We start from the raw sequence: 42,053 nt of genomic DNA, 5'->3' as shown, positions 1-42,053 counted from the left end.
GGCAATAATATACTTGTGTACACCTAGCAAATACAATAGGGCTACCGAATACGGTAGCCCTATTTCGTGGTCGGCTAATCACAGAAAGCTATGCCTTAAACCTGCGGTCAGGTAATGCCCTTTCAGCGTCTTGCTGATAGGTAGCGAATTTTTCAGGCATATCAATGCCTAAATCCATGCAGTGCAAGAAGACAGCTTGACGCTCCAGGTATTTCTCTTTGCGCTGGATACGGGTAATGCCCCCAATATCGGATTTCCACACCCAAAACAGGTGGGACTGCTGAATCAATTCGCAGTTGCAGCAGTGCAGATAAAAGTGAAAGTCGGCTGTCTTCATTCAGCACTGACTTCGCGAATTACTTCACGGCTTAGGGAGAAATCAATTTCCTCATCAGTCACATACTCCGCATTGATCTGTTCGCGTAATAACTGTAAGGCTTCTTCATGTTTGAACTCAACCAAAAACTTCGCGCCTTCCACCAAATCCCGGTATACAGCATCTTCGCTATTGCCTTGCACAACGACTCCTCGCATTTCCTTGATGCAGCCGACGAAAACGCCGGGAGAATCGCCCTTGTAGATAAGGCCGGTAAGTTTCAGGACAGGCTCAGACATGGTACATGGCGTTTGGTGGGGTGTTAAAGATGCGAGTATAACCAACAAACGGCGAATATCCAGCTCTTGTTACTCTAAGGCTTAGGCTTGCTCCTACAAAAAACGGCCCCTCGCATGAGGGGCCGTTTCTATTTCTGCTCTTTGGGTGGCTCTGCTTTAGGCTTCGGCTTAAACTTGCGTTGCACAGGCGGCGGCGGTGTCTTGAGTAACACGCGCAAGCCAGCGTTAAAGTCTTCTAGCGACATACGGCCATCTTCGTCAACAGGTGGGGGCGGTGGTTTAGGCATGAGCAATCAGAACGGCGTAAGTAAGCCGTCCTGTAATATTACTCAATATCAGGTTAAAACGTTCACCTGTTTGCATCCGGCGCGTGTTCCAGCGCCGCGAAAACTCGTTGACATACGCTTGCAGGTGTTCTAAGCTCACGTGATGGTAGATGCCATCAATCATTCGCTTGAAGTGGCTCCAAAAGCCTTCTAAGCCGTTGGTGTGCGCCTGTCCGTCTACGTATTGCTTGGCGCTGTGGCGTACTATCCGGTGTACGTACACTTCGGCTACCTTGCGGTACACCTGGTATTCGTCGGTGTTAAGTGTAGAACCGGCTTCTATGGCTTCCTCAATGATAGGCAGCAACGTTTCCGCCGTTACGTCGGGTACGACTTGAGCTACTACGTGTCCGTCGCGTTGCAACATACCAAAGACCGGCGCTTTCTTGGCTATGCTACGGCCTTGCGTACCAGGTGTTTTCTTCGACTTGTGCTTGTTGCCCTCTTTGCCCCCTACATAGGTTTCGTCAAGTTCTACTTCGCCAGTCAACGGAGCGGCTGGGTGCTGAAAAGCGTAGCGCAAGCGGTGCAACAGGAACCAAGCAGACTTTTGCGTTACGCCGATATCACGAGCTAACTGATAAGAACTGATGCCCTTCTTGTGCGACGAGAAGATATAGAGAGCCATAAACCACTTCACCAGCGGAATTTTCGTGTCTTCAAATACGGTACCCACCTTCACATTGAAGTACTTCCCTGTGTTCTTGCACTTGTAGCGGTGTCCAGCGCACTTGTATACTTTGCCTGTCGCATCGAATGGTGACACCGGGCCATTAGGCCATAAGATAGCCTCAAGGTGAGTTATACAAGTCGCCTCGTCCGGAAACGTTGTCGTTAAATCGAGTAAGGTTTTGAAGTAAGGCAGCATATGTATAGCATTTATCTAGTGTAAATATACGCTTAAAATCTGAGTGTAACACTCAGATGTGAGAATATATTTTGTATATTTGCATAAGAAAGGCCGTTCTGCGTCAACAGAACGGCCAATTCAATAAACGACCTACGATTAACGTGTTTTCCGCGGTCGGTTGTTGGGAATACGGCATACGCCCTTGCGTATGTGACAAATCCGTTTACCTCTTTGAGGTCTTACGGGGTACTTTTCTCTTTTACGCATAGTAGGCGTTTAGGAGTAAAATTGAGGTTGGCTGCCTTACGGACGGCTTTCCCCACCGACCCCCCCCCTAGGCGGCAACCTAGCGGACGGTACGGTACTATTGAGCATTACTGCTCTATTCTGATTCGGCCCCCGCTACAACGGGGGCCGTTTTAGTGTATATACTCTTGCTACGCCTGCGTTCTTGGCATACTATCCAATGGCTGTTCGGGTAAGTGTTCGGGCTTTGGTATGTCTCCGTTGAACCACTCAGGCAATCCGTAATAACTAGTATTCAGTTTAACATTTCGCACTCTTTTCAAAGGCCCCCCCTCGGAAAGATCGCTTAATGCACCCGCTACACTGGACTTTGGCACAACGCCACGGGATTCGCGGATAGAGGCAAGAATTTTTCCTGTTGTCTTGATAAAGCCACCAGACTTCACTATTTCTACAAGTTCATCCCGAAACCCTACTCCGTTAGGCGATACGGCTGGAGTTGTATTCGCTGCATTAGCGTTCGCGACATGTTCGGCACCGCCGGTTTCCCCGGTGTCACTTTCAGCCGAGGGGTCGGTGTTGCCACCTTGCATTCTCTGGATAAGAGCTTGCAAGGCGAGAAAACGCTTTTTAGCCTGCCTATAACCGGCAATGGTTTGCGCAAGTTCGGCGCTCGCCTTATTAAGCTTGCCCTTCTCGGTATCTAGGCTACTAATGAAAGATTGAAGCGCAACCTCTTGCTCAAAAGTGGTCTCGTACGGTATCATGAGTGCGTTCTTTGCGTTCGCCAGCAAATATACGAACGTTCGCCAATCAAAAGTGCCTTCTTATAGAATCTTTTTTTCTTTCCAAGGAACGCACGAAAAAAGCGACCCCGTTTCCGAAGCCGCTTCCGTTTTGTCTGTCGCTCTAGTATCCTACCTTCGCAGTGTACACAGGTATGTTATTGCCTAAAATTAAACTGCTTGTCGCTTTCCTCTGTATTTCGCGACTGGCAACGGCGCAGGAACCAGCTGCTGTACCCAGCCCCGAGATTGAAACCATGCACAGCGCAAAACTCACGTTTTTAGGATTGTCTTATGCCTACGAACGGGCTCTGAGTCCGCGCACCAGCCTGACGGCCGAACTTATGCTGGCGAGTGATTTCCAGGGCCGCAGTGACGGCTGGGGCACAACCATAGACATCTATCTGGCTCCTGTTGTGAACGTAGAGCCGCGCTTCTACTACAACTTTCTAAAGCGGACTGCCAAGGGTAAAAATACTACCAATAACTCGGCTAACTACGTAGCTCTGAGCGCCGACTATACATTTGGTTCTAACATTAGCGACCGGCTGCGCTTCGAGCAGGCGCTTAGCGTGACGCCAAAATGGGGCTTACGCCGTGCTCTGGGTGGGCAGTTTTTCTTTGAATCAGCCGTCGGCTTGAGCTTCCGCAAACCAGTGTATTATTCGTGGCGATTAGTGCCGGCTCTGAATGTGAAATTCGGCTACGTGTTTGGTAAGCGAACGGCGCGTTAAGTAGCCAAAAACCCATTGCGAAGCACCTTTATAGCCATGCTTTACCGCGAAGCCCAGGTGGCTGATATTCCGCAACACATGGTTGTCCGGATGGCGGTCAGGGAAAACCAGCTTTCCAACCCTGATCGGGTAACGGAGCAAGACAACATCGATTACCTGACCAAGCGGGGTAACGGCTGGGTTTGCGAAGCAGACGACCAGATTGTGGGGTTCGCCATTGCCGACCTGCAAGACCATAGCATCTGGGCACTCTTTGTACACCCCGACTACGAGCAACAGGGCATCGGCCGGCAGCTACAGGCGCTGATGCTACGCTGGTATTTCAGCCACACCCAGCATCCCATTTGGCTCAGCACGAGTCCGGGAACGCGGGCCGAAAGATTCTATCGAAAATCGGGCTGGCGCGAAGCCGGCCGGACTGCCTCCGGGGAAGTTCGGTTCGAGCTGAAGATGGAAGAGTGGGCAAGGCGCTTCAAGCAAGTATAGATCTGGTTATGGCCGCCTGATAAGCTGAATCTATGGCTACCTTATGGGTATGGAGACGACGCGTTTATTCCAACGGTGCTTGCTGCTCTTACTGCTCCTGGTGGGGCATTGTGTCCTCGCGCAGCGCCCAGATTCTCCCGCCTTTAGCGTCGTGCCGCTGGGCGTGAAAGGCGGACTGGATGAGGGCAACCTTTCCGCCTATCTGGTTGCGGCGTCGGGCTCCACTTCCTACGTGTGTCTGGATGCGGGCAGCGTGTATAGTGGCGTGGAAAAGGCCGTAGCGCGTAAGGTATTTACGGGGTCGGCGGGCGAGGTAATCCGCAACAACATCAAGGCTTATCTCATTTCCCACGCCCACCTCGACCACGTAGCGGGCCTGCTGCTGAACGCTACCGACGACTCACCCAAAAGCATCTACGGCCTGAGTGACTGTCTTAAAACCATTCAAAACGATTATTTCAACTGGCGAACCTGGCCCAACTTCGGCAGCAGCGGCAACCCGCCAGCCCTGCGCAAATACCAGCTGCAGCCCCTAACGCCCGGCCAGGAAACGGCCCTCGAAAACACGGTCTTGAGCGTCCAGACGTTTGTGCTGAGCCACGGCAAGCCCTATCAGAGCGCCGCCTTCCTGATCCGCAGCCAGAATAGCTACCTGCTCTACCTCGGCGACACCGGCGCCGATGCCATCGAAAAAGCCCCCCAGCTGCGCAACTTATGGCAAGCCATTCAGCCACTGGTAAAAGCCGGCCAGCTCAAGGCCATTTTCATCGAAACTTCCTACGCCAATGTCCAGCCCCCAGCGCAGTTGTTCGGGCACCTTACCCCGGCCTTGCTCATGCAGGAAATGGCTGCCCTTAGTCAGCTAACCGGCGCGGCCGCGCTACGTGGGCTGCCCGTTGTCATTACCCATATCAAACCAACAGCCGGCAATGAGACTGCCATCAAAAAGCAGCTCACCGAAGCGAATTCGTTGCAGATGAAACTCATCTTTCCAGAGCAAGGGCAGTTGCTCCAATTCTAGCTTTTGGGATGGAGCATGGAACAGCTACTATTGTATTCAGGTTTTGTATTGGGCGGTCATGCAGGGCGGCGCGAAGCATCTCGCTCGGGTAGTGGAATTAGTCATCAAGCTACCGTTAACGAGATGCTTCGCTCCATTGCGCATGACCAGTGACCGCCTAGGAAAGCGATTATCATACCTAGCATAAGGCGGTATTTCCTTCTCTGCTCTCCTACTTCTCTCATTGCCTGTGAAAAAATGCTTACTTCTAATTGCTTGCTGCTTACCCTTCACCCTCCTTGCGCAAGCGCCAACGAACCCTATTACCAATCGCGACTACAAAGTTGCTTTGGGCGTGCTAGGCACCTACCAGGCCGTAGGCTTGCAAACCGAGCTTAGGTTTAGCGACCAGTTCGCCTTCAAAGCAGTAGGTGCCCTGTCATTCGACAAGGGACGACGGGCAGGAGAAAACAGCGGGGCCGGCATTGGCCTGCTGACGTACTATATTCCCACTAACCACCCCTTTATTGAGCCGCTAGTGGGCCTGGGGGGCATTTATTCCTGGTACCATTGGGAATTATACGGCACCAGCGGCACCATCCACGATGTAAACGTGGGCGGCGGTTTAGGCACTAATCTTCGGTTCAGCAACCATTTCCGAACCGGATTCAATGTGTTCCTGGGCAATGGTTTTCGCGCCGAATACCAGGGAGATAAAATGTCCACCGTGAGCCGACGCCTGCTGATTCTGCCGACATTGACGTTGGATTTTTTACTTTAATATCAGTGGTATCACAGGCTTCAATGCTGGTGCAAGTCTATGCCCACACTCGACGCCGACGAACTGCGAGTCACACTCTAACCTACCGCTACTGCCATCTGTAATTGGCAACCCTTGACGATTAAACATGAAGAAGATAGCTATTTTACTCTGGTCTGTTCTGCTGATTTCCTGCAGTAAAGTAACCGTAGTTTCTCCCTCTACTCCAACCGTTCCCTCGGCCACGGCCGATCCGGCCCAATACGGTACGCCCTTCACGGAAGTGCCCGATGCTCCGAATGCCACGGTGTATCAGGTCAATATGCGGGCGTTTAGTGCGCAAGGCAATTTCAAGGGAGTATTAGCTCGCCTGGACTCTATCAAAGCGCTAGGTATCAATGTGGTGTATTTGATACCAATTTATCCTATTGGTAAGCTGAAAGCCTTCGACTCGCCTTATGCAATACAGGACTATATGGCGGTAAATCCGGAACTCGGTACGCTGGCTGATTTGCGGGCGCTTGTGGACGGTGCTCATGCTCGCCGTATGGCCGTCGTACTCATTGGGTAGCCAACCACACCGCCTGGCACCACCCCTGGGTGACCGCGCACAAGGATTGGTACCAGCAGGATGCTGCCGGCAACATCAAAAACCCTCCCCTGGGCTGGAGTGACGTAGCCCAGCTCAACTTCGCGAGCGCGCCCATGCGGGCCGCCATGATTCAGGCCATGCGGTACTGAGTTTTTCAGGCCAACATTGACGGCTACCGCCTTGATTACGCCGATGGCCCCACCTATGAGTTTCTCACCGAGGCCGTGGGCAGCCTCCGTTCTATCAGCACCCACAAACTGCTGCTCATTGCCGAAGGCTCCGACAAAACTTACTACTTCCAGGCTGGTTTTCAGCTCCGCTATGGGTTTGATTTCCTGGCCACGATGAAAGACCGGATTTTTGCCAAACGCGAAAGTGTCAAGCTCCTCGACAATCTCAACGAGGCGAATTATGCAAATGCTCCGGCTGGTGCCCGCATGTTGCGCTACACCTCCAACCACGATATTAACAGCTCTGAAGGCACGCCGTTGGAGCTATTCAATGGTCAGCAAGGGTCAACGGCCGCATTTGTGGTGGCTGCTTACATGAAAGGCACGCCTATGATTTACAATGGGCAAGAGGTAGGATTTCCAGTCCGGCTGCCTTTTATGGGTACGCGCCGCACGATTGACTGGTCGCTCAACCCGGCTGTAACCAAGGAGTACAGAAGCATCCTCCGCTTTCGCAACAGCAGCGACGCTGTCCGCAATGGGGCGCTCACCTCCTACAGCAGCGACGATGTGTGCGCGTTCACGAAAACTCTCGACACTCAAAAAGTCTTAGTACTGGTCAATCTTCGCAATGCTACTACCAGCTATCAGGTGCCCGCTGCCTTGGTAAACTCAGCCTGGCTAAATGCCTTAAACCAGCAGCCACTGGCGCTGAATACGCAGCTTACCTTACAGCCTTATCAGTATTTGATTTTACGTAGGTAACTCCACCTGTTCGGTAGTAAACCTACTAATCGCAGTCGCTCGGCTATGCCGAGTGACACCTACGCCACGAGCGTCCCATGCCGTTTAATTACAATTCAATGATTTCATACGCGTTGCAGCACAGCTGCTGAAGCGTAAAGGTCACTCGGCATAGCCGAGCGACTGCAAAGGCGGAAATTGTAGACTGCTTTACCTGAATTTAATTTTTCTTTTTTAGAGTACCCGAAGGATAGAACTTGAGTATGGCCTCTAATAATGGGTTACGCAATTTAGGCCTGAAGCTCCGCAAAGCACAAAAGCCTGAGGTCAGTAGGCTAAATCATAAGCGCAATAAAACACAAAGATCTGTAATACATTTTATTTTATACGCTTTATCAATTCTAGGCCTTGGATTAACTGTACTTGAAATTAAAATTTATCAGCAAACACTTATTAGTGCAACTATCCCAATTTTAATATACATTTTTACTACTTTAACTGCGACACTATTTACAAGACAACTACTCAAAAAGCATTTTGACACAGGCAGCATATTTCTTCAATTGTGCTACAACCTTATGACATGGGGAGGAATAGCCGTATATATATTCATGAGCTTAAATTATTATCTCGCGTCCGATAACTCGCTACTTATAAGAACTGAAGTTCTAAAAAATGGAAACCTAGCTAAAGGTAGATATGGCTGCGGAGAGCCATATGTAGAAGTATATATTAATGGAGTAAATAAACAGATTATGTTCCCTTGCGGCTTTAATACAAAAGGATATACTTCGGCAAAACTTACTATCAAAAAAGGGTTGTTTGGCTTTAATATAATTACAAACCCAATATTGGAGAAATAACTTTGTGACTCCATTTACCTTGAACATAACAGCTCATAGATAGGGATTATTATGTATCCATAGAGCAACTATAAAAAGCCCCTCAGATACTGCATGTGGGGGCTTTTTTAAAGTGTAGCTCCAATAATTCCGGGCCTTCCCCTATCATACGCAGCAGCTTCCACAGCAACTGTGTCCTCTTGCAGTGAATTTTTTAACTTGCTTCGGCACTTGTGCTTCACCTCGTCTCTATCCTATGGCTCGTATCCTGATTCAGTTTGCGCATCCGGCCCTAGAGAAGTCGAGAGTGAACCGGCGGCTGATTGCGGCGGTGGAGTCGTTGGACTTTGTGACGGTAAACGATTTGTACGAGCAGTACCCCGACTTCGACATCGATGTACAGCGGGAACAGGAGTTGCTTTTGGCCCACGAGTATGTCGTGTTGCACCACCCGTTTTACTGGTACAGCTCGCCGGCAATGATTAAGCAGTGGGAAGACCTGGTGCTGGAACACGGCTGGGCCTACGGGCGCACCGGCAATGCCTTGGCTGGCAAGCACATGTTGAACGCCATTACCACCGGCGGCCGGCAGGAAGCCTACCAGGAAACGGGCTCCAACCGCTATACAATCCAGCAGCTGTTGGCGCCCTTCGAGCAGACGGCCCGGCTCTGCAAGATGCAGTACCTGCCGCCATTCGTGGTGCACGGTTCCCTGCGCATTACGGATGAGGAGATTGATGCCGCGGCCATCCGGTACCGCGATTTGCTTACGTTGCTCGCCACGGGCCAGGCCACTGAATACGCCAGCTTACAGGCTCCATTTCTTAGAAGCTGTTTGAGTTAGCTTTTCGGACTGGTAGAATGAGGTAGAGACGCAATATTTTGCGTCTCCTCGCGCGTGAATCGTGCAACGGCGAGACGTAAAATATTGCGTCTCTACCTCGTTTAGCCACTTGGCAGCTAACTCAAACAGCTTCTTAAGGATTTGGCCAACTAAACTCACTGCTGTATGAGTCAGTCTGTTTTGCTGCAAGCGTTGGTGTATCTGGCGGCCGCAGTGTTGTTTGTGCCGCTGGCCAAGCGCTTTGGTTTGGGCTCGGTGCTGGGGTATTTGCTGGCCGGGATGGTCATTGGGCCAGCCGTGCTGGGGCTGGTCGGCGAAGAGGGCCAGGACGTGATGCGCGTGGCAGAGTTTGGCGTCGTGATTATGCTGTTTCTGGTGGGTCTGGAGCTAGAGCCGGCTTTGCTGTGGAAGCTCCGCACACCTATTCTTGGGCTCGGCGGCCTGCAAGTGGTGGTGACGGCGCTGGCCTTGGCGGGACTGGCCATGGTGGCGGGCATCGAGTGGAAACCTGCTCTGGCCCTGGGACTTATTCTGGCTATGTCGTCGACGGCCATTGTGCTGCAGACGTATAAAGAACAAAATCAGTTGGGTACACCCGCCGGGCAAGGCACGTTCTCTGTGCTCCTGTTTCAGGATATTGCTGTTATCCCGATTCTGGCGATTTTGCCCCTACTGGCTATGCAGCCCGCCACGCCCGGCGAGGCATCGGCCGCCAATCATAATTTATTAGCGTCGGCACCGGGCTGGCTGCGCGCCCTGGCTTTGGTGGCGGCGGTAGCTAGCGTAGTAGTGCTGGGCAAGTACGGTATGCGGCCGATATTCCGATTGGTTGCTCGTAGCGGCTTGCGCGAAGTATTTATTGCCACGGCGTTGCTGCTGGTGGGTGGCGTGGCTTTGCTGATGGAGCTAGTAGGCCTGAGTCCGGCGTTGGGGGCTTTTGTGGCGGGCGTGGTGCTGGCTACCAGCGAGTACAAGCACGAGATTGAGAGCGACATCGACCCGTTCAAAGGCCTGTTGCTGGGCTTGTTTTTCATGTCGGTGGGGGCGGCAATTGACTTTGGGCTGATCCGGGAAAATCCGTTGCTGGTAGCGGGGGCGGTGGTGGCCATTATGCTGGTCAAAACAGCAGTGCTGTTGGTCCTGGGCCAACGCTTCACCGGCAACCGGGCGCAGAACGCGACCCTGGCGTTGGGGCTAAGCCAGATTGGGGAGTTTGCCTTCGTGCTGCTGTTCTTCACCACCCAAAATGGCATTTTGGATCAGCGCATTACCAGTATTGCTACGGCCGTGGTGGCTATTAGCATGGCCCTTACGCCGCTGGTTTTTTTGCTTAATGAACGGGTAATTCAGCCGCGCCTGGGGCCATCGGCTGCACCTGAGCGGGAAGCGGATGCTATCGAGGAGAAAAAACCCGTCATCATTGCGGGATTTGGGCGGTACGGCAACATCGTTGGGCGTTTTCTACGCGCCAACGACATCGGCACCACCGTTCTGGATTTTGATGCTGACCGCGTAGAAACGCTACGTCAGCTGGGTTTGCGCGTGTACTACGGCGATGCGTCCCGCTACGATTTGCTGCACGCGGCCGGCGCGAGTCAAGCCAAAGTCATCATCATTGCCCTCGATTCGTCGGAGCGGGCGCTGGAGCTGGTAGAGCTGGTGCGGCGTCACTTTCCCCACCTACGCATCCTGGTGCGGGCCCACGACCGACCCGACGCCTACGAATTTATTGAGGCCGGCCTGACCGACGTATATCGCGAAACGGTGGACAGTTCCCTGGGCGTGGATGCGCTGCGTCTGCTGGGCGTGCGCGCCTACCACGCCCAACGAGCCGCCCGCACCTTCCTGCGCCACGATGAGCTGGCCATGCGCGAGCTGGCGGCCGTGCGCAAAGACCGGAAAACCTACTTCAGCACCGCCCGACAACGTATTCAGGAGCTGGAACAACTGCTCCACTTCGACGCGGCCAACGAAAATTTACGGGAAGTGGATGAAGGCTGGGACAACGAGTCCTTACGCCAGGAAGCACCACCCGCGTCGTCGGCTTTCACCGCGCCTCAAGCGCCCGTGGTGTAGCGGAAAGCCGCTTTTCGTCAAATTTGACAGTGCTAAAAAGCCCCCCAGACATCGTATCTGGGGAGCTTTTTATTCACTAGTGGTCATTAAACCAATTGGCGAACTCTTCCTGAATACAGAAATCATTGAATAACGAGCTTGCGCCAGCCTACTCCTTCGTCCAAACAAACCCCTGCGGAATAACAGCGCGCCTCCTGCATCGTGCAGGAGCTTAGCAGTGCCGATAGCCCGCAGTTCGTTAAAAATACCCCCAGCAAGGGCATCATTTCACATCTTGATGCTTGGGCCGTACCTTGGGTGCTCTTACGCTCAATATTTTTCATGAGAATTCTCAAGTTTGGCGGCACATCCGTCGGGTCGGCGGCGCGGATGCGTTCTGTGGCCGACCTCATTCAAAGTTCGGAGCCGCGCATCGTGGTATTATCGGCTATGGCGGGCACTACTAATTCGCTGGTTGCAATTGCGAAGCTGCTTTTTGAGGGAGAAATTCAGGCGGCTACGTCCCAAACCGAAATCCTGCGCCAGCACTATATGATGGTCGCCCGTGAGCTGCTGCCCGAGCCAGCGATAGCCGAAGAAGCTATAAGTCAGCTAGGCACTTGCTTTAAAACCATCTTTGGCCTGATGCGTCAGCCGTTGTCGGCTTCCGGCGAGCGGGTGATTCTGGCGCAGGGCGAACTGCTGAGTACGCTGCTGTTTCACCGCTATCTGACGGCTATTCGCGGGCAGGAAGCCGTGCTGCTGCCGGCGCTGGAGTTTATGCGCCTCGATGCCAACGACGAGCCCGACGACGCCTACATCCGCGAGCATTTAACCCAACAATTAGCCCCCCACACCGCCCAGGCGCTTTTTATTACTCAGGGCTACATCTGCCGCAATGCCAAGGGCGATATCGACAACCTCAAGCGCGGCGGCTCCGACTACTCCGCGTCCCTGATCGGGGCGGCGGCCGGGGCCGATGAAATCCAGATCTGGACCGACATCGACGGCTTGCACAATAACGATCCGCGCGTGGTGGAAGGCACCTATCCTATCCGCGAGCTGTCGTTTGATGAGGCAGCCGAGCTGGCTTATTTCGGGGCTAAGATTCTGCACCCCAGTTCCGTGCTGCCGGCACGCCAGTACAACATTCCCGTGCGCCTGCTCAACACGATGCAGCCCGAAGCGCCCGGCACGCTTATTTCCAGCAAAACCGGCTCGGAGGCTATCAAAGCGGTGGCCGCTAAAGATGGCTTGGTGGCAATCAAAATCAAGTCGAGCCGAATGCTGCTGGCCCACGGCTTTCTGCGCAGCGTATTTGAGGTATTTGAGCGCTACCGCACGCCCATCGATATGATTACGACCTCGGAAGTAGCCGTGTCATTGACCATCGACGATGCTACGCATTTAACCGAAATTCTAGCCGAGCTGCGCGATTTTGGCAGCGTGGAAATTGATGAAAACCAGACAATCATTTGCCTGGTTGGTAATCTGATTCAGGAAAACCATGGCTCGGCGCGACTGGTGTTCAATGCCCTGGGGGATATTCCGCTGCGGATGATTTCTTACGGCGGCTCACCGAATAATATCAGCCTGCTGGTGAATACTGCTGATAAAATGCGGACGCTGAAGGCGCTGAATGCGGGTCTTTTTCAGCGACAGATTTTCCATTCGGATGCTTCCGACGATTAGCCTCAACCCCTAGCCCCTTCTCCCTGAGGAGAAGGGGCTAGGGGTTGAGGCTAATCGTCGCTTATTACTCTAAATAAATGTCTTTCTCTCTTTCCGGCGAGCTGCTCGCCCGCCCTACGCCTTTCTACCACTACGACCTGAGCCTGCTCCGGCGCACTCTCGAAGCGGTGCAGCAGGCGGCGCGGCCGCGGGGGTTTCATGTGCATTATGCGTTAAAAGCGAATGTCAACGAGCCCATCCTGCGCCTTATCAAAGAGCACGGCCTCGGGGCTGATTGCGTCAGCGCCAACGAAGTGCAGCGCGCCCTCGACACTGGATTTGCCCCCCAAGACATCGTTTTTGCCGGTGTGGGCAAAACGGACGCAGAAATCACGCGGGCGCTGGCGGCGGATATCTGGTGCTTCAATGCGGAGTCGGCCCAGGAGCTGGTGGTGCTGAATGAGCTGGCTGGGGGGCAAAATCGGCGGGCGCGGGTGGCCCTGCGCGTAAATCCAAACGTGGACGCGCACACCCACCACTACATCACGACAGGGCTGGAAGCTAACAAATTTGGCATTGGCTTGAATGATTTGCCGGCCGTGGTAGAGCAGCTGGCGACGCTGCCTAACCTGGAACTGGTCGGTCTGCACGCCCACATTGGCTCTCAAATCACGGATCTGGCGGTATTCGCGGAGCTTAGCCAGAAGCTGAACGAGCTACAAACCTGGCTCGAAGAACAGGGCTATACCCTGCCCCACCTCAACGTGGGTGGCGGCCTGGGCATCGACTACAACGACCCCGATACCAACCCCATTCCCGATTTCGAGGCCTACTTCCGCACCTTCGAGCAGCACCTGATCCGGCGGCCGGGCCAGCAGGTACACGTAGAGCTGGGCCGGGCCATCGTGGCCCAGTGCGGCACGCTGGTGAGCCGGGTGCTGTACGTGAAGCGCAGTCAGCAAACCCAGTTCGCTATTCTCGACGCGGGCCTGACGGAGCTGATCCGGCCGGCCCTATACGGCAGCCACCACCACATTCAAAATCTCAGCAGCCAGGGCGACATTCAGCCCTACGACGTGGTGGGGCCTATTTGTGAATCGTCGGACACGTTTGGGCGCGCCGTGCCGCTGCCCGAAACCCAACGCGGCGACTTGGTGGTGCTGCGCTCGGCGGGCGCGTATGGGGAAGTAATGAGCTCAGGGTATAATCTGCGGGAGAAAGCCGAGGCGGTATATTCCTGAGTGGGGGTGGTTCGGGCGGGGTGGTACTACGACTCCAAAGTCGTAGTACCACTATCGTTGCTGATGCCTGCACACGCGTAAGGTCGTTCAACGATAGTGGTACTGGTACTACGACTTTGGAGTCGTAGTACCACCCCGCTACCCGCCCCTATTAATACCATACCGTCCACTTGCCCAGATGCTCGTGCCGATTGAAATACGGCAGCAGCCACCGGCGCTCGGGGTTCAGCTCACCTTTTATCAGAAGCACGGGGCGCTGCTGGAGCACTCGCTGCAAGGCGGGCAGTTGGGTGGAGTCATTGAGATAAATCAGATTCTGCTGCCAGCGCTGGTCGGGCTCAAACTGGGTTTCGCGGTTGAGATTCTGGTTGCCGTCGTTCAATGAAACCGGGAGCCTGCCCAGCTCGAAGGCCAGGGACGGCAGCAACTCATTATAAACCAGCAGCGGCCGCTGGGTGAGGCCGCGCTGCCGAAGCAGCCCGGCCACGGGGCGCGTGCCATTGGCCGCCAGCTCATTCTGGTGCAGAATGGGTTTGACTGCCAGCAGCAGCGTGACAGTAAACATGACCGTGGCCGCCAGCAGGCGGGGCGCTATCCGCACCTGCTCCCAGAGCGTGAGCACAATAACCAGCACGATCACGCCGGCCGCCGGCACGGCCGCTGTGAGGGGACGCAGCGTGAAAGGAAGGTTTAGCGCCCCCGCCAAAACGGGTGCCAGGCACAGTACGCCCAGCAGCAAGCCAAAAAACGCCACGATACCCACGTACCAGCGAAACAGCGCGGCCTCGGTGCAGCGGCCCAGGTAATACACCGTGAGCAGAGCCACACCCGGAAAGATGGGCAACACATACAGCAGCAGCTTGGAGCCGGATAGGGAGAAAAACCCCATTGGTACCAGTACCCAGAAAATGAGCACGTTGCGCCAGAGCTGCGGCACCGCGGCCCACCGTACGCGCACCGCCTGCACCACCAGCGCCACCGACCACGGCAAACTGGTAGCCGGAGCCAGCACCAGATAAAACCACCACGGCTTAGCCCGCTTAAAGGTATCGGCGTTAGCGAAGCGCTCCACGGTGTGCTCAAACAAGAAATAGCGCACAAAGGCCGGGTTCTCCGCTATCAGGTACAGATACCAGCTTAATCCAACTATCAAAAACAGCCCCAGCCCCAGCGCATGGTGCACCGTGAAAGGTCGACGGGCTTGCTTCTGATCGATGTTTTGCTTGAAGTAATGACTGGCCACGGCCATCAGCGGCAGCACGAAGCCCACCGGGCCTTTGGTCAGAAAAGCCAGGCCCAACCCGAGCCAGAACAGGTAAAGCCACCGGATTTGCCCCCCGGCGTAGTAGCGCAGAATTCCGTAGGCCGCCGCCAGCTCCAGGGTAGCCAGGTAAGCGTCGGTGGTCACGTTCAGGGCCGAGATGAGCACCACGGGCAAGGAGCCGTAAACGACAGCCGTGGCCAGGGCGCGGGCCCGGTCGCCAAGAAAGAGCAGCTCACCCAGCTTATACATCAGCAGCACCTGGAGCAGCACTGTTAGCACCGGCAACACGCGGACCGCCGCCGCGTGGGGGCCAAAAACAGTCAGGCCGGCGGCCGTGAGCCAGTAGGTCAGTGGGGGCTTGTGAAAGTGCTGAATGCCGAGCAGGCGCGGGTGCAGCCAGTCGCCGCTGACCAGCATCTCGCGACCGATTTCGGCGTAGCGCGCCTCGCTGCTTTCCAGCGGCCCCCAGGCCCCGAGGCCGATAAAAAATGCCCCCCCGAGCAGCAGCAAAAACACCCAGAGCCAACGGCGGGAAGCAAGCGGAAACGGCATAGCGAAGCAGAGTAGAAAGCAGCTGCAATGTTAGCCAAAATGTCGGGGCGGGACAGAATAATGGCCGCACGCCTTTGCAACTAACGGGGCGTCAGCCGGTTCTACCATCATTACCTTACGCCTTGCCCATGAAAATCCTGCTTACCGGTGCCAATGGCTACATCGGCCAGCGCCTGCTGCCGCTGCTGGTAGAGGCGGGCCACACGGTGGTGTGCCTGGTGCGCGACCCACGCCGCTTCACCCTGCCCGAGCGCCTGCGCGCCTACGTCACTGTGGCCCAGGGCGACCTGCTCCGGCCTGAGTCGCTCCAGGATTTGCCCCCCGACCTCGACGCGGCCTATTACCTGGTACATTCCATGAGCGGCGATGACCGCGACTTCGTGCGGGCCGAGCGCCAGTCGGCGGAGAATTTCACGCAGTATATCAACCGCACCACGGCCCGGCAGGTTGTTTACCTCAGCGGCATTGCCAACGACCGGGCGCTGTCGGCGCATCTGCGCTCGCGGCGGGCGGTGGAGAAAGTGTTGCAGAAAGCTGAAAAAGCGGCCGTCACGGTGCTCCGGGCCAGCATTATTATCGGGTCGGGGTCGGCTTCGTTCGAGATAATCCGAGACTTGGTGGAGAAGCTGCCGGTGATGATTACGCCGCGCTGGCTCAACTCGCGCTGCCAGCCCATTGGCGTCCGCGACGTAATGTTTTACCTGACTGCCGTGCTCGACAACCCCGATTGCGTGGGCCAAGGCTTCGACATCGGTGGCCCTGACGTGCTGACTTATAAGCAGATGCTGCTAGGCCTGGCTGAGCAGCGCGGCTACCGGCGCTATATTCTCACGGTGCCCGTGCTCACTCCCCGCCTGTCGTCGCTGTGGCTGTTTCTGGTGACGAGCACCACGTTTTCGCTGGCCCAAAGCTTAGTGGAAAGCCTGCGCAACGATACAATTGTGTCGACCAAACGCAGTATCGCGCAGGTGATCCGGCACGAGTGTATGGGCTATGCCGAAGCGCTAAAGCTGGCCTTCACCCGCATTGAGCAAAATGAGGTAGTCAGCAGCTGGACCGATGCGCTGAGCAGCGGCGTGATGGAGCGCAACTACATGGACTTCGTGCAGATTCCGCAGAACGGGATGCTCTTCGACCGCCAGCAAATGGCCTTTACCCGCGACCCCGACGAGGTGCTGGGCAACGTGTGGAGCATCGGCGGCGAAAGGGGCTGGTACAAGGTCGACTGGCTTTGGCGGGTGCGAGGGCTGCTGGATAAGTTCGTGGGCGGCGTGGGCTTGCGCCGGAGCCGCCGCTCCCCCACCGACCTGCGAGCCGGCGACCAGCTCGACTTCTGGCGCGTGCTCGTCGCTGACCGCCCCGGTCGCCGGCTGTTGCTTTATGCCGAGATGAAGCTGCCGGGCGAGGCCTGGCTCCAGTTTCGCATCGTGTCTGATGAAGCAACCGGTGGCCACCGCCTGGAGCAGCTCGCCGCTTTTCGACCGCGTGGTCTGGCGGGGCGGCTGTACTGGTATTCGCTGGTGCCTTTTCACTTTATCATTTTCAAAGGCATGGTAGAGAATATCGTGCAGTATGGTGCCGCGCCGGGCTTGACAGCGGTTCCCGAGCCGGCCAGAGGATGAGTGGTTTTTGACGCTCTTTATATCGACAGGCATTCATACTGAGCTTGTCGAAGCATCTCGTGTGCTGATGCTGGAGTAGTAACCAGACGTCAGCGAGCGAGGTGCTTCGCTTTGCTCTACATGACCGCCGCATAAAGCATAACCACCTCTTTCTATTTACCCAAGCTGCAAAAAAGCCCCCCACAGCTTCTCTCAGCTCCCCAGCCGCCGCACCACCCACAGGACCAAACTCAGCAGCAAGCTCAGCAGCAGCATCGACACCAACGGCATATACAGCCGAAACCCTGGCCGCTCCACGCGCACGTCGCCGGGCAGGCGGCCGAACCAGCTGAGCCAGTTGCCGCCCCCAAGCCACAAAAAGCCCCCCAGCAGCGCCAGGCCCAGGCCCAAGAAAAGCAGAAGCTTACCAAGCTGCGGTGTCATTGGGGTGTAAGTTAAACGCTTTCCTCCGTCAGATGCCCACCCAGACGGCTATAATACCGGCTTTCTGCCCGCTCGTACAGCCCTGCTACGCCCCAGGCCAGCCCTCCGCCCAGCACGACCCCGGCCAGCACATCGGACGGGTAGTGGGCTCCCAGGTACATCCGGCTGTAGGATACCAGGGCGGCCCAGATAATTACCAGCACCTTGGCCAACCAGAAGCGGCGCGGCAGCACCAGACCTAGAAATACGGCCACAGCCGTCGTGTTGGCCGCGTGCGACGACATGAAGCCAAATTGCCCCCCGCAGCCGTTCACTAGGTTCAGCGCGGCTGACAGCTCTGGGTCGTGGCAGGGCCGCAGACGCGCGAAATACGGCTTGAACAAACTGCTGGAAATATAATCGGCCAGGCCCACGCTAAGCAGCAGCATCGGAATAAGCAGCAAAGCCTGTCGCCGGTAGTGGTAGCCGAGCGCCGCCAGCAGCACCACGTAGGCCGGTATCCACACGAAGCGGTCGGTAAAAAAGATCATGACCTGGTCGCCCCAGGGCGAATGGGTCTGGTTGGCTACGAATAGTCCCCAACGGTCCAGGGTGTGCAAATACTCGATCAACGGCGTAAGCTAAAATAGCAGAAGAAGCAGTCGGCCCCTGACTAGGAGGCAGCTGCCACCTAGGTTACCACTTTCGTGCCGGGCTTCAGCTCCTCGGTGCCGCGCAGCAGCGTTTCCCCGGTCCACTGGGAACTGATGGCTACCAGATAATCAAAGAAAATCATAGATGAAGCCCAGCCCTTGCAACCCGAAACCCAGCGCCGCGCCGCCCAGCACCAGCCAGGCCGAATTAACTTTGTAGCGTAGCAGCAGCACGGCGCTGGCCAGGGCCAACAGCACCGTAGGCCCATCGACCACGGCCGTGCGACGAGATGGCCGCTATCAGAGCCCACGAAGCCACGTTCAGCCCATCCAGAAACGCGCCGGCCAGGGGCGACTGCCGCAGCCTATCAATCAGCGGAATGCTCAGGCCCACGAAGGCGAAGGCCGGCAGGAAGATGCCCACCGTGGCCACCAGCGCCCCGTGCCAGCCACTGAGCACGTAGCCCACGAAGGTGGCTGTGGTGAATACCGGCCCTGGCGTCACCTGTCCTACCACCACGGCGTCGAGCAGCTGTGCCTGCGTAAGCCAGTGGAAGCGCTGCACCAGGTCGGCTTCGAGGAAGGCCAGCAGCACGTAGCCACTGCCGTAGAGCAGGAAGCCGATTTTCACGAAAGCCAGAAACAAAGTCCCTAGCCCCAGCGGAGCGGAGCCCGCCGCGCGGCCCGCCCCGCCCGGCATCCCGAACAGCACCGGCAGCAGGGCCAGCACGGCCACAGCCCCGAAGAGAAGGAGCAAAGCGGGCGGCACCTTCCTGCTTTCCAGCGTGGGCCAGCGCTAGGCCAGCGCCCCAATGCCGACTCCGAATAACAAAAGCAGCTCATTGACGCCCAGCAGGCCCAGCACCAGCGCCCCGGCGGCCAGCAGCGCCAAGGGCCAGGTTTTCAGGGCCGAGGGGCCCAGACTCCAGAGCGCCTGCCCTACTACGGCCACGATAACGGGCTTCACACCGTAGAGCACGCCGGCCAGGGCCGGGCCGGCAGCGTGCCGAAGCGCACATAGGCCCAGGCAAAAGCCATGACGATGAGCATGGCCGGCAGAATAAAGCAGGTGCCCGCTACCAGCAGCCCCGCCCAGCCACGCCGCTCATAGCCGATATAGATGGCCAGCTCGGTGGAGTTGGGGCCGGGAATGAGGTTGGTGGCGCTGAGCAAATCGAGGAAGCGCTGCTGGGTGAGCCAGCCGCGGCGGCGCACTACTTCCTCTTCCAGCAGGGCAATATGCGCCGCCGGCCCGCCAAAAGCCGTGGTGCCCAGGCGCAGAAACAGCAGGGCCAGCTCGCGCAGGGAAGTAGGCGCCGTATTCATGCTTAGCGGCGGTCAGGTTGCTGCTGGAAGGCGGCGGTCCACTGACCAGCGCTCGCCGCCTTCCAGCAGCAGAAAAATACCCCCCAGCAGCGTGGCCCATTCGGTGGTGCGGCGGCCGTGCGGGAACTCCCAAAACCTATCGCTCATTGGTATTTCTATTTTGGTAGTGACGATAAAAATGTTCAGGGCATCCGTCTCGGGGCGGGCTTAATCCGGCGTCCGCTTGTCGAAGTATCTCGTGTGCTGATGTTGGATCACTACGCCTGCCAAACACGCGAGATGCTTCGACTTCGCTCCGCATGACCGCCTGTTTCTACTGTACGCGTCCTTTTGCAAGAGCACTTATTTCTTCTCGAACACAAACTCCACCTTGCCTTCGGCGGCCAGCTGCAAGGCGGCCTCAAACTTCTGGCCGGTGCGCTGGGACGTGAAGCCGCGGATGACGCCCGTTTTGCCCCGGCGCAGGAGCTGGGCAATCTGCGCCTCGGTGAGGGTGCGCCCGCACAGCTCCAGGGGCACCCGAAACTGGCAGTCTTCGCGGAAGCGGGAGCAACCGTAGGCCGTTTTGCCGCGTAGCATAGTACCCAGGCGGCACACCGGACATGGTATCTGCTGGGGGGCCTCGGTGGTGGCAGGCTTGCTTTCGGCGGCACGCACCAGCTCCAGCGTGTGCTGGGGCGTGAGGCGCACGGCCGCGTCAAATTTCTGGCCCACATCATCGATAAAGCCTTTGATAACGGGCGTCCGGCCTTTGCCAAGCAGAGCCGACACTTGTTTGTCAGTCAAAATCTTACCCTCAAACTGCCCCGGCAGCCGCAGCGCGCAGCCCTCGCGCCAGCGCGAGCAGCCAAAGGCCGTTTTGCCGCGCAATACGTAGCCCTGCCCGCAGACCGGACACGCACCCAAGCTGCCTGGTACGGCCGGCGCGGCCGGCTTGGCGGCCGTGGGGGGCTTTTTTCCGGCTGGCGCACTTGATTTTTGCCCCCCGGCGGCTGCCGCGCCCGGCGCGCTGACGCTGATACCGCGACCGGAACCGTCGGCTTTCACTTCCAACACCATCTCGCGCACCAGCGTTTTCAGCTCACCCAAAAACTGGTCGGAGTCGAGGTTGCCGGCTTCGATCTGGCGCAGCTTCTGCTCCCACTGGCCCGTCAGCTCCGCCGATTTGAGGGTGGGGTTGCGGATGAGGCCAATCAGCTCGACGCCAGTGGGTGTGGGCAGAATCTTCTTTTTGTCGCGCCGGATATAGCCGCGCTTAAACAGCGTTTCGATGATGGCGGCGCGGGTGCTGGGGCGACCGATGCCGTTTTCCTTCATGGCCTGCCGCAGCTCTTCATCGTCCACGTTACGGCCGGCGGTTTCCATGCCGCGGAGTAGCATCGCCTCCGTGTACTCGCGGGGCGGCTGGGTTACTTTTTGGTCGAGTCGGGGCTTATGGGGGCCATTTTCGCCCTGGGTAAAGGACGGCAGCACGGTGTTTACCACGTCGTCGTCGCCCTCGCCGGCCGCTTTGGGGGCCGATGGGGCCTGCTGTTTTTCCGGGTCGCCGTACACAATGCGCCAGCCAGGATTCAGAATCTGGCGGCCCCGCACCCGGAACGGATGCGCGGCGGCCTCGCCCGTCACGGTCGTGTTGCTGACTTCGCAATCGGGGTAAAACGCGGCCAGAAAGCGCCGCACAATGATATCGTACACGCTGCTTTCCGTGCCGCCCAGACCGCCGGCACTCGCGCCCGTCGGGATGATGGCGTGGTGGTCGGTGACTTTGTTGTTGTTAAAAACCTTCGTCGACTTGCGGATTTTGCCCTCCAGCAGTGGCGCGGTCAGGCCAGAATAGCCCCCCAGGCCGCGCATGATACCAGCAATTTTGGGGTACTGGTCGTCGGGCAGAAAGGTGGTGTCCACGCGCGGATAGCTCACGACTTTCTTCTCGTAGAGACCCTGCACGGTCTTGAGCGTGTCCTCGGCCGACAGGCCCAACTGGTTGTTGCACTGCACCTGCAGGGAAGTCAGATCAAAGAGGGAAGGCGGCGTTTCCAGCGCCTTCTTGATTTCCACACCCGTCACGGTGAAAATTGCCCCCCGCACGGCCGCCATACCCGCGTCGGCCTCTTCCTGGCTTACGAAGTAGCCGCGGGCCCTGAGGCGAGCCCTTTCGGCCAACACTCCGTCGGGCTCATCGTCGTCGGCCTTGCCTTTTTTGGGCGGCGCTACGTGGCTGAACATGGTGCCCCGGTACTCGGTACGTAGCACCCAATACGGCTCCGGTTTAAAGTTTTGAATTTCGTGGTAGCGGTCCACGAGCAGGGCCAGCGTGGGCGTCTGCACCCGGCCAATGCTGAGCACCTGCTTCTGGCCAGCGGCGTATTTGAGCGTAAACAGGCGCGTGGCGTTCAAACCCAGCAGCCAGTCGCCCACGGCGCGGCTTTTGCCGGCCTGGTACAAGCGGTCAAACTCGGAGCCCTCGCGCAGGTTGGCAAACCCCTGGCGGATAGCTTCTTCCGTCAGCGACGAAATCCACAGTCGCTTGAAGGGCTTGCGGTACTTGGCCTCGGTGAGCACCCAGCGCTGAATAACCTCTCCCTCCTGCCCCGCGTCGCCGCAGTTCACGACTTCGGTGGCCGCCGCGAGCAGGTTTTTAATCACGTTGAACTGCCTCACCACGCCATCGTCGCGGCGCATGAGTTTGATGCCGAAGGAGTCAGGCAGCATGGGCAGATCGTGGATGCTCCAGCGCTTCCACTCGGGGCGGTAGTCCTCGGGCTCGCGCAGTTGGCAAAAGTGCCCAAACGTCCAGGTTACCTGGTAGCCGTTGCCCTCGAAGTAGCCATCCATGCGCCGGTTGGCACCGAGCACGTTGGCAATTTCGCGGGCTACGCTGGGCTTTTCGGCTATGCAGACAATCACTGAGCTGAGTTGATTTAGTACGCTGATTTCGCTGATGCAGGCGTCAGCAGGGAATCAACAAAGATAAGGCGGGGAAAGGTCGCCTGACACGACTGGCTATATCGTCTGTCGGTTCGCAGTCCGACTCTATTAGTACTCCCAAAAAAGCCCCCCAGCTGCCGCGAACAGCAAACCGGGGGGCTTTTTGAGTATGAATCACCCAACTGCGCTGGCTTGGACCAGTCGGGCGCAGGCGCGTTAATGCACTTCGCGGGTGCCGTCGGGGTAGGTAGTGGTGCCATGCTTGGAGCCCCCGCCATTCTTCGACGACCCCAGCAGCGCCGCCGTGATGGCCACGCCAGCCCCTATGAGGGCCGCTGCCACCAGTGGATGCGTGGTAGCGGCCGTATAAAAGCTGCTCTCGCGGGTATAGCCGGGGTAGTTGCCGCGCTCCTCCAGCGTCCCCACGGGGCCGTCGAGGCCGTTCTGATCAAGTGCTTGGGCGGGGTAGTCGGCTTTTTCCTGCTTGGCAAACACGTTTTCCATAAACTTATCCACCAGGCTGGGCACCCAATGATTCAGGGCCGTGATGGCGCGGCCGCCACCGCCTACGGTTATTTCGCGCTCGGGCGTTTCGCAGCAGTGCAGAATGGCGCGGGCCACGGTTTCGGGGGCGTAGGCGGGCGGGGCGTGCTGGACTTCGCGGTCCATGAAGTTCTTGGCGTGCAGCGGGTAGGGCGTGTCAATGGCGGCCGGCTTGATGAGCGTGACCACCACGGGGGCCTCATCCATGGCCAGCTCCATGCGCAGGCCATCCGTGAAACCTTTCACGGCGTGCTTGCTGGCGCTGTAAATGGTTTGCAGAATGGCCGTGCTCTCCGACAGGATGCTGCCGATGTTGATGATGGCTCCGCCTTTCTGCTTCAAATGCTTCACCGCTTCCAGCGAGCCGTAAATCAGCCCCCAGACGTTGGTTTCGAACAGCTTACGCATATCCTCGATGGGCACTTCTTCAATCTTGCCATAAATGGATACGCCGGAGTTATTTACCCAGGTATCGAAGCCGCCGAAGCGCTCCTGCGCGGTTTGCGCGATGCGGCGTACGTCGTCCTGATTGCTCACGTCGGCCACGACGTAGATAGCCTTGCCGCCATCTGTCTCGATTTCCCGCGTGAGCTGGTGCAGGGCTTCCTCGCTGCGGGCCGCCAACACGAGGCTGGCTCCTTTTTTGGCCGCCATCCGGGCCGTAACCAGGCCAATACCCGACGAGGCACCCGTAATAACGATTATCTGGTCAGAAAGCTTTTTTAGTTTGGTTGTCATAGCGTTAGGGTTCGGTTTGTTCTTTTTTCTTACGGCATTGCCATAGGCAAGTGTTACGCTCCGGGCTTTTTCTATCAGGCTGACGCCGGAATTTTGACGGCCCGAGGGTGGGAATAAAGGCTAAGTACTTACAGTTTTCCGGCTACCAAATAGCCGCGGGCACTTACCATCCCATAGCAGCAAGTACCCGCGGCGGGGGGCTTTTTTCGACATAAAAAAACCTCCGCGACCAAATGGTTACGGAGGTTCCCAGTTGCCGATGTATCCCCCTCAGTTTACATCGGCTAGTGGTATCTATAAATGCTTGAAGGCTTGTCGAAGTACAGATGGCAGTTAAGCAACCTTCCGCATAGGGGCTTTGTTGTCGCGGCCTTCTTTACTGTTCTTCTCTTCAGCGGCTTTGGCTTCCGGGGCAGAGCCCAAGTCTTCCTTCGCCCCGACTTGGTCTTCTAACACTTCTTCGGCGTGCTCCATGGCTTTGGTGCCATAGATGTGCTCAAAGTCGGCCATCATTCCGTCGTTTATCTCCAGGTCTTTCAGCAATCCAACCTTGATATCATATACCAAGCCGTGCAGACGCGGAGGATTGTCACCTTTCATGGCATTCTGAATGATGTTGGTTTTGCCGAGGTTGCGCACCTGCTCAATCACATTGAGCTCTACCAAGCGTCGGAGCTGCTCCTCCTCGTTCTCAATGCGCCGGAACTCGGTTTCGTGCAGCCGAATTACGTCACGGATATTGGTAAGCCAATTGTCGATGAGGCCGTACTGTTTGCCGGCGGCTGCCGCGGCCACTCCGCCGCAGCCATAGTGACCGCACACGATAACGTCTTTTACATGCAATACTTCCACCGCGTACTGAAGCACCGACAGTAGGTTCATGTCGGTATTCACGACCATGTTGGCAATGTTGCGATGCACGAACATTTCGCCGGGGCCCGAGCCCGTAATGGCACTGGCAGGAACGCGCGAATCGGAACAACCAATGAACAAGTAGCGCGGCTTTTGTCCTTTAGAAAGCTTTTCAAAAAATTGCGGGTCTTGACTCCGCATTTGCTCCACCCAACGGCGATTATTTTCGAGAATCTCTTTCATCAGAGGATATGTTAAAACGTAAGTGAAGAACACTTATAGGAACTGACCTTGCTCAGGTCCTACAAGCTATTGAAGTCAACGATCAATGGCCGAGTATCGGTACTTCGGTAATGTTGCGCACTTCGAGGTTGATGTCGCGCTCGGCCGCCGTAATCCTAAAATTCTGGATAGCTTCCAGCACATCATAATCAATATACTCGGAGTCAGACCCGTCCAGAATCACATGCTTTCCGTAGGGAATTTGGTCGAGAGTGGTAACGATACTGGCCTTGTTCAGGAAAGTAACTTGCTCGGATAGCTTGATATGAACCGTGTTGGTATCCTGGCTTGGCTCGTCGTGGAAGTAGTAAGCCGACTCCAGATTGGCCTTCAGGATGTAAAATATGCCGACTGCTAACCCAAAGCAGACGCCTTTGAGCAAATCAGTGAATAGAATGGCGACTACCGTAACAACGAAGGGCAGAAATTGGGGCCAGCCCAAACGCCACTGGCTGCTATACAGCGCCGGCTTGGTGAGCTTAAAACCGACAATGAGCAGTATAGCTGCCAAAGCCGAGAGCGGAATCTGATTCAGGAAACCAGCCAGGAATAGCAGACTTCCTAATAAAAGCAGGCCATGAATGAAGGCGGAGACTTTGGTTTGCCCCCCAGCATTAATGTTGGCTGAGCTGCGTACGATAACGGCCGTAAGGGGCAAGCCACCGATCAGGCCACTTACTACGTTGCCAACACCTTGAGCCAAAAGCTCCCGATTTTGGGGGGTATGACGCTTGTGTGGGTCGAGCTTATCGACCGCTTCTACGCTAAGCAAGGTTTCCAGCGAAGCCACAATGCCAATAGTGAAGGCTACCACGTAAGTAGAGCCTCTGGTAAGGAAGCTCCAATCCGGGAAGTTTAGCTCCGCCACCAAGTCACTGAACGACGAGATAGTAGGCAGCTTTACTAAGTGCTCAAACTGTAACTGTAAGCTAGGTGCTGCCAGACCGAGCAGCTTATTCATTATAATAGATAGCGTTACCACTACTAAAGCACCTGGTACCAGCCGTACAAAGGACAATCGGCGAACAAATTTGGAATCCCAAGCTACTAGGATGAATAGCGAAACGGCTCCGATTATTGCCGAACCGGGCTGAATAGAGCGCCATGCCGCTCCAATGGCACTGAAAGTGTTTTCACCATTGAACTGCAAAAAGTTCATGTCCTCGAAATAGTCGCTATCAGCACCCAGAAAGTGTGGTATCTGCTTTAGAATCAGAATCAGACCAATAGCAGCCAACATGCCGCGAATGACGGACGAAGGAAAGTACATGCCGATGATACCGGCTTTGGCGAAGCCTAGTACCAGCTGAAGAATACCAGCCAGCACAGTAGCTGTGAGCACAGCTTCAAAAGAACCCAGCGTGCTGAGGGCAGACACGATAATGGCCGTAAGACCAGCGGCTGGACCACTCACACTTAACTGCGAGCCGCTTAGCCAAGAGACCAAAATGCCCCCCACAATTCCGGTGATAACACCCGCAAGCAGCGGCGCCCCCGAGGCGAGCGAAATACCCAAGCACAGGGGCAAAGCCACCAAAAACACAACCAGGCCGGCGGGCGCGTCTTTGGATATGGTGCTCAGATAATTAATGGCAGGAGCCTTCAAATCGGTTGAAGGCGTAGCTAGAGCAACTTTTGGCATAGAGGGAGATGCGTCGTAAGTACAACACTTTCATACGATACAAACCTATCTTCCAGTCGTTAAGACTCAGTTAAAATAGAATTAAAATAGGATTAAAAATTCTACGCTCGGAGCTTGCTTCATTCCGGCTGCTATGCCCTAACCTTGATTGCGGAAGAGACAGGCCAGTCCAGCCTCACTTGCGTACCAATATGCAGCTGGCTTTCTACTTGTATGGAACCACAGTGTAAGCTCATTATTTTGGCGGTAAGCGGCAATCCAATGCCATGCCCCGGAACATTGCGCACCGTTTCGGCCCGGAAGAACGGCACGAACACCTGCTGCCGGTCGGCTTCATTCATTCCCAGACCATAATCCAACACATCAAGCACAACCCGATTTGGGGTAGTGCTGAGCGTTGCCATAATGGGCTTATCGGAGCTGCGTGAGAACTTGCAGGCGTTTTCTAACACGTTGAGCACGGCAGCCAGCAGCAAGGCTTCGTTGCCACGCACTTCAAACGGTGTGACCCGGCCATCTTTGGTGTTCTCATTGAAGGCTAAGTCGATGCGGCAGGTAGGCTGGCGGCGCTGCATTTCTTCGTGGGCCTGGAGCAACAGCTCATCCAGCCGAACTAAGCTAAGCGTGATTTGCGATGGGTCGTCAGAGGCGCGCGCTATCTGGAGCAGGCCGTTGGTGAGGTTGCTGAGCAGGCGGGCCGCATCGAGCGTGCTGCGTAAGGTGCGCCGATACTCATCGGGCGTGCGCTCCTGCAGCAGGGCAACCTCCAGCTCCCCCATGAGGGCTGCCAGCGGCGTCCGCAGCTCGTGGGAGGCGTCGCGAACAAAAGTACGCTGCCCGGCAAACGCCGTCTCGAGCCGATCGAGCAGACTGTTAAAGCGCTGGGCCAGGTGCGACACTTCGTCCTGGCCGTCGGCCTGCGAAAGGCGGCGGTGCAGATCGGAGGCGGTAATGGTATCTACTTCCCGCACGATTCGCTGCATCGGCCGCAGGGCCTGGCGGGCAAAAAACCAGCCCCCAATACCGACTACCGTCAGCGAGGCTAAAAAGCCCCCCAGCAGAATACGTCGTAAATTACTGAGCTTCTGCTGGCTGTCAGCGTCAAGAGAAGAGGCAACTACTACAAAGTCGCCGCGCTGAACATCGTGGTAAAGTACGCCGATAGTCTGGCGGAAATTCTTCTCCTCAACGATGGGCTTCCGATTCCGGCGAACTGCTTTTAATAACTCCATCGGAACCGATTCTGACTGAATTTTCCCTTCCCGAAATACTACTTTATTCTGGGAATTATATACCTTGGCTTCCTCTTCGGGCAGCGTACGATAGAACTGCCGGAGGTAGCGCCGGTATGAGGCCCGGCTGGCGGCAGTCGCTCGGTTGGTACCATCCAGATAGACGTGGGCCACCACGCGGGTACGAGCCAGCAGATTGGCCGTAAAAAACTCCTGGCGGGATTGGTAGGTGAAATAGTAAATCACCAGCGAAAACACCATCAGCGTGACGGCCAGAATGGCAGCAAACTGTAGCGCCAGACGCGTCCGAATGGTCATAAGCGAATACTAAAAATAGTGTGCCGTCGCTATCCTGCGTGAGCAACACCCCTCACTACACGGTAAAGGAGACGCGAGCGGCCATCCCTAAAAAGCCCCCCGCCTTATGCTTCCTTCATCACGTAGCCCATACCTACCAAAGTATGGATGAGCTTGGGGGAGAAATCCTTGTCAATCTTCTTTCGCAGAAAGTTAATATACACGTCAATGACGTTGGAGCCCGTATCAAAGGACGTTTCCCATACCTGCTCCAGAATGTCGACCCGCGATACTACCCGCTCCTGATTGCGCAGCAAATACTCCAGCAAGGCAAATTCTCGGGCGGTTAACTGAATAGTCTGGTTGGCGCGCTGAACCAGCTTGCGGGCAGGGTCCAGGGTAAGGTCGGCCAGACGCAGGATAATTTCCGGTGAGGGGCTTTCGTGGCGCCGCCGCACCAGGGCCCGAATCCGTGCCAGCAGCTCCTGAAAGGCAAAAGGCTTCACCAAATAATCGTCGGCACCGGCATCAAGCCCCCGGATCTTATCATCCGTTTCGCCCAGCGCGGTAAGCATCAGGATGGGAACCGCCGAGTTCTGGGTCCGCACCTGCCGACACACGTCCAGGCCATTGAGCCCAGGCAGCAGATTGTCCAGAATCAGCAGATCGAAAGGTTCGGCCAGGGCCCGCCGCAAGCCTGTTGGGCCGTCGGCGGCTACCTCTACGCTGTGCTGCTGTTCCGTTAAGCCTTTTTGTAAGAAGGCCGCAACTTTGGGCTCATCTTCTACCAACAAAATTTTCATAGACAAGTATACGAATCACCTTTCAGGAACAACCATTTGCCCCCCAGGTGACGCCAATGAACGATTGAAAGCTGCTCTTGATCTGCCTATTACGAAACCTGCATGACGAGGCCGGAAACCTTAGCGTTGTAAATTCGTAACCAAACAGGATTGTTAAGTACAAAATTTTATTGCAAATATTTAACTATTTCTTGATATAGACGAAAAATCGAATTACTTTTACTATATAGTACTAAATAAGCTTGTCATTTTTACAGTTTCGCCTGCTTTTTGCTCCCACGTTTCATTCTTTTTTACTCTACTCTTCCCCGAACACACCCCTGATTTATGATCCGTCTCATCTACGCATTGGCCTTATTGGTCCTTGGCGGCCTCGCCTCCTGTGTTTCGACCAAGGATATTAGCTATTTACAAGACTCCAATTATTCCAGTACGCAAGCGAAAGCAGTAACCAACGAGCGTCAGGAGTACAAACTTGCGACGAATGATGTACTAAATATTACGGTGCAAAGCGCTCAGCCCGAACTGACGCAAGTATTTAATCTGAATAGCAGTCAAGGATCCTTTATTAACGGTGACCCCGGCTCCCAATATACGAATGGCTATGTCATTGATGCGGGGGGTAATATTACTCTACCTACGGCTGGTCGCCTTCCCGTTCGGGGGCTTACCGTTTCAGAGGCGCAGCGCGCTATCCAGAATGCGGTAAATAATTATGTGCGGGGGGCCACGGCCTCCGTCAAACTGGTCAGCTTCAAAATAACGGTTCTGGGTGAGGTTAGAAACCCAGGCTATTTCTTTGTCCAAAACCCGCAGGCTACCATCCTGGAAGCGCTGGGTCTGGCCGGCGACCTCACTCCTCTTGGCAACCGCCGTAACGTTAAATTAATCCGTCAGACCCCAACTGGCTCAGAAGTCGTATTACTGGACCTAACGAGACCTAATTTGCTTTCCTCGCCGTATTACTACCTACAGCCAAACGACGCGGTTTACGTTGAGCCGGAGTCTGCGCTCACCCAGCGGGCGAACATCAACAACTTGAGCATCGTATTTGCTGGCTTGACTACAATCGCCGTCATAGCGAACTTAATTTTAACCGCGAACAGGTAATACAAGCTACCTCCATCTCGTACTTTACTGATTCACAGCAGGATAAACAGTTAGTACGTATCTTGTATAAAAACGCGGGCTTTTCCCTTTTTAGTTACCTAGATGAATAAGCAAGAATCTTCGGATGAGCTAAACCTGAGCACTTTGCTCTTCAAATTCGGGCGCTATTGGTATCTTTTTGTCATTATACCAATCGTGTTGCTGGCGGCCACTTGGCTTAAAGTTCAGACCACGTCGCCCGTATACCGCTTCCATTCCACCCTACAGTTGGCTGATCGTGCCACGCCGGGCTCCCGTCAGGCTCAGGAAGTACTTACACCTAGTGAAAGCCGGAATGAATTAACCAGTGTGGAAGATGAGATAAGTGTGCTTACCTCCGCTTCGCTGGTGAAACAGGCCCTCGATAAGCTCGACTTTGAGGTGTCGTATTTCGACGTTACTAACTCCTTTGTTAATAAGCTTGGCGACCTAAGAGTGCAGGAGCATTATCAGGATGCCGGCTACACGGTAAAACTTGATACAATTGCCCCCCAGGTAACTGAAGTACCGCTGTATTTGGAGCTGCGCCCCGATGGGCTATATCATATTCAAGGTGAAGCCGATAAGGCGTATCTGACCGATATGCGCACTGGTGCTGTCTTGGAAACCGTTGACAACTTCACTTTGAACGAAGTAGTACGTCCAGGCCAGGTTTTGCGCACGCGATATTTGACGCTTACCATTACGCCAACCGATTCTATTAAGGGCTTGCCTGAGGTAGCAAAGCGTTATTTCGTTCTCAACCATCCGCAAGCTCTGCTCGGCGAATACCAAGGTAAATTAGTAGTAGAGCCTACCGAGCGCTTCGCCCGCGTACTCCGGCTTATGAGCAAAGGCTCTGTAGCTGGCAAAGAAACCCGTTTCCTGAATACCCTCATGGAAACGTATGTACTTAATGACCTAACTGATAAGAACCGCAAAGGCAGTAAAACCTTTGAGTTTATCGAGTCACAAATCACTAAGGTTGCCGATTCTCTCCGGCGTTCAGAAGCCGCCCTTGCCTCCTTCCGTGCTTCGCGCGGTATGGTTGACGTTGGAGCCCAATCAAGCTCGGGAATAGGCAAGATCAGCGAGCTGGAAAACCAGAGGGCTCAATTGTTGACTACCCGACGCACGTATGAGAGTGTGCTGAGCGCTCTTCGTACTAATTCCAGTGAAGAGGCCGTTAGTACATGGGCGAGTGCTGGGGTAAATGATCCGGTGCTCGATAGCCAGCTAAGCGACCTGGCACAGCTTACCAGCCAACGGGCGGGTTTGGCCGTAAGCGCCAACGACGACAATCCGGTGTTGCAGGCCCTGGACAGCCGTATTCAGAGCCGCCGCCAATCCCTCCAGCGCAGCCTCACCGGGTTAATACGTTCCTCCGATGCAACATTGGCTGATATAAGCACTCGTCTGGGAACCATTAAAACCGCCATCAATCAGATGCCGGAGAATCAGCGCCAAGAGGCTCGACTGCGCACTCAGACTACGCTGAATGATCAGAACTATAACTTCCTGATGCAGAAACGGACGGAGGCAGCTCTGATGCTGGCGACTAACGTGAGCGACAAGAAAATAGTAGACCACGCCCAACAGTCTGATAGTGCGCCGGAAAGTCCTAAAGGCAAACAATTATATATGTTTGCTGTACTAGCCGGGCTAATGCTGCCTGCTGGCTTTCTTTTACTACGTGACCGTACCGCCCAGACAGTACAAAGCGCTGACGAGCTAAAACGTGTTACAAATGCTCCGTTTCTGGGGCTGATAGCTGATGCCGGGCGTAAAATTCGATTGGCTCGTATGGAAATGCCGCGTTCTGCCGTTACCGAGTCATTCCGTACGGTACGTGTAAATCTGCAATATGTAGCAGCTGGTCCCGATCGACGTGTTATTGGCTTTACTTCCTCAACTTCTGGCGAAGGCAAGACATTCTGCTGCACTAATTTGGCTGCCGAACTTGCCCTTTCCGGACGACGTACCATCCTGATAGAAACGGATATGCGTAAGCCTACAGTAGCAGGCTACTTCGGTTTCGACTCCCGTCATGCAGGTTTGTCGTCTTACCTGAATGGGGAATGCACGTTAGCTGAAGCTATACAGCAGCCAGATATTCCAAACCTGACGATTTTAGCGGCGGGTCCCATCCCGGAAAATGCATTGGAGCTACTGGAAATGCCCCGCATGGCTACGCTGATAGCTGAGTTGCGTAAATCATATGATTATGTAATTGTGGATGCTCCTCCTCTGGGCTTAGTATCAGAGTACTACATTCTGAATCAATACACTGACGTAACGATCTTTGTGGTTCGTCATCGCTACACGCAGCGTAATATGCTTTCGCAGGTACAGGAACTGGCCCAACGCCAAACTGGCAACCAACAGGTCTACGTATTACTAAACGGCGTTAATTTCTCATCTACTTACGAGTACCGCTACAAGGGCGAATCGGCTTACTACACAGCCTAGATTCGCTATGAGTAACTGTCAACCTTGACGGTTTTGCTCCCAGATTTCCTGTATCAATGAGCCAGAATCTATCCTCGCGTATCCTGCACAGCATTAAATGGACCACAACGGCCACCTTCGCGATTGCCGCGATGCAGGTAGGCTACAGTGCCCTGATGTCGCGCTTGCTTACTCCAGCCGATTTTGGCTTAGTGGCTATGGCTGGGGTTGTTTTAAGTTTTGGAGGTTATTTCGCTCAAATGGGCTTAGAGCAAGCGCTAATTCAGCGTACTGAGCTAAGCAATGAGGATGTACGCGTAGCCTTTACAGTCTCCGTTCTGCTAGGTATCACCTGTACAACAATACTTTGGTTTACGGCTCCTTTAGTTCCGCTCTACTTTCAGAACCCGCATGTTGTACCTATTCTGCGGGTAATGGCGGTGAGCTTACTAATCACTGGCCTGTCGGCTACGGCTATTAGCTTACTCAAGCGCCGCATGGCCTTCGAGACCCTAAGCAAAATAGAAGTTGCCTCCTACATAATTGCTTATGGAGGTGTAGGCCTAGGAATGGCGTTCCGTGGCCACGGCGTATGGAGTTTGCTCGGAGCAACAATTACCCAAGGGGTGTTATTAGGTATACTGGCCTATTGGAACGTTCGCCACAGCATACGCCCCCTTTTCAGCTGGGATGTATTCAAGCCTTTGTTCGCGTTTGGTGGCCGGGTTTCCGTTATCAGCTTCCTAGAATTTCTCGGAGCCAACCTCGACCAATTATTTATTGGCCGATTGTTGGGCGTACGCATGGTTGGTATTTACAACCGGGCATTTATGCTCGTGTATCTACCTGTGCACAATATGACGACGAGCATAGCGCGGGTGCTTTTACCAGCTTTTAGCACCTTACAAAACGACCGCAAGCGATTAAGTCAAGCGTATCTTACCACACTCTCTCTTACCAGCTACGTGGTGTTGCCTACTTGCCTAGGTATAGCCACTACGGCTGAGCCTTTGGTAAAAGTGATGCTTGGTGACCAATGGCTGGAAGCAATTCCTATTGTCAAGATTGTAGCCTTTGTTGTTGGGCTAAATATGCTATCCACTTTTGGAGGAATTCTATTTGAATCACTGGCAGATCTCAACTTCAAGCTGGCCCTGCAAGGAGGATATGTAATTATTCAGGCCTTGCTTATGATCTATGCAAGTCGCTTTGGGCTGGTAGGTTTGACTAGAGCAATGCTGATAGGTGAGATATTGCGTCATTTAGCTTATCTTATAGCAGGTAGACGCCTCCTTAGCTATTCCTTTTTCGATATCGTATCGACCTACCTGCCAGCCACTGTTACGGCTCTTGTTGTTGGTTTAGCTTCTTATGGACTGACCAAAGTCTTCGCCGGTTCGGGAGTACCCGCCTTAGTGCAGTTGCTGGCTCACATATTGCTCTGTGGATTCTTACTGATTGGTATGCTAACAGTTAGCATCAATCGTCCTATCCGCATGCAACTTGATGAACACGTATTGAGCAAACTCAGCTTTTTACAGCAGTCGCGTTCTTTTAGTCAGATGCGTCTGTCGGTGGCTAAAGTACGGGTACGGTTAGCGCAAATACTGCAACGTAAGCTCTTGGGCTCTATGGTTGGCAACCTGCCCGTTACCGCGTTGCGCTCTTTAGAAGAAGTCTGTGGCTGGGATGATGTTCGTCCTCACGTTCGCACGATGCGTACGTTATCGGCACCAATTACACAGCACTATTCCTTTCCAGCACATTACCCTCCATATTTTCGTCGTAATAAGGCCTTCGAAGCTCGATTAGCATATTGGCTCCGCGATGTATGCGTCGCACCAGCTAATGGGCTTACCTGGCTTCCTGAAGCCGATTATGTACTCTCCGAAAGCATCGGAGATGTGCGCCGCCTAATGGGCTGGGGAAATATTCTGCCACACTTACACCTGCTTCACTCTCGCCGGCCTACCCCTCTTGAAGAGAATGGGCTAGTAGTAGCTGCTGCGCCAGCTCCTTTTTTTCACTGGATTTTTGAGACGCTTCCCAATTTGCTCACCGCGCTAGAACTAGATCCTAAGGTGCGCATCTTGCTACCTGCACAGTACCCTAACTTTGTGCGTCAAGCTCTAGAAGTACGACTAGGGAACGATTTTGATCAGCGAGTAGCTATTGCTGAAGGACCTGTACGCATTCCCAATCTTTTGCTTCTGCAAACAGAAGTTGATGCAGGGTTTATTCCGCCTATCGCGGTGGATATCCTCCGCAATTCCTACCTTCCTAATCACTCCACATTACCGGCTGGCCACCGCGACCTCTATATATCGCGACGCTACGTTCCCCGGCGTGCAATGTCCAATGAAGCGGTATTGGAGGAAGCCCTCCGCAAGCGAGGCTTCGATATTGTGTATAGCGAGCGACTTTCCTTTGCCGACCAAGTAAAGCTGTTCAGCCAGGCCCGAACGGTAGTAGCGCTTCATGGGGCTGGTATGAGCAATATTGTCTGGGCACCCGCAGGCTTGCAGGTGCTGGAGATTTTTCCGAATGGTTATTTTAATGACTGTTATGCCCGGCTAACAGTGCAGCTTGGTCATGGCTACGACTACGTTACTTGTGGATCGTCGCAGGGAAAGACGGCTTCCGGCACGATTTCAGTTGCAGATGTGGTGGCCCGCCTGCCTTTAGTCCCTGCCTCTCAACCCGTAGGCTTAGCATCTGCTCTTCAATAGAGGCAAGGCTTTAGGCTTTCCTTCTAATTATTTGCACTTGATGAAACCTAATTATTCCATCCTAGTTAGCAGCACCGATTCTTATTCTGATTGTTGGGGGCCATTTTTTACACTATTCAAAAAGTACTGGCCTAGTTTTAAAGGTCGGATTTTCCTGAGTACTGAAACCAAAGACTTCTCTTTTCCAGGTCTTAATATCACCTGTACGCGCGTTGCGCGCTTTACGGGGAGACCCGATACACCGCATGGTTTGCGCTTGCTGGAAGCCTTTAAGCAAATTGACACTGATATTGTAGTCTATTTGCATGAGGATATGTTTTTGGACCGCTTGGTGCCCGAAGAGAAAGTGCAGCAGATGGTTGATACAATGCTTGAGCATGAAATCACCTACATAGGTTTGGTAGAGAGCGGCAACCAAGGTCCATTTCATCCAAGCCAGTTTCCTGATTTGTGGGAGGTAGATCATGCAGATGACTACTTGTTCAGCGCAATGGCTTCCATGTGGAATATCAGGCGGATCGGACGCTACTTTCGCCCTCATGAAAACCCATGGCAGACAGAGTACTATGTCAATCGTCGAGTAAGACGCACAAGCGAACGGTTCTATACAATTAATCGTGACCTGTATTCTTACCCCACTCATGCCGTTATTCCATTCGCTCCCATTACGGGTATCTACCGGGGCAAGTGGCATAGGGAAGCAGTAGTAGATCTGTTTGCAGCAGAAGGAATAGAGATAGAATATGCTGAAAGGGGATTCTACACGCCGAGTACAGACGATGATGCACCACCACCAAAGGAGTTTTCCTTCAAAAAGTTCGTCTCCGTTATTAAGTCCCGAATATGATGAATGTCATAACCAGCTTCTGCCTAGACGACCTATTTGCTCCGGCTACTTGACTCTTGCTTTTACGCTATGAAAATTGGGCTTTCTACGACCATTGATGTTACTGCGCTACGTTCGCATTTGAATGTAACGGCAGAGGATGTCATACCTAGCGGCATGGGCGGTAGCGCCATTACGCCGTTAATACAAGGGTTGTTGGAAGCGGGCCATCAGGTATCTGTCTATTCTTTAGATCCAAACGTAACCACACCAGTAATCTTACGCGGAACTCAGCTCACGGTCTATGTGGGCCACTTCCGCCCCCGCGCCCGACATCGCTGCTTCGACCTATTTAAGCAAGAAGGCCAGGAGTTGGCCCGCTTCATTCATCAGGATCAGCCTGACATTGTACATGCTCACTGGGGATACGAGTTTGCGCTCGGAGCCTTATTAAGTGGCTATCCTCACCTGATCACACTTCATGATGATCCGTGGCTTATTCTACGGTATGTACCAGATCTCTATCGAGTAGCACGGCTGTTGCTGAAATTACGGATTTTGCGTAAGGGCAAAAACTTCACCGCTGTTTCACCATACCTAGCCGAGGCGCTGGAGAGCCCTACTCGTCGGCCAATAGTAATACCAAATGCCGTATGGCCAGCGCCAGGCTATGTACACTTATTTCCAACTGGCCCTCGCCGACGCATTGTGTCAATGATTGCGGAGTGGTCGTCTCGTAAGAATGTAAGCTCGGCTTTGTTGGCTTTTCGTGAAGTGCGTCAGCAGTTAGGACCTGGTACTGAATATTGGTTATATGGTACCGATTATGATTTGAATGGACCTGCTCATCGCTGGGCCAAAGCGCATGGTGTCGCAGACGGAGTTCGTTTCGCTGGCAAGGCTTCCCACACCGAAATGACAACCCTTTTGCCTGATTTCGACGTAATGCTACATCCATCACGCGAAGAATCATTTGGGCTGACGCTTATTGAAGCCATGCAAGCCGGTGTGCCTATAGTAGCGGGAGCAGAATCAGGAGCAGTTCCCTGGGTGCTTGCCAACGGAAAGCGTGGAATACTGACTGATATCAACTCGCCTGCGGCAATAGCTACTTCTTTGTGTCATTTGCTGACTCAGCCTCAACAATACGAACAGCTAAGTAAACAAGGGATTACAAGTGTACAAGAGCGGTTTTCGATTCCTATCGTTACCGCAATGTATGAGGAGCAATATCGTCGCGTATTGGGTCAAATTGCCCCCCAGTCTGTCTCTGCCTTATCTTACTAGTTTGCGTCAACTACGATTACTGCCATGAAGCTACGATATCGACTTCTATATGCTCTTCCCCTGCTGGCCATATTGATATTGGACCTTCTGTTCTCTACCCTTATCACTGGCCGCATAGAGACCGATGAAATGGGGCGGGCTGCACCATCGCCGCTCGATGGCTACTCTCCTTTAGTCATTGCTGGCTGCATACCCTTGAGCATTCTTTTATATAAATATCTAAGTGGAATCGCACGCTATGTATTCTGGTGCGCTTTAGCTGGCATAGGCCTCCTCATGGCCGAATCGTATTTGCTTTATGATGTACCGTTTGTTTATCCGCATGTATTTCAGAAGATCATGGTGCTGTTCACACTACCCGCCATCTATGGAATCTATACAATAATTGGGCGTATCACCCTTCCTGATCTTATCGGAATGATCTGGATAGCCTTGGTTCTCAATGTAAGCATTATCAATCCTGATGCCCTTAGCATGGGAGCCTTTGTCAACCACGAACGAGGGTTGGTAGCTTCATCCGTCTATCTACTGGTTTTGCCTTTGCTCTTTCATTTTAATACCTACCTGCAAACCCTCAAACCACTTCAGCTAGCACTTTTTTTCGTGGCTGCAATAACCATCCTATTTTTTCAGCACCGTACGGTATGGGTAGTGTCTGTTATTTCTTTGGCTATCAATGTTATACTACTACTTGGCAAGGAACGTCAGCGTCTGAGCTTTAAGGCTCTGTTGCCTTTATTTGGTATCCCTGCGATAATTTTATTCCTAACCATAACAACGTTAGCGGTGTCAAATCCTAAGATTTTAACCAAGATAGCTGATGATATAGCCGATATTGAAAATCACGATAAGCAGGGAACCGGAGGATGGCGAGCCGAACAGGCGCGGTCTTACTGGCCTTTTATTGTTGATAATCCAGTAGCTGGTATGCGGTTCAGAGGATTTGAATTACCCATTCAGTTTTACGATCCTGACCAACCAACCCTCGTTGTTTTCCCCGACGGTAATGGACACTTCTTACATAGTTTTTACATCGATGCCTTATTCTATTTCGGAATAATCGGACTGATACTGCTATCTATGCCGCAGTTATATGCGGGGCTTCTACTGCTAAGGCGCCCTGCCACAGATGCCGAAACTCTGACGTGGTGTCTCTTCATTGCTACTAGTCTGGTGTACGGCTATTCGTATAGCTTGCCGCCTTACTTCTATGGCCTGGTAGGTTTTGGTTTCTATCGCATAAAAACCTTGGTGGCTCTCGCTGCTACTCCTGTACCGGAAAAAGAGGTTCCAAGCTCTATCGTCAGTACTACTCGTCAGGACGAACCAGCCATTCATTATTCCGCTTGATTCCATGCTCGTCAATTCTTCTGCTCATTCCGCCGACGCGACGAATGGTTCAGCACCTCGCTCGGCAGTTTTATTCTTAGTATTTAACCGTCCTGATGTCACGGAGCGTGTGCTCGCAGCCATTCGTGCCGCACAACCTCCCCGCTTATATATTGCTGCTGATGGTGCCCGTCCAAACCGGCCAAAAGAGGCAGCAGCCTGTGAAACGGTACGGCATTTAATAGAAACCGGGATAGATTGGCCCTGTACTGTTCATACCCTTTTTCGCGAACAAAACCTCGGCTGCCGTAACGCAGTGAGCACAGCCATTGACTGGTTTTTTCAGCATGAAGAAGCCGGTATCATTTTGGAAGATGACTGCTTACCTCACTCCTCTTTCTTCACTTATTGCGAAGACCTACTGCACCATTATCATGACGACACGCGGGTAATGCATATAAGTGGCAGCAATATTATGCGTGGTTGGGTTCATGACTCTGACTACTCTTATTATTTCTCTCATCATACGGCTATTTGGGGCTGGGCGACCTGGCGCCGGGCATGGCAGCATTATGACGCAGCTACACCATTACTGCCCGAAATTCAGCGAAAAAACTATTTGTGGCGCCGTTTTTTCAACCCGCTGGATGCCCGTATGCTGCTTCGTCCGCTTTGGGCTACGCATAATGGTCAGCTTGATACCTGGGATTATCAGTGGTCTTTCATTATGCTTGTGCAATCAGGCCTGAGTATTATGCCCAATGTCAATCTGATAAGTAATATTGGCTTTGGAGGTGAAGCCACGCACACTTTTAACACCTCTCATCCTTGGGCTAACCTTCCCACTGAGCCGGCACCAAGACCCTTACGTCACCCAAGCTTCGTGATCCGCGACACCATTTCCGACTACCGGGAGCTTCGTGGTACCCTTCGCGATAAGATTATGGCCCGTTTGCGTTCGGTAGCCGCAATGCTCTGAGCGCCAAACCTATCAGATCAACGGACTATCCATCGTTACTGATAGCTTATATAATTACGAGTAATAATTCGAACGTTCAGCAGATTGCGATTCCATGTTTTCTTCTACCCTACCGGCTCCTAAAGTACTTCACATACTACACTCGTTGCGTTTTAGCGGGGCTGAAGTAATGTTACGCTTAGCTGCTCCTACGGTACATGCCCAAGGATATGCTCAGCATATTATAGCCGATGGAGCCACGGCGGGTGATTATGCTTCTACTTTGCAGGAGGCAGGTTTTACAGTATACCACAGGCCTTTCTCTAAATGGTCAGTTTCGCATTGGTGGGATTTGTATCGCTTCCTTAAAGAGAAGGAGTTTAGTGTCATCCATAACCATACAGAACAAAATTTTTTCTGGTATTTACTTGTAGCTAGGTTGGCAGGCATTCCCCGACTTGTTTCAACTGTACACAGTGCCTTCAACTTTAAGGGAGAAGTACGGTTACGCCGTGGCACTTATCGTTGGATAGCCAGACGTTTGCTTGGCACGACGTTTACGGCCATTGGCCCATCAGTAGCTCAGGTAGAGGCTGAAACGTATAATAATCCGACAGTGCTTGTTCCTAACTGGCTTGACGAACAACGTTTCATACCGGCGCGAAACGCAGCAGAAAGGACAGAGGCACGTCAACATTTCGCCATCCCCGATAATACAGTTGTCTTGATTTCGGTGGGAGCCTGCACCGAAAACAAAAACCACGGAGCTGTTTTAGAATCGTTGGCCGCTTTGCGCTTAAAAATATCGCAGCCTATTCTATACCTACACGTAGGAGAAGGAATGACACACCTTGCCGAACAGAATCACGCGAAGCAACTAGGAGTAGACGACATTACCACATTTGTAGGCCAACTCCATAATGTTCGTCAAGCCTTATTGGCAGCTGATGTTTTTGTAATGACTTCGCTTCTGGAGGGCCTTGGCAACTCCTTGCTTGAGGCGTTAAGTTGCGGTGTGCCAGCAGTTGTATATGATGTTTACGGTCTGCGTGATTTAGTAATCGAAGGCAAAAGTGGCCGATGCGTACCTCCTAATGTACCATCTCTTACTCAGGCGCTATTACAGATGATCAATAGCCCTGACTTACGCCAGTCATACGGTATAGCCGGCCGGAATTTTGTTCATGAACACTACTCCATGCAGGATTCTCTTTCCCGTCTGCTTCCGCTATATGGAAAGGAGACAGCAAGTGAGTCCGAGGTATCGAAATCGCTTACCTATTCGGTTGTTAGCTAAATCACACGCTGCCAGCCAGCTTTCTTTTCTTATGCTCTACGTTGTCATTCCGGTTTTCAATCGTCTCTCCTTTACTATAGCCTGCCTTGACTCGTTGCGTCAGCAGACTGATCAAGATTTTAAAGTAGTAGTAGTAGACGATGGCTCTACCGATGGTACCGCTACTACTTTAGCTGCCAAGTATCCTGAAGTAAAAGTACTCTTCGGCTCCGGTTCCTTGTTTTGGACTGCTGGTGTAAACCTGGGCTTGCGCTATGCCTTAGATCAAGGGGCCGATTGGCTAATGACTATGAATAACGATGTTATCGTTTACCCTGATTTCGTAGCTAACATGAAAAAGGCGGCTAGTAGCCGTCCACCGGCACTTTACGGCGCTTATGAGTTAGACGCTGTTACGCAAGAGCCGATTTATAGTGGCGGCTGGAGCAGTTGGGCCACTGGTAGCTTTCGGCGGCTACTGGATGATCTGGCACCAGACCAGCGTCGGGGGCAATGGCCTAGTCAGAACTTACCCGGCCGAGGTTTGATGATTCCTCGCGTTGTATTTGATCGGATTGGCTTGTTTGCGGCTGATGTCCTACCGCATTACTATGCTGATTACGATTTCACGCATCAGGCTCGTTTAGCTGGTTTCGAGGTGTACATGAATTTTGATGCTCGCCTTGGTACGTATCCTGATGAAAGCGGCGACCAGCATAACCGTCAGCGAAAGAGTTTACGCAATTACTATAATCACCTGTTCAGTATAAGAGGGGGAGCCAATTTGCGCGACTTCACTCAATTTGCCCGTCGTAACTGCCCACCTTTTTATCTGCCCCTTTTTCTGGTAACTGGATACACGCGTCGAATCCTCGGTTATTGGCGATAAACGCTAGGTTTCGCATAGGCACACAGTAGAAAAAGCCCACCGTACCGTACCACCCGACCTACCGTACGTCGGTACGGTACGGGTAC

General features: G+C 53.9%; 39 protein-coding genes. 22 read left to right on the top strand and 17 right to left on the bottom strand.

Annotated features, from left to right (window positions below):
* Positions 1 to 88: 88 nt before the first annotated feature.
* The 4 genes from B9A24_RS08935 to B9A24_RS08920 form a co-directional block, all read right to left on the bottom strand.
* On the bottom strand, positions 89 to 262 hold the full coding sequence (locus B9A24_RS08935) for a hypothetical protein (protein ID WP_234997134.1): 174 nt from the start codon (positions 260 to 262) through the stop codon (positions 89 to 91).
* Between the two features lie 71 nt (positions 263 to 333).
* Positions 334 to 615: a hypothetical protein gene (locus tag B9A24_RS08930; RefSeq protein ID WP_084444825.1), complete on the bottom strand. Its 282-nt coding sequence runs from the start codon at positions 613 to 615 to the stop codon at positions 334 to 336.
* A gap of 279 nt (positions 616 to 894) precedes the next feature.
* Positions 895 to 1,809, bottom strand: coding sequence for an IS1595 family transposase (locus tag B9A24_RS08925; protein ID WP_084444824.1), 915 nt, complete (start codon positions 1,807 to 1,809; stop codon positions 895 to 897).
* A gap of 419 nt (positions 1,810 to 2,228) precedes the next feature.
* On the bottom strand, positions 2,229 to 2,804 hold the full coding sequence (locus B9A24_RS08920) for a hypothetical protein (protein ID WP_084444823.1): 576 nt from the start codon (positions 2,802 to 2,804) through the stop codon (positions 2,229 to 2,231).
* A gap of 275 nt (positions 2,805 to 3,079) precedes the next feature.
* Between B9A24_RS08920 and B9A24_RS08915 the strand changes: the two genes are divergently transcribed.
* From B9A24_RS08915 to lysA, 12 genes are all read left to right on the top strand, one after another.
* Positions 3,080 to 3,556: a hypothetical protein gene (locus tag B9A24_RS08915; RefSeq protein ID WP_143434859.1), complete on the top strand. Its 477-nt coding sequence runs from the start codon at positions 3,080 to 3,082 to the stop codon at positions 3,554 to 3,556.
* 36 nt (positions 3,557 to 3,592) lie between these two features.
* Positions 3,593 to 4,042, top strand: coding sequence for a GNAT family N-acetyltransferase (locus B9A24_RS08910; protein WP_084444821.1), 450 nt, complete (start codon positions 3,593 to 3,595; stop codon positions 4,040 to 4,042).
* 49 nt (positions 4,043 to 4,091) lie between these two features.
* Positions 4,092 to 5,063, top strand: a complete 972-nt coding sequence (locus B9A24_RS08905; protein WP_084444829.1) for an MBL fold metallo-hydrolase — start codon at positions 4,092 to 4,094, stop codon at positions 5,061 to 5,063.
* 229 nt (positions 5,064 to 5,292) lie between these two features.
* On the top strand, positions 5,293 to 5,823 hold the full coding sequence (locus B9A24_RS08900) for a hypothetical protein (RefSeq protein WP_084444820.1): 531 nt from the start codon (positions 5,293 to 5,295) through the stop codon (positions 5,821 to 5,823).
* 127 nt (positions 5,824 to 5,950) lie between these two features.
* Positions 5,951 to 6,373 (top strand): alpha-amylase family glycosyl hydrolase, encoded by a 423-nt coding sequence (locus B9A24_RS08895; RefSeq protein WP_084444819.1) that lies wholly within the window; start codon positions 5,951 to 5,953, stop codon positions 6,371 to 6,373.
* A 29-nt stretch (positions 6,374 to 6,402) separates the two neighbouring features.
* The gene (locus B9A24_RS22045; protein WP_159452000.1) at positions 6,403 to 6,543 is read left to right on the top strand and encodes a hypothetical protein; all 141 of its coding nucleotides are present in this window, start codon (positions 6,403 to 6,405) and stop codon (positions 6,541 to 6,543) included.
* Positions 6,544 to 6,618: 75 nt separating this feature from the next.
* Positions 6,619 to 7,329: an alpha-glucosidase C-terminal domain-containing protein gene (locus tag B9A24_RS08890; RefSeq protein WP_084444818.1), complete on the top strand. Its 711-nt coding sequence runs from the start codon at positions 6,619 to 6,621 to the stop codon at positions 7,327 to 7,329.
* 242 nt (positions 7,330 to 7,571) lie between these two features.
* Positions 7,572 to 8,171, top strand: a complete 600-nt coding sequence (locus tag B9A24_RS08885; RefSeq protein WP_084444817.1) for a hypothetical protein — start codon at positions 7,572 to 7,574, stop codon at positions 8,169 to 8,171.
* Between the two features lie 235 nt (positions 8,172 to 8,406).
* Positions 8,407 to 8,994: a glutathione-regulated potassium-efflux system oxidoreductase KefF gene (gene kefF / locus B9A24_RS08880; protein WP_084444816.1), complete on the top strand. Its 588-nt coding sequence runs from the start codon at positions 8,407 to 8,409 to the stop codon at positions 8,992 to 8,994.
* A 165-nt stretch (positions 8,995 to 9,159) separates the two neighbouring features.
* Positions 9,160 to 11,070 carry a monovalent cation:proton antiporter-2 (CPA2) family protein gene (locus B9A24_RS08875; protein ID WP_084444815.1) on the top strand — a complete coding sequence of 637 codons (1,911 nt, stop codon included), beginning with the start codon at positions 9,160 to 9,162 and terminating at the stop codon, positions 11,068 to 11,070.
* Positions 11,071 to 11,391: 321 nt separating this feature from the next.
* Positions 11,392 to 12,741, top strand: a complete 1,350-nt coding sequence (locus tag B9A24_RS08870) for an aspartate kinase (protein WP_084444828.1) — start codon at positions 11,392 to 11,394, stop codon at positions 12,739 to 12,741.
* A 77-nt stretch (positions 12,742 to 12,818) separates the two neighbouring features.
* Positions 12,819 to 13,961 carry a diaminopimelate decarboxylase gene (gene lysA / locus B9A24_RS08865; protein ID WP_084444814.1) on the top strand — a complete coding sequence of 381 codons (1,143 nt, stop codon included), beginning with the start codon at positions 12,819 to 12,821 and terminating at the stop codon, positions 13,959 to 13,961.
* A 151-nt stretch (positions 13,962 to 14,112) separates the two neighbouring features.
* Here lysA and B9A24_RS08860 read toward each other — a convergent pair whose 3' ends face one another.
* Positions 14,113 to 15,777 carry an ArnT family glycosyltransferase gene (locus B9A24_RS08860; RefSeq protein WP_084444813.1) on the bottom strand — a complete coding sequence of 555 codons (1,665 nt, stop codon included), beginning with the start codon at positions 15,775 to 15,777 and terminating at the stop codon, positions 14,113 to 14,115.
* A gap of 128 nt (positions 15,778 to 15,905) precedes the next feature.
* Here B9A24_RS08860 and B9A24_RS08855 point away from each other — a divergent pair, with 128 nt between their 5' ends.
* Positions 15,906 to 17,399 carry an SDR family oxidoreductase gene (locus tag B9A24_RS08855; protein ID WP_084444812.1) on the top strand — a complete coding sequence of 498 codons (1,494 nt, stop codon included), beginning with the start codon at positions 15,906 to 15,908 and terminating at the stop codon, positions 17,397 to 17,399.
* Between the two features lie 192 nt (positions 17,400 to 17,591).
* On the opposite strand, the gene B9A24_RS08850 is transcribed toward B9A24_RS08855, so the two are convergent.
* The 12 genes from B9A24_RS08850 to B9A24_RS08810 all read right to left on the bottom strand — a co-directional run bounded on the left by B9A24_RS08850 (position 17,592) and on the right by B9A24_RS08810 (position 29,097).
* Positions 17,592 to 17,822, bottom strand: coding sequence for a DUF2905 domain-containing protein (locus B9A24_RS08850; RefSeq protein ID WP_084444811.1), 231 nt, complete (start codon positions 17,820 to 17,822; stop codon positions 17,592 to 17,594).
* A gap of 11 nt (positions 17,823 to 17,833) precedes the next feature.
* Positions 17,834 to 18,433 carry a phosphatase PAP2 family protein gene (locus tag B9A24_RS08845; protein ID WP_084444810.1) on the bottom strand — a complete coding sequence of 200 codons (600 nt, stop codon included), beginning with the start codon at positions 18,431 to 18,433 and terminating at the stop codon, positions 17,834 to 17,836.
* A gap of 229 nt (positions 18,434 to 18,662) precedes the next feature.
* Positions 18,663 to 19,211: a chromate transporter gene (locus B9A24_RS22315; protein WP_200813896.1), complete on the bottom strand. Its 549-nt coding sequence runs from the start codon at positions 19,209 to 19,211 to the stop codon at positions 18,663 to 18,665.
* Between the two features lie 39 nt (positions 19,212 to 19,250).
* Entirely contained in the window at positions 19,251 to 19,421 is a 171-nt protein-coding gene (locus B9A24_RS22310; protein ID WP_200813895.1) for a hypothetical protein, read from the bottom strand.
* The gene (locus tag B9A24_RS22305; RefSeq protein WP_200813894.1) at positions 19,418 to 19,780 is read right to left on the bottom strand and encodes a chromate transporter; all 363 of its coding nucleotides are present in this window, start codon (positions 19,778 to 19,780) and stop codon (positions 19,418 to 19,420) included. Before B9A24_RS22305 ends, B9A24_RS22310 begins: the two co-directional genes overlap by 4 nt.
* Before the next feature lie 12 nt (positions 19,781 to 19,792).
* Positions 19,793 to 19,927: a hypothetical protein gene (locus tag B9A24_RS22960; protein ID WP_262490591.1), complete on the bottom strand. Its 135-nt coding sequence runs from the start codon at positions 19,925 to 19,927 to the stop codon at positions 19,793 to 19,795.
* 195 nt (positions 19,928 to 20,122) lie between these two features.
* Positions 20,123 to 22,687 carry a type IA DNA topoisomerase gene (locus tag B9A24_RS08835; RefSeq protein WP_084444809.1) on the bottom strand — a complete coding sequence of 855 codons (2,565 nt, stop codon included), beginning with the start codon at positions 22,685 to 22,687 and terminating at the stop codon, positions 20,123 to 20,125.
* 237 nt (positions 22,688 to 22,924) lie between these two features.
* Positions 22,925 to 23,989, bottom strand: a complete 1,065-nt coding sequence (locus B9A24_RS08830; RefSeq protein ID WP_084444808.1) for an SDR family oxidoreductase — start codon at positions 23,987 to 23,989, stop codon at positions 22,925 to 22,927.
* A gap of 333 nt (positions 23,990 to 24,322) precedes the next feature.
* Positions 24,323 to 25,084, bottom strand: a complete 762-nt coding sequence (locus B9A24_RS08825) for a carbonic anhydrase (RefSeq protein ID WP_084444807.1) — start codon at positions 25,082 to 25,084, stop codon at positions 24,323 to 24,325.
* A gap of 82 nt (positions 25,085 to 25,166) precedes the next feature.
* Positions 25,167 to 26,765 carry a SulP family inorganic anion transporter gene (locus B9A24_RS08820; RefSeq protein ID WP_084444806.1) on the bottom strand — a complete coding sequence of 533 codons (1,599 nt, stop codon included), beginning with the start codon at positions 26,763 to 26,765 and terminating at the stop codon, positions 25,167 to 25,169.
* A 131-nt stretch (positions 26,766 to 26,896) separates the two neighbouring features.
* A complete protein-coding gene (locus B9A24_RS08815) occupies positions 26,897 to 28,315 on the bottom strand; it encodes a sensor histidine kinase (RefSeq protein ID WP_084444805.1) in 1,419 nt (472 codons plus the stop codon).
* A 104-nt stretch (positions 28,316 to 28,419) separates the two neighbouring features.
* Entirely contained in the window at positions 28,420 to 29,097 is a 678-nt protein-coding gene (locus B9A24_RS08810; protein ID WP_084444804.1) for a response regulator transcription factor, read from the bottom strand.
* A gap of 327 nt (positions 29,098 to 29,424) precedes the next feature.
* Here B9A24_RS08810 and B9A24_RS08805 point away from each other — a divergent pair, with 327 nt between their 5' ends.
* The 9 genes from B9A24_RS08805 (at position 29,425) to B9A24_RS08765 (ending at position 41,967) form a co-directional block, all read left to right on the top strand.
* Positions 29,425 to 30,207 (top strand): polysaccharide biosynthesis/export family protein, encoded by a 783-nt coding sequence (locus B9A24_RS08805; RefSeq protein WP_234997132.1) that lies wholly within the window; start codon positions 29,425 to 29,427, stop codon positions 30,205 to 30,207.
* A 102-nt stretch (positions 30,208 to 30,309) separates the two neighbouring features.
* Positions 30,310 to 32,694: a polysaccharide biosynthesis tyrosine autokinase gene (locus tag B9A24_RS08800; RefSeq protein ID WP_084444803.1), complete on the top strand. Its 2,385-nt coding sequence runs from the start codon at positions 30,310 to 30,312 to the stop codon at positions 32,692 to 32,694.
* Positions 32,695 to 32,750: 56 nt separating this feature from the next.
* Positions 32,751 to 35,402 (top strand): oligosaccharide flippase family protein, encoded by a 2,652-nt coding sequence (locus tag B9A24_RS08795; protein ID WP_084444802.1) that lies wholly within the window; start codon positions 32,751 to 32,753, stop codon positions 35,400 to 35,402.
* A 40-nt stretch (positions 35,403 to 35,442) separates the two neighbouring features.
* Positions 35,443 to 36,249 (top strand): hypothetical protein, encoded by an 807-nt coding sequence (locus tag B9A24_RS08790; protein ID WP_143434857.1) that lies wholly within the window; start codon positions 35,443 to 35,445, stop codon positions 36,247 to 36,249.
* Between the two features lie 69 nt (positions 36,250 to 36,318).
* Positions 36,319 to 37,515: a glycosyltransferase family 4 protein gene (locus tag B9A24_RS08785; RefSeq protein WP_084444800.1), complete on the top strand. Its 1,197-nt coding sequence runs from the start codon at positions 36,319 to 36,321 to the stop codon at positions 37,513 to 37,515.
* A 78-nt stretch (positions 37,516 to 37,593) separates the two neighbouring features.
* Entirely contained in the window at positions 37,594 to 38,865 is a 1,272-nt protein-coding gene (locus tag B9A24_RS08780; RefSeq protein WP_234997129.1) for an O-antigen ligase family protein, read from the top strand.
* 4 nt (positions 38,866 to 38,869) lie between these two features.
* Positions 38,870 to 39,823 (top strand): hypothetical protein, encoded by a 954-nt coding sequence (locus B9A24_RS08775; protein WP_084444798.1) that lies wholly within the window; start codon positions 38,870 to 38,872, stop codon positions 39,821 to 39,823.
* Between the two features lie 94 nt (positions 39,824 to 39,917).
* Positions 39,918 to 41,099 carry a glycosyltransferase gene (locus B9A24_RS08770; protein WP_084444797.1) on the top strand — a complete coding sequence of 394 codons (1,182 nt, stop codon included), beginning with the start codon at positions 39,918 to 39,920 and terminating at the stop codon, positions 41,097 to 41,099.
* A gap of 31 nt (positions 41,100 to 41,130) precedes the next feature.
* The gene (locus B9A24_RS08765; protein ID WP_084444796.1) at positions 41,131 to 41,967 is read left to right on the top strand and encodes a glycosyltransferase family 2 protein; all 837 of its coding nucleotides are present in this window, start codon (positions 41,131 to 41,133) and stop codon (positions 41,965 to 41,967) included.
* The last annotated feature ends 86 nt before the right edge of the window (positions 41,968 to 42,053 follow it).

Origin of the sequence: Hymenobacter roseosalivarius DSM 11622 (genome assembly GCF_900176135.1) — a bacterium.
Classification (GTDB): Bacteria; Bacteroidota; Bacteroidia; order Cytophagales; family Hymenobacteraceae; genus Hymenobacter; species Hymenobacter roseosalivarius.
Note: the sequence above shows the minus strand (reverse complement) of the source record. Positions and strands in the feature narration are given on the sequence as shown.

Coding starts and splice junctions, on each gene's coding strand:
- B9A24_RS08905 (WP_084444829.1), top strand. CDS start 4,092: ATGGAGACGACGCGTTTATTCCAACGGTGCTTGCTGCTCTTACTGCTC.
- B9A24_RS08810 (WP_084444804.1), bottom strand. CDS start 29,097: ATGAAAATTTTGTTGGTAGAAGATGAGCCCAAAGTTGCGGCCTTCTTA.
- B9A24_RS08915 (WP_143434859.1), top strand. CDS start 3,080: ATGCACAGCGCAAAACTCACGTTTTTAGGATTGTCTTATGCCTACGAA.
- B9A24_RS08785 (WP_084444800.1), top strand. CDS start 36,319: ATGAAAATTGGGCTTTCTACGACCATTGATGTTACTGCGCTACGTTCG.
- B9A24_RS22305 (WP_200813894.1), bottom strand. CDS start 19,780: ATGAATACGGCGCCTACTTCCCTGCGCGAGCTGGCCCTGCTGTTTCTG.
- kefF (WP_084444816.1), top strand. CDS start 8,407: ATGGCTCGTATCCTGATTCAGTTTGCGCATCCGGCCCTAGAGAAGTCG.
- B9A24_RS08790 (WP_143434857.1), top strand. CDS start 35,443: ATGAAACCTAATTATTCCATCCTAGTTAGCAGCACCGATTCTTATTCT.
- B9A24_RS08770 (WP_084444797.1), top strand. CDS start 39,918: ATGTTTTCTTCTACCCTACCGGCTCCTAAAGTACTTCACATACTACAC.
- lysA (WP_084444814.1), top strand. CDS start 12,819: ATGTCTTTCTCTCTTTCCGGCGAGCTGCTCGCCCGCCCTACGCCTTTC.
- B9A24_RS08925 (WP_084444824.1), bottom strand. CDS start 1,809: ATGCTGCCTTACTTCAAAACCTTACTCGATTTAACGACAACGTTTCCG.
- B9A24_RS08850 (WP_084444811.1), bottom strand. CDS start 17,822: ATGACACCGCAGCTTGGTAAGCTTCTGCTTTTCTTGGGCCTGGGCCTG.
- B9A24_RS08870 (WP_084444828.1), top strand. CDS start 11,392: ATGAGAATTCTCAAGTTTGGCGGCACATCCGTCGGGTCGGCGGCGCGG.
- B9A24_RS08885 (WP_084444817.1), top strand. CDS start 7,572: ATGGCCTCTAATAATGGGTTACGCAATTTAGGCCTGAAGCTCCGCAAA.
- B9A24_RS08920 (WP_084444823.1), bottom strand. CDS start 2,804: ATGATACCGTACGAGACCACTTTTGAGCAAGAGGTTGCGCTTCAATCT.
- B9A24_RS08875 (WP_084444815.1), top strand. CDS start 9,160: ATGAGTCAGTCTGTTTTGCTGCAAGCGTTGGTGTATCTGGCGGCCGCA.
- B9A24_RS08805 (WP_234997132.1), top strand. CDS start 29,425: ATGATCCGTCTCATCTACGCATTGGCCTTATTGGTCCTTGGCGGCCTC.
- B9A24_RS22960 (WP_262490591.1), bottom strand. CDS start 19,927: ATGAGCGATAGGTTTTGGGAGTTCCCGCACGGCCGCCGCACCACCGAA.
- B9A24_RS08860 (WP_084444813.1), bottom strand. CDS start 15,777: ATGCCGTTTCCGCTTGCTTCCCGCCGTTGGCTCTGGGTGTTTTTGCTG.
- B9A24_RS08830 (WP_084444808.1), bottom strand. CDS start 23,989: ATGACAACCAAACTAAAAAAGCTTTCTGACCAGATAATCGTTATTACG.
- B9A24_RS08815 (WP_084444805.1), bottom strand. CDS start 28,315: ATGACCATTCGGACGCGTCTGGCGCTACAGTTTGCTGCCATTCTGGCC.
- B9A24_RS08820 (WP_084444806.1), bottom strand. CDS start 26,765: ATGCCAAAAGTTGCTCTAGCTACGCCTTCAACCGATTTGAAGGCTCCT.
- B9A24_RS08855 (WP_084444812.1), top strand. CDS start 15,906: ATGAAAATCCTGCTTACCGGTGCCAATGGCTACATCGGCCAGCGCCTG.
- B9A24_RS08765 (WP_084444796.1), top strand. CDS start 41,131: ATGCTCTACGTTGTCATTCCGGTTTTCAATCGTCTCTCCTTTACTATA.
- B9A24_RS08775 (WP_084444798.1), top strand. CDS start 38,870: ATGCTCGTCAATTCTTCTGCTCATTCCGCCGACGCGACGAATGGTTCA.
- B9A24_RS08930 (WP_084444825.1), bottom strand. CDS start 615: ATGTCTGAGCCTGTCCTGAAACTTACCGGCCTTATCTACAAGGGCGAT.
- B9A24_RS08800 (WP_084444803.1), top strand. CDS start 30,310: ATGAATAAGCAAGAATCTTCGGATGAGCTAAACCTGAGCACTTTGCTC.
- B9A24_RS08795 (WP_084444802.1), top strand. CDS start 32,751: ATGAGCCAGAATCTATCCTCGCGTATCCTGCACAGCATTAAATGGACC.
- B9A24_RS08825 (WP_084444807.1), bottom strand. CDS start 25,084: ATGAAAGAGATTCTCGAAAATAATCGCCGTTGGGTGGAGCAAATGCGG.
- B9A24_RS08910 (WP_084444821.1), top strand. CDS start 3,593: ATGCTTTACCGCGAAGCCCAGGTGGCTGATATTCCGCAACACATGGTT.
- B9A24_RS08895 (WP_084444819.1), top strand. CDS start 5,951: ATGAAGAAGATAGCTATTTTACTCTGGTCTGTTCTGCTGATTTCCTGC.